A 45,102-nucleotide genomic window follows, 5' to 3' on the forward strand; every position below is an offset into this window, starting at 1 on the left:
ACGGCCACCAAAGGCTTCAGCGGTTGCACGGTAGAGAACGTTTTCGATAGTCATGGCATTGATCCTTGTCGGTGAGTTAGGGATGGATTGGCTTGCTAATCTTTTGCGAGCTAACCGTTTCCATGGAGCGAACTATATTGCGCAAAACATTAGCGCGCAAGATAAACGCATGGAAGATTTAGCTATACCATCTTGCGCTTATTGGCATAAGCGCGGCTCGGTTCGATGTTTGCTCTGGCGCTCGTCGCGGATATTGAGTGCTTCGCCGGCAGGTCGGTGCGCTGTGTGCACCTGATCAGCTGCCTGGGGCGCCATCTGTGGTAGGCTGTGACGATTTTCACCGGTCCGTCTTTCGACAGGAGTGTTCATGTCACTGACCCGTATTTCCATTGCCCTGGCACTCGCGCTGGGCAGTAGCGTCACCCTGGCTGCCGACCCCGATCAGGCCATTCGCCAGTCGCTCAAGTCGCTCGACGCCAACCTGCCTATCGAGGCCATCGCCGAGAGCCCGATGACCGGTATCTATCAGGTTCAACTGGAGGGAGGGCGTCAGCTCTACACCAGTGCCGATGGTCAGTTCCTGATCCAGGGCTATCTGTTCCAGGTCAAGGACGGCAAGGCCGTGAACCTGACCGAGATCGAAGAAAGCCGTGCGGTGGCACAGCAGATCAACGCCATTCCTGCCAAGGAAATGGTGGTGTTCGCGCCCAAGGCGCCGAAGACCCATATCACCGTCTTCACCGATACCGACTGCGGTTATTGCCAGAAGCTGCACAGTGAAGTACCGGAGCTCAACCGTCTGGGCGTCGAAGTGCGTTATGTGGCTTTTCCGCGCCAGGGCCTGAACAGTCCGGCGGCCAAGGAGCTGGTCAGCGTCTGGTGCGCCAAGGATCAGCAGGACGCCATGAATCGCGCCAAGACTCGCCAGAGCGTTGCTGACGCTACTTGCGATAACCCAGTGGCCAAGCAATATCAGCTTGGTCAGATGATCGGGGTCAACGGCACGCCGGCCATCGTCCTGGCCAACGGCAAGATGATTCCGGGTTACCAGCCGGCGCCGCAGCTGGCCAAAATAGCTTTGGAGTCAAACGACTGAGTGCGGATTGACTAACAAACAGCCGCTTCGTAAGGTGCGGCTCTTTATCTGCGGCCGGGGCATGCTCCGGCCGTTTCGTGCAGTGCTGATGGGGAATTGAGTGTGAAGCCGGTCAAAGTAGGCATCTGTGGGTTGGGCACCGTCGGTGGCGGTACGTTGAATGTACTCAAGCGCAATGCCGAGGAGATTACTCGGCGCGCCGGTCGCGGCATCGAGATTGCCCAGATCGCCATTCGCTCGCCCAAGCCTCAGTACGACACCACCGGCATTACCATGACCAGCGATGTGTTCGAGCTGGTCAACAACCCCGAGATCGATATCGTCATCGAGCTGATCGGTGGCTACACCCTGGCCAAGGAGCTGGTGCTCAAGGCCATCGAGAATGGCAAGCATGTGGTCACCGCCAACAAGGCGCTGATCGCGGTGCACGGTAACGAGATCTTCGCCAAGGCACGTGAGAAGGGCGTTATCGTCGCCTTCGAAGCTGCCGTGGCTGGCGGTATTCCGGTGATCAAGGCGATCCGCGAAGGCCTGTCGGCCAACCGCATCAACTGGCTGGCCGGCATCATCAACGGTACCGGCAACTTCATCCTCACCGAGATGCGTGAGAAGGGCCGTGCCTTCGAGGACGTGCTCAAGGAAGCGCAGGCGCTGGGTTATGCCGAAGCCGATCCGACTTTCGACGTCGAAGGTATCGATGCCGCGCACAAGCTGACCATCCTGGCGTCCATCGCCTTCGGCATCCCGCTGCAGTTCGACAAGGCCTACACCGAAGGCATCACCAAGCTGACCACGGCCGACGTGAACTACGCCGAAGCGCTGGGCTATCGCATCAAGCACCTGGGTGTGGCGCGTCGCACCGAGGCCGGCATCGAGCTGCGCGTGCATCCGACGCTGATCCCGGACGACCGCTTGATCGCCAACGTCAATGGCGTGATGAATGCAGTAATGGTCAATGGCGATGCGGTTGGCAGCACTCTGTATTACGGCGCTGGTGCCGGCATGGAGCCGACTGCTTCGGCAGTGGTTGCCGATTTGGTGGACGTGGTGCGTGCGTTGACCACCGACCCGACCAACCGCGTGCCGCACCTGGCCTTCCAGCCAGACTCGCTGTCCGATCACCCGATCCTGCCCATCGCCGAGTGCGAAAGTGCCTATTACCTGCGCATCCAGGCCAAGGATCATCCGGGTGTGCTGGCTCAGGTGGCGAGCATCCTCTCGGAGCGCGGTATCAACATCGAGTCGATCATGCAGAAGGAGGTCGAAGAGCAGGACGGCCTGGTGCCGATGATCCTCGTGACCCATCGCGTGGTCGAGGCGCGTATCATCGAGGCCATCGCCGCCATGGAAGCGCTGGATGGCGTGACCTCGCCGGTCATGCGTCTGCGCGTCGAACAGCTCAACTAATCCCGTGACCACCCGCCGGCGCAGGCCGGCGGGTGCAGCCGAACGAAGGTTTATCCCATGCGCTATATCAGTACCCGCGGCCAGGCGCCGGCCCTGACTTTCGAAGACGTGCTGCTGGCTGGCCTGGCCAGCGATGGTGGCCTCTACGTGCCGGAGAATCTGCCGCGTTTCACCGTCGAGGAAATCGCTTCCTGGGCCGGTCTGCCGTATCACGAGCTGGCCTTCCGAGTGATGCGCCCGTTCGTTGCCGGCTCCATCGCCGATGCCGATTTCAAGAAGATCCTCGAAGAAACCTACGGTGTATTCGAGCACAACGCCGTTGCGCCGCTGCGTCAGCTCAACGGTAACGAGTGGGTGCTCGAGCTGTTCCATGGTCCGACCCTGGCGTTCAAGGATTTCGCCCTGCAACTGCTCGGCCGCCTGCTCGATCACGTATTGGCCAAGCGCGGCGAGCGCGTGGTGATCATGGGCGCCACTTCCGGCGACACCGGCTCGGCGGCCATCGAAGGCTGCAAGGCCTGCGATAACGTTGACATCTTCATCATGCACCCGCACAACCGTGTGTCCGAGGTGCAGCGTCGGCAGATGACCACTATTTTGGGTGAGAACATCCACAACATCGCCATCGAAGGCAACTTCGACGACTGCCAGGAGATGGTCAAGGCCAGCTTCGCCGACCAGGGCTTCCTCAAGGGCACGCGCCTGGTGGCGGTCAACTCGATCAACTGGGCGCGGATCATGGCCCAGATCGTTTACTACTTCCATGCTGCGCTGCAGCTCGGCGGCCCGGCGCGCTCCATCGCCTTCTCGGTGCCGACCGGCAACTTCGGCGACATCTTTGCTGGTTACCTGGCGCGCAACATGGGCCTGCCGGTCAGCCAGTTGATCGTCGCCACCAACCGCAACGACATCCTGCACCGCTTCATGAGCGGCAATCAGTACGTCAAGGAAACCCTGCACGCGACCTTGTCGCCGTCGATGGACATCATGGTCTCGTCCAACTTCGAGCGCCTGCTGTTCGACCTGCACGGTCGCAACGGTGCAGCCATCGCCAGCCTGATGGACAGCTTCAAGCAGGGCGGCGGTTTCAGTGTCGACGAAGATCGCTGGACCGAAGCGCGCAAGCTGTTCGATTCGCTGGCGGTGGATGACGAGCAGACCTGCGAAACCATCACCGAGGTGTACAAGGAGTGCGGCGAGCTGCTCGATCCGCACACTGCCATTGGTGTGCGCGCCGCGCGTGAGTGCCGTCGCAGCCTGGCGACGCCGATGGTGGTGCTGGGTACCGCGCACCCGGTCAAATTCCCAGAGGCGGTGGAAAGGGCCGGCATCGATGCAGTCCCTGCGTTGCCGGCGCACCTGACCGATCTGTTCCAGCGCGAGGAGCGCTGCACCGTGCTGGCCAATGACCTGAAGACCGTGCAGCAGTTCGTCGCGGCTCACGGTAATCGCGGCAAGCCGCTCTGAGGCGCTCTGCTTCGATGAAACCGGCGCCCTTGTGGCGCCGGTTTCGTTTGTGGCTGGCTCAGAGGGCGAAGATCAGTGCCAGTAACGCCATCAGGATGATCAGGATCAGCCAGATCAGCGCGTTCAGGCGACTGGCTCGCACGACGCCTGCGCCGCGCAGATGCACGGGTGGATCGTTTTCCAGGTATTGATCGATACGGCGTTCGGCTTCCTGCTGATCGTTGGCCAGGTATTCGCTCAGCAGGTCGATGGCGGCCTGACGTTGGCCAGCATGCACGAGCTGGCGTACAGCGGGTGGGAGTTCATTCATGGCACTGTCTTTCTCTCGGGTTGGCGGTCATAACTGAGACCCGGTTAGCGCTTTTTTGCGTGCGCAACGAAGGTACCTGGGGTTTAATTCGACACTTCGCGAATGGATGCGTTTTAGCCGAATCATGGATGAGCCCAGGTGCCTGCCTCTCTTCTTCCCATTCCAGTCCGCTTTTCGGTGGCCTTGCGCCGAGGATGACGGCTGCGCGCTCGTCTGACGAACGGCATCACATTTATCACATGTGAGTTCTTTACATGTTCACATGTAAGGGTCTAGTCTGCCTTTCATGGACAATAAATCATCAGCCCATTACCAGCGTCTTTATCGTCAGCGTCTGCGTGAGCAGGGGTTGATCAAGAAGGAAGTCTGGATCTTGCCCGAGCATGCGCCGTTGTTGGTCGCGTTCGAGCGCAAACTGCGCCAGCCACAGTCACTGCTGGCTTCGATGGAGAAGGAGGAGGGTATGAGCATGCCTCAAGTTTGGACCGCCCAGGCGCTGCATGAAGCGCTGGCGGCAACGGAACTGTTCCAAAGCGCTCAGGCCAGTATCGAGCTGATTCAAGGTGCCGATGCCAGCCTGCACATCACCATGCGTGAGTACGGCGACCTGCCGTTGTTCATCGCTGTATTCGGTGAGCAGATCATCGTCGAGGCGCTGCTTTGGCCGGCGGCGGACGTCAAGGATGCGGCAACCTTCAACGAAGAAGTACTGCGTACCCACAAGCTGTTCCCGCTGTCGTCCATAGGCCTGGAGAAAATGGTCGACGGGCGCGATTGCTACACCATGTTCGGCGCGTTGAGCTCGTCCTCGACCTTGTCCGATGTGGTGTTCGAAATCGAGTTGCTGGCGGACAACGTGATCAAGGCCACCGAAGCCTATGAAGGCTTCCTCAAGTCCGGCGCCTGAGAGGAGAGAAGACGATGAATGTCTGGAGCAAAATGCTGACGGCGCTGCGTGGCGGCGCCAATGAAGTAGGTGAGGCGGTGGTCGATAGTCAGGCCCTGCGTATCCTCGATCAGGAAATTCGCGACGCTGATGTCGAGCTGCGCAAGTCCAAGGAAGCGCTGGCCGAGATCATGGCCAAGCAGAAGCTGGCCAGCGACAAGGTAGACAAGAGCGCAGCGAGCATCGCCGAGTACGAACAGTACGCGCTGAAGGCACTGGACGCGGGTAACGAGACACTGGCCAAGGAAGTCGCCGAGAAGATCGCCAACCTGGAAATCGAACAGGCCAGTGAGCGTGAGCAGGCTGAAGGCTTCGCCGCCAGCGTAGCCCAGTTGCGCAAGGCCGTGACCCAGGCTGAAGGCAACATCAAGCGCCTCAAGCAGCAGGTGGATACGGTCAAGGCCACCGAAAGCGTGCAGAAGGCGCAAATGGCTGTGGCTCAGCGCTACGGTGGCTCGCAAGCCAAGCTGCAGACGGCGGTCGAGTCGCTCGAGCGCATCAAGCAGAAGCAGGCCGAGCGTGCGGCGAAGATGGAGGCTTCGGCTGAACTGGCTGCCACCAGCGCGCCGGACGATTCGCTGGAAGCCAAGCTGCGTGCGGCTGGCATCAAGGCCGACAACGCCAGCGCCGACAGCGTGCTGGCCAGGCTGAAGGACAAGTCCAAGGCCTGATCAGAGGCGCATGAATCGGCAGGTGCGAACCATCGCACCTGCCGTATGGATTCGGGAAAAGGAAAGCCATGGAACTCTTCCTGCAGACAGCTCTGTCATTCCCCACCGCTATCTACAGCTTCCTGCTGTGCGTGGCGGTCATCTACTGGTTGGTCGTCGCCGCCGGTTTGCTTGAGGTCGATTTGCTCGACGTCGAGGCCGATTCGATGATGGAAGGTAGCGGCCAGACCGAAGGCCTAGCCGGCCTGCTCTACAAGCTCAAGCTCGACGGTGTGCCGGTCACTCTGGTGCTGACGCTGCTGTTCTTCTTTGCCTGGTTCGCCTGCTACTTCATCGAGCTATGGCTGCTGCGTCACCTGCCGTTGGGCATCCTGCGTTATCCGCTAGGGCTGGTGATCATCGCTGGCGCCCTGGTGCTGGCTGCCCCCCTGTGCGCGGCAATCTGCCGGCCGCTGCGGCCGCTGTTTCACAAAATCGAGGCGGTCAGCAGCAAATCGGTATTGGGCCAGGTGGCCGTGGTGCGCAGCGGCCGTGTTACTGCCACTCATGGTGAGGCGGTGCTGGAAGATGGCGGTGCTGGTTTGATCCTGCGGGTACGTGCCGACGAGGCACTGGGTTTCAAACGCGGCGACCGCGTCGTGCTGCTCGAGTACCTGGCGGCCGAACACGCCTATCGCATCATCACCGAAGAAGAGTTTCGCGGCGTCTAGCCGACCATTCGTACGTAACAGAGGGCTGGCAGAGTGGGGCGTAGCCTAACCTGCCTGCACAACTAGCAAAGGAGTAGAGCTGTAATGGAAAACGTCATTCCCTTCATCGTCGGGGCAGGGCTGGTCGTCCTCTTCATCATTGCCCTGATCGCCTTGTTCAAGGCCTTCTACATCAAGGTTCCGCAGGGCACCGCGCTGATCGTCAACGACATGAGCTCGACGCCCAAGGTGCACTTCACCGGCTCCTTGGTGTACCCGGTGATCCACCTCAAGGAGTTCATGAAGATCTCCCTGATCACCCTGGAAGTCGATCGCCGCGCGAAGGATGGCCTGATCTGCCGCGACAACATGCGCGCCGACATCACCGTAGCCTTCTACCTGCGCGTCAACGAAACCCAGGAAGACGTGCTCAAGGTGGCCAAGGCCATCGGCGTGGAGCGTGCTTCCGACCGTGCGGCGGTCAACGAACTGTTCAACGCCAAGTTCTCCGAGGCCCTGAAGACCGTCGGCAAGCAGTTCGATTTCGTCCAGCTGTTCGAAAATCGCCAGGACTTCCGTGATCGCATCGTCGAGGTGATTGGCAACGATCTGAACGGTTACGTGCTCGAAGACGTGGCCATCGATTACCTGGAGCAGACCGCCAAGCACTCGCTGGACCCGAGCAACATTCTCGATGCCGAAGGTATCCGCAAGATCACTGAGCTGACCGCTGCGCAGAACGTCATCACCAACGAACTGGAACGCAACGAAGAGCTGGCGATCAAGAAGAAGAACGTCGAAACCCGCGAAGCGACCCTGTCGCTGGAGCGTCAGCAGGCCGATGCTGAAGCGCGGCAGAAGCGCGAGATCGAGACCATCCGTGCCCGTGAGGAAGCAGAGACCCTCAAGGTGCGCGAGGAAGAGCGCCTGAAGGCCGAGCAGGCCCGCATCCAGACCCAGCAGGAACTGGACATCCGCGCCGAGAATCACCAGCGCGAAGTGGAAGTGGCCCAGCAGAACCGCCAGCGTGCCGTGGTCATCGAGGTGGAAAAGGTTACTCGTGCCAAGGATCTGGAAGTGGTCTCCCGCGAGCGCGAGGTCGAGCTGCAGCGCATCGAGAAGGAAAAGGCGCTGGAAGAGGAGCGCAAGAACATCGCCGCCGTGGTGCGCGAGCGTGTTGCGGTCGAGAAGACCGTGGCGCAGGAAGAAGAGCGCATCAAGGAAGTGCGTGAAGTGTCCGAGGCCGAGCGCTTGAAGCAGGTCACCGTGCTCAACGCTCAGGCCGAGGCCGAGCAGGAGCTGGTGCGCCAGGTCAAGCAGGCCGAAGCCGACGAAACCCGTTCCAAACACAAGGCAGTGGAAATCAACAACCTGGCCCAGGCCGAACTGGAAGCAGCCGCCAAGAGCGCCGAAGCCAAGAAGAAACTGGCCGAAGGTATCGAAGCCGAGCGCGCCGCACCTGGCCTGGCCGATGCGCGAGTGCGTGAAGTCACTGCCGCAGCCAAGGAGAAGGAAGGTCTGGCCGAGGCACGCGTGCAGGCTGAGCGCCTGATCGCCGAAGCCAAGGGCGAGCAGGAGAAGGGGCTGGCGCAAGCGCGTGTCACCGAAGCGCAAGCAGCTGCCAAGGAAAAAGACGGCCTGGCCGACGCCAAGGTGCTGGAAGAGAAACTCGGCGCCCAGGCGCGTGGCGAAGAGCAACTTGGCACCGCCAAGGCCAAGGCCACCCAGGATCTGGGTATGGCCGAAGCGCAGGTACTGTTGGAGCGTCTGAACGCCGAAGCAGAAGGTCTGGGCAAGAAGTTCGGCGCGCTGGATTCGCTCAGCGACAACGCTCGCCAGCACGAAGAGTTCCGCATGCAGCTGGAGAAGAGCTTCGAGGAGGCCATGGCCGCCATCGCTGCGAACAAGGACATCGCCAAGGATCAGGCCGAGGTGCTGGCTACCGCGCTGGCCAAGGCGAAGATCGAGATCGTCGGCGGCGAAGGCGACTTCTTCAACTCGTTCGCCAAGTCGTTGTCGGTGGGCAAGGCCATCGAAGGTGTGGTGGGCAAGAGCCCGGTGGTGCAGGACGTGCTGTCGCGCTTGCTGGCCGGCAAGGCGGCCGCAGCGCCGGTGGCCGCACCAAGCGCAGGGCCTGATCAGGCCTGAGCGCGTTGCCTGTAGGGTGGGCTTCAGCCCACCACTGGCGACACGAGCGGCGGACAAAAAAGAGCGTTGTCCACCCTACCGGCCACAGCATGCCGAGCCTTGTGGGAGGGGCTTTAGCCGCGAACCTCCCACGCATTTTCCAGACCCTTGCCCTGCTGATCGGGCGAGGGTGCTCGATGCCGAATATCCAGGAAGAACACGATGTCGGACGCACAAACACAGGACGTATTGGACAAGGCTGTCGCCGAAGGCGGTGCCTACGAGGTGCTGCAGCGGCGCCTGCAGGAGCAGGGCCAGCGCCTGCGCAGTTTGACCGAGACGCTCAATGGTCAGCGTCTGGCCGAGTTCGGCAGCAGCGCTATGGAGGCTATCGGTCGGGTGCGTATCCGCACCGAGAACAACTGCATCGCCCGCGATATCGTCCAGGTCGGTGAATGCCTGCTGTTCGGCTACAACGTGTTCCTGGGGCTGAAGAAGGAAACCAGCGTCGCCGACGTGTTCTCCCTCTACCGCCTGGTGGAAACCCCTGACGGCTTCGATGCCGAGTCGGTGCCGCTGGATGGCAGCTTCCTGGCCCAAGCCAGCTTCGTCGCTGACTTCAACGAGCTGTACACCTACTACAAGAACACCCGCCTGCTGCAACTGGCCATCCGCGACGGCAAGCTGCTGGCGAGTTTCCAGATCGGTGAGCGCATTGCCGACATCCGCGTGTTCCGCTGGTCGATCTCCACCGACGGCAAGGATGTCCGCTATATCGACAACCGCGGTGAGCGCGATATCGCGTTGCCGGCGCCGTTCGACTTCGAGTGGCAGAAGACCACCCGCGAGATGGTGGTCATGGGCCGCCATCCGCACGTGAACATCCTCGACAGCGTATTCGTCGAGACCGTCGGTGGCGATCTGACCATCAAGGTCGAGAACAATACCCAGGACGGTCAGGGTATCTACCGCGAAGCAGTGGTCGACAAGACCCAGTCGCTGGATGACGCGCAGATCGAATACGCGCGCCTGGGCAGCCTGATCCTGCTGAAGATTCTGCCGTATCGCGAGGAGCAGTGGCGCTACCTGGTATTCAACAGCCTGACCAATCAGGTCGAGCGCATCGACGCCATCGGCCTGGCCTGCGTGCAGTTGCCGGAAGACCACGGCATCATCTTCCCCGGTGGTTATTACCTGCAGAACGGTGAGCACAAGACCTTCGAGCAGTCGATGCTCGGCATGCGCTTCAAGCGCTCGGTGCGCTCGCCCAACGGCGAAGACGTGCAGTACATCTTCTATCACCCGGAAGAAGGCCGCGCGGCGCTGTTCACCTACAACATGATCAATCGCCAACTGCACAACCCGATCTTCGGCCACGGCTACGCACGCCTGGAAGACGGGCGCATGGTGATCTTCTCCGCCGAGGGCAGCGAGCCGACCCGCATCCATCCGATGCAGATCTGGCAAACGCCGTTCGAGAGCGAGGACTACGCCGCTCGCCAGCCGGCGCGCAGCGGTTTCTTCGGGCGCATCGGCAATGCCGAACTGGTGCGTGGTGTGTCCGATCTGCTCAATCTGAGCCGCGAGATCGACAGCCGCGAAGTGTCGGTGGCGCGTTACACACAGCTGTGCCAGAACACTCGCCGGCTGTTCGATATCTACCATTGGCTGGGCGATGCTCAGTGCGCCGAGCTGGCGCCGCTGTTGCGCGAAGTGGCTTCTACTTCCGAGCTGGTATTGGATGAGTTCGAGAAGGTCGAGAGCATTCGCCAGCAGTCCGCCCGCGCCATGGCCGAGGCCGAGACGCGGCAGAAGAGCTTGCTCTCCGGCCTGCTGGTCGACAGCTGGGACGAGGTGCAGCACTTCGTCGAGGCGCTCAATACCATCACCGCGCAGCGCGGCCAATTGCTGACCATCCGCGATTACCGCTATATCGACGTGGCGCGTATCGACGCCATGGAAACCGAACTGCTCGAAGCGCAGGAACGCGTGGCCGGGGCTACCTCGACCTTCCTCGCCAGCGATGCGGCGCTGCAACCCTATGTGCAGCGCCTCGCTGAGCTGGACGGCCTGGCGCAGAAGGCCGATACCGTCACCCAGCTCAATGAACCACTGGTCGAGATGCAGGAGATGGCCGGCAACCTCGACATGCTGTCGAGCCTGATGGCGTCGCTGAAGATCGATGACGCCACCCAGCGTACTGCCATCGTCGAATCGATTTCCGAGGTATACGCCCGGCTCAACCAGGCCAAGGCGCGTGCCGAGCAACGGCGCAAAGGCCTGGGCTCGGCCGAGACGGTGGCGCAGTTCGGCGCCCAGTTCAAACTGTTCGGCCAGGGCATCACCAACGCCCTGGCGCTGGCCCAGGACCCGGAGAAGTGCGACGAACAGCTGTCGCGTCTGCTGGTGCAACTGGAAGAGCTGGAAAGCCAGTTCGGTGATCAGGAGCAGTTCCTCAGCGATATCCTCGGCAAGCGCGAAGAGCTGCTGGAAACCTTCGAGGCACACAAGCAGAGCCTGCTCGACGAGCGTCAGCGCCGCGCCCAGGGCGTGCTCGATGCCGCCCAGCGCATCCTCGACAGCCTCGTCCGGCGCACCGCACGCCTGACCCAGATGGAAGAGCTCAACGCTTTCTTCGCCGCCGACCCGCTGATTCTCAAGCTGCGCGAAATGGCCGAGCGCCTGCGTGAGCTCAAGGACAGTGTCAAGGCCGATGACGTCGAAGCGCGTCTGAAGGCTGCACGCGACCAGGCGGTACGTGCCCTGCGCGACAAGAGCGAGCTGTTCGAAGAGGGCGGCAACGTCATCAAGCTCGGCCCGCGTCACCGCTTCAGCGTCAACACTCAGGAACTCGACCTGACCCTGATGCCGCGCGGCGATGCGCTGTATCTGCACCTGACCGGTACCGATTTCCTCGAACCGCTGCGCGACGAGACGCTGGAAGGCCTGCGCGACTACTGGCAGGTGTCGCTGGAGTCCGAGTCGCCTTCGCTGTACCGCGCTGAATACCTGGCGGGGCTGGTGCTGGACGCGGCTCTGGGCGGGTGTGAAGGACTGACCCTGGATCTGCTCAAGACCCATCTGGCGCAGCCAGATGACCTGACCCGGCTGATCCGCGACTTCGCTGCGCCGCGCTACAAGGATGCTTACGAGAAGGGCATCCACGACCACGATGCGGCGCTGATCCTGATCCAGCTGCTGCCACTGCGCGAAAGCGCCGGACTGCTGCGCTACGCGCCGGCAGCGCGCGGTTTCGCCGCGCTGTTCTGGAACCGCTGGGGGCAGGACATCGAGGCCGAGCTATGGCCCGAGCGCGCACGCAGCAGCCTGCATCTGCGGCAGATGTTCGGCAGTGAAGATGGCGTACTGCGCTTGCAGGAGGAGATCGCGGCAGCGATGCAACGCTTCCTCGCTCAGCACCCGTTGGCCGTGGACACCGCTCAGCGCCAGGCGGCAGCCGCCTACCTGGTCGAGGAGCTGGCGGCCAAGCCCATCGAGTTCACCTTCAGCAAGTACGCCCGGCAACTGCTCGATAGCCTGCAGCAGCGTATGCAAGCCAGCCATGTCTGGGACGACTACCGCGAGGCGCTGAACAACCTGCGCGGCCGCCCGGTGCAGCGCTGGTCGCTGGCGCAGACCTGGATCGATGGCCTGTGTGCGCAGGATGAAGCGCTGGCCGAGCTGGCCGAATACATTCCCGAAGCCGTGGCCATCAGCATGCTGGACGATGAGTTCCCACGACGCTTCACCGAGGTCGACCTGCGCTTCACTGTCAGTGGGCTGCTCGGCGATCATCCGCGCGTGCAGGATGGCGCCCTGGTGCTGGCCATCGATGACTACTTCGCCCGCCTCGAGCAGCACCGTGGCCACTTCGTGCCGCAATTGCAGCGTTACCAGGCGCTGCGCCAGGAGGTGATCAACCGCGAGCGTCAGGCCCTGCGCCTGAGCGAGTTCAAGCCGCGGCCGCTGTCGTCGTTCGTGCGCAACAAGCTGATCAACGACGTATACCTGGGCTTTATCGGCGACAACCTGGCCAAACAGATGGGCACCGCTGGCGAGAACAAGCGCACCGACCTGATGGGCCTGCTGATGCTCATCTCGCCGCCCGGCTACGGCAAGACCACGCTGATGGAGTACGTGGCGCATCGCCTGGGGTTGATCTTCATGAAGATCAACGGCCCGGCACTCGGCCACGAGGTGCGCTCCATCGACCCGGCGCAGGCGCCAGATGCCACTTCGCGCCAGGAGCTGGAAAAGCTCAACCTGGCGCTGGAGATGGGCAACAACGTGATGCTCTACGTCGACGACATCCAGCACACCCACCCGGAATTCCTGCAGAAATTCATCTCGCTGTGCGACGGCACCCGGCGCATCGAAGGTGTGTGGAAAGGCAAGACCAGGACCTACGACATGCGCGGCAAGAAATTCTGCGTGGTGATGAGCGGCAACCCGTACACCGAGTCCGGCGACGTGTTCAAGATCCCCGACATGCTCGCCAACCGCGCCGACATCTACAACCTCGGTGACACCCTGGGCGGTATGCAGGAAGCCTTCGCGCTGTCCTACATCGAGAACGGTCTGACCTCCAACCCGGTGCTGGCGCCGCTGGCTACCCGTGACATGGCCGATGTCTATCGCTTCGTCGCCAAGGCCGAGGGCAAGCCGTTCTCGGCCAATGAGCTGTCGCACACCTACAGCGCTGCCGAGATCAACGAAATCACCTCGACCCTGCAGCGTCTGATGCAGATTCGCGACGTGGTCGGCCGGGTCAACCAGCAGTACATCGTCAGCGCCGCGCAAGCCGACAGCTACCGCACCGAGCCACCGTTCAAGTTGCAGGGCAGCTACCGCAACATGAACAAGATGGCCGAGAAGATCAGCCCGGTGATGAACGATACCGAGTTGCTGCAGCTGATCGCCGACCACTATCAGGGCGAGTCGCAACTGCTCACCACCGGCGCCGAAGAGAACCTGCTCAAGCTCGCCGAGCTGCGTGGCAACATGACGCCGGAGCAGGCTGAGCGCTGGACGCAGATCAAGCGTGACTTCCTGCGTAACAAGGCCATGGGCGGCAGCGATACGGACGTTGGAGGACGCGTGGTGGCGCAGCTCAACGACCTGGTCGAAAGCGTGCGCGGTCTGGGGGCGGGCAAGACGTCGGCCAGCGAAGCGCCGGGTATCCCCTGGGAGCAATTGCTGGCCGGGCTGGATAGCCTCGGCAAACTGCGCCCGCAGGTGGAGGTGATCGCGCCGCCGCAACCGGGCACGCAAAAATTGCTCGAGAACCTGGCCGATAGCCTGGAAAACAGCTTTCTGCCGCTGATCAAGGCGATGGACAAGAAGATCGACATCGATTTGCGCACCCACAACCGCATGCTGGAAATCTCCACCCAACTGCGTGACCTCGGCACGCTGCTAGGGCAGGAACAGCGCAGCGACGCCTCGGATAACGAGGCGCCGTGAGGCGAGGCTGGCTGATCGAGCTGCGTCCGCTGTTGGTGATCAGCGGCGCGATGCTGCTGGTGCAACTGGTCAATGGCGCCCTCGGGGGCGCCCTGAATGTCTGGGGACTGTTGCCTCGGTATATCGAGGCGCTGCCCGGCATTCTCCTCGCGCCCTGGCTGCATGGCAGCTGGGCGCATCTGCTGAGCAACCTCAGCGGCCTGCTGGTACTCGGCAGCCTGGTGCTGCTGCGCTCGCGCCGCGATTTCTTCTTCGCCAGCGCCTTTATCATCATCGGCAGTGGCGTGCTGGTCTGGCTGTTCGGTCGTATCGGCCTGCATGTCGGCGCCAGTGGCTGGCTGTTCGGCTTCTGGGGACTGCTCCTGGCACGCGCCTGGTTCGAGCGCAGCTTGCTCGATCTGCTGTTGGCCGTGCTGGTGTTCTTCCTCTACGGCGGCTGGTTCTTCGGGCTGCTGCCGCGTGCCGGTGTTTCCTTCGAATACCACCTGGCGGGGGCTTTTTGCGGTGTTCTCTACGCTGCATTAAGCCGTCGTAATCATCGATAAAAGGGATTTTGCATGGACTTCAATCGCCTCGATCAGCAACTGCGCGACAGCCTGGCCGACCTGCGCCTGAGCAATGAGGAGCGCGACGAGCTGCGTCAACTGGGCAGTGAACTGAGCGCCGATCAGGTGCGGTTCATGCGCAACCGCGCTTTTGCGCTTGCTCGTGAACTGATGCGTGCACCGGAGAACGTCGAGCCGGCGCTGAAATGGCTGGAGCAGGTGATCAAGACCCTCGACAGTGTCAGCAGCGCGCCGCGCGTGGAACATGCCAGCGCTCACTTCAGTCCGGGCGAGAGCTGCCGGCGCAAGATCCGCGAGCTGTGCCGGGAGGCACGCAAGAGCGTGGATATCTGTGTCTACACCATCTCCGACGATCAGCTCAGCGAAGAGGTGCTCGCCTGTCATGAGCGCGGTATCGCCGTGCGAGTGATCAGCGACAACGAAAAGCAGTTCGATGTCGGCAGCGACATCCAGTGGCTGCGTGACAAGGGTGTGCCCCTGCGCATCGATGCCGGGCCCTTTCACATGCACCACAAGTTCGCTCTGTTCGACGGTCGTCTGCTGCTCAACGGCAGCTTCAACTGGACGCGCAGCGCCACCACCAGCAACGAGGAAAACCTGCTGGTGATCGATCACCCGCAACTGGTGGCAGCCTACAGTCGTGAATTCGAAGCGCTCTGGGCCCGTTACGCAGGTAACTGATGAACCATCCTCACGCTCACCAGCTGCTGGGTTTCTATCGCAGTTGCTACCTGGCCGATAGTCGCGACCTGGACCTGGACAACCTCGGCAAGTTGCCTGCCAACCGCTGGGCCTGGCTCGAGGGGCGCGAGGAGCTGGCCAGTGGCGGTGTGCCGCTGTTGCCGTTGTCGGCCGAGCTGGGTCATGGCCTGGCCGAGGCGCAGGCGCTGTATCAGCGTGAGCTGCAACTGGTCTACGGCGTGCTGCCGATCTGTGGACGGCTGCAACTGGAGAGCGGTGGTTCGCAGACGATCTGCGGCCCGCTGTTCTATTACGAGGCGAGCCTGCAGCCGACGACGGATGGGCAGAGCCACTTGCTCGCCATCGACCCGCAGCAGGTGCATGGCAACTGGCGTCTGCTGCGACGTCTGTTCGATGAAAGCGGCAACGCTAGCCTCGATGGACTGCCACTGCCGACAGGCACACTGGATGCGGCCTCGCTGGGCCAGTTGCTCGCCTGGGTGGCGCGCAATACACAGGTGCGTGAGGTCAGCGAGGCCGCTGGTTTCCCGCAGTTGGTAAGCGATGAGGTGTTGGCCAAGGCCCTGCGGCGTCGCAGTTTGTCGCTGCAGGCCGGCGCCTTCGTCGCGCTGGTGCCGCGCGGCAGCGGTAGCCGTGGCATCGCCCATGAGTTGCAACTGCTGCAGGACGCCGAGCGGCTGTCGCCCGCCTTGTTGCAACTGCTGGGTGAAACACCTGCTGCGCAAACGGCAGGCTCGACCAGCAGGCCGCAGCGCCTGCCGGCGCAGCTCAGCGCTGCCCAGTGCCAGGCGCTGGCCAATGCCGCGCGCCACCCGCTGAGCCAGATTTCCGGCCCGCCCGGTACCGGCAAGAGCTACACCCTGGCGGCGCTGGCGCTGGATCGTTATCTGCAGGGTGAGAGCGTGTTGCTGGTCAGCCGCAGTGCCCAGGCTGTGCGCGTCATCGCGCACAAGTTGCGGGAGGATTTCGGCCTGCGCGACGGCGTGCTCGAAGGCGATGGACAGAGCCTGCGCCAGGCCTTGCGCGAGCGCCTGGAGCGGTTACTGCAGGGGGAGTTCGAGTGGGTGTCGGAGCAGGTCGAAGAGCGTCAGCGCAGCGAGCTGGAAGTGCTGACCGAGGCCGAGCGGCTCCTGTCGGCAGATTTTCGTAAGCGCTGCGAGCAGGCCGTGCGCTGGAGCCGCCTGTTGCTGCGTGCCGAACGTGGCAGCCTGGCTTTCTGGCAGCGCTGGTTGCAGGTGCCCTGGGTGCGCAAACGTATCGGCAACAGCGTGCGCCCCTGGGCATTGCTGGATGAGTTGCGTGATTGCCAGCAGCGCCGCCAGCTTCTCAGTCGTGAGCACCTCAATAGCCATCGCGCCCTGAATCTCAAGCGCCTGCTGGTCAGCGACCGCGCGCTGTTCGTGCGCTACAACCAGGCCATCCGTGCGCGCAATTCGCAACGCCAGCTGGCGCTGTTCGAAGGTATCGATCCTGCGCATCTACTGGCCGCTTTTCCGATCTGGGTGGTGACCCTGGACGAGCTGCACCGCCTGTTGCCACTGCGTCCAGAACTGTTCGACGTGATGGTGATGGACGAGGCGACCCAGTGTGATATCGCTTCGGCGCTGCCGGCTTTCCAGCGCTGCAAGCGTGCCGTGGTCACCGGCGACGCGCGTCAGCTGCGGCATATCTCCTTCCTTTCCCGCGTACGCGAAACGCAACTGCTGCAGCGCGCTGGCCTGCAGGCCGAGGAGCGAGAGGCCTGGAGCTACCGCGACAACAGCGTGCTGGATCTGGTCGGATTGCAACTGGCCAGCCAGGAGGCGGTGGTGTTTCTCGACGAACACTTTCGCAGCCGTCCGGCGCTGATCCGCTTCAGCAACGAGCTGTTCTACGACCAGCGCTTGCGCGTGATGAAGGAGCGGCCCGGCCTTGATGCCTGCGACAGCCTGCAACTGCTGCGTATCGACGGCCAGCGCGGGCGCAACGGTGTCAATGAGGCGGAGGTCGAGCGGGTGCTGGAGCTGATCACCGCGCACCTGGCCGAGTACCAGGGCAGCCCGCTCAAACCCAGCATCGGTGTGCTGTCGCCGTTTCGCGATCAGGTCGAGCGCATCCGTTTGCGCATCGGCGAAACGCTGCCGCTGGAACAACTGCGCGAGTTTCGTCTGCTGGTGGATACGCCATATGGCTTTCAGGGCGAGGAGCGCGACCTGATGATCCTCAGCTTCGCCATCGGTCGCGAATCGAGCCAGGCGGCCAACTACCTGAACCGTGCCGACCTGTTCAACGTCGCCATAACCCGTGCCCGTGAACGCCAGGTGCTGCTGTTCAGTGGTGACGAGCGACAGCTGTCCGCCATGCATCTGCTGCGCCGCTACCTGGAATTCCTGCAGAAACCTGGTGTCAGTTGGCAGGCGGGAGCCGTGGAGGACACCCGCCAGAACTTGTGTCAGGCGCTCGAAGGGCAGGGCGTCAGCGTGTGGAGCCACTACCCACTGGCGGGACAGGTGCTGGACCTGTTCTGTCGACGCGGCGACAAGTGCCTGGCCATTGACCTGATCGGCTTTCCGGGGGAGGGCGAAGGCTTTCTCGAACTGGAGCGCTACCTGGTGCTGGCGCGCGCTGGTCTGGAGACCTTGCCACTGAGCTATGGTCTATGGCACGAGGCGCCGGAGCAGGCAGTGCAGGCGGTACTGGCACGGCTTTGACGCTTCATTCGCGGGCTTTCTTGACGCGCGCGGCGATCGTGGCCTAGGCCTTAGAGCCTGTTTACGATCTCGCGAGCTAGAGCGATACAAGGCAAAAACAAGCGAGGAAGCGCAGTTTACGAGTGGTAAATGAGCATTCCGACCGGGCTGGCGCTCCAGCTTGTTTTTAACGCAGTAGCGCCGACGCGCAGCAGATCGTAAACAGGTTCTTAGCAGACCATCAAATGTACCGGGGGGCTCATGGCGCTGCGCAACGCTATTCAACTGATCACCTATCCCGACCGCCTGGGGCGAAACCTGGGGGAACTCTACCAATTTCTGGATCGGCATCTGGGCGATGCCCTGGGCGGGGTGCATATCCTGCCGCTGTATCCGTCCAATGCCGACGGTGGATTCTCGCCGCTCACGCACATGGAGGTGGACCCGCGCTATGGCGACTGGGCGGATGTCGAGCGCATCTCCGCGCGCTTCGACCTGTGCGTCGACCTGGTGATCAGCCACATCGCCGACGAGTCGCCGGAGTTTCTCGATTTCGTTGCACACGGCCAGGACTCGCCCTACGCGGATCTTTTCGTGCAGGTCGATCAGTTTGGCGAAATCACCCATGACGACCTGGCCAAGATCCATATTCGCCGGGAGAAGGAGCCGTTTCGCGAGGTGCGGCTGGCCAATGGTGAGACCTGTCGGGTCTGGTGCACCTTCACCGAACGGCAGATCGACCTCAATTACGACTCGCCGAAAACCTACCAGTTGATGGAGCAGTACATGGCCTTCCTCGCGGCGCGCGGGGTCAAGCTGTTTCGCCTGGATGCCTTCGGCTACACCACCAAGCGTATCGGCACCAGCTGCTTTCTGGTGGAGCCGAACGTGTATCGCATCCTCGAGTGGTTCCGCGAGACCGGGGCCAAGTACGAGGCCGAGATGCTGCCGGAGGTGCATGATCACATCAGCTATCAGTACGCCATCTCCCGGCGGCAGATGCGCCCCTACGGCTTCGCTCTGCCACCGTTGGTCTTGCACGCGTTGCTCAGTGGCAGCAGCCGCTATCTGAAAAACTGGTTGCGCATGTGCCCGCGTAATCAGGTAACCGTGCTCGATACCCACGACGGCATCTGTATCCCGGATGTCGAAGGCATGCTGCCCGAGGCGCAGATCCAGTACCTGATCGACGAGGTTTCGACGCGCAGTGCCGACCCGATCATGCGTCGCTCGGCAGTCAACGTGCACAGCGTCGGGGCCATCTACCAGCTGACCTGCACCTTCTACGAGGCCTTGATGCGCAATGACGAGGCCTATATCGCCGCGCGTGCCATCCAGTTCTTCGTGCCTGGTATCCCGCAGGTCTACTACGTTGGTCTGTTGGCAGGCTGCAACGACTTCGACCTGCTCGAGCAGACCGGCGAGGCGCGCGACGTCAATCGTCACTACTACAGCCTCGAAGAGGCCGAGCAGGCCCTGCAGCAACCTCTGGTGCAGCGTCTGCTGGCGCTGATGCGCTTTCGTTGTCAGCATCCGGCTTTCGAAGGGCGTTTCGAGCAGAACTATTCGACTGACGACCAACTGCTGCTGGCCTGGCGCCATGGCGAGCATTACTGCCGTTTGCACCTCGACCTCAGCAGTCTGCAGGCGACGATCGAATACACCGACGCACAGCAGGGTATCTGCCGTATGACCTGTTGAAGGTCGGCGTGGGCCATGCATTCGCGTTAGACTTGCGCTCTTTCGACCAGCCAAGAAGCCCGCCATGGCCCTGCCATCGACCACCTACAAGATCGAACTGAACCTCACCGACATGGATCGCAGCGTTTATGAAAATCTGCGTTTCACCGTCGCTCGCCACCCGTCCGAGACCGAAGAGCGCCTGGCCGCGCGGCTGATCGCCTATGCGCTGTTCTACCACGAGCAACTGGCGTTCGGTCGCGGCCTGTCAGACGTCGACGAACCGGCGTTGTGGGAGAAGAGCCTGGACGACCGCGTGCTGCACTGGATCGAAGTCGGACAGCCCGACAGCGAGCGCATCACCTGGTGCTCGCGGCGTACCGAAAAATTCAGCCTGGTGGCCTACGGCAACCTGCGTGTGTGGCAGGGCAAATGCCTCGACCCGGTGCGCAGCCTGAAGAACATCAACGTGGTCGCTCTCGGCCAGGAGGCGCTGGCCGACCTGGCGCTGGACATGCCGCGTTCGCTGAACTGGAGCGTGATGATCAGCGATGGCGAGTTGTTCGTTACCGACGAGCGCGGTCAGCACGAGATTCCTATTGAGTGGCTCGCTGGCGAGCGTTGAAGCTGTAACCCGGTACGGTTCAGTTCCCTCTCCCCTCGGGGAGAGGGCTAGGGAGAGGGGGATTTCGGCGACTCGGTGTTGCAGGATGAACCCTCTCCCCCAGCCCCTCTCCCATAAATGGGAGAGGGGAGACAAGCCACTCCCATGCGAACATGAAGAAGTACCATGCGTATCGAAGCCCGTCCCTTACCCACACAACTGCCTGACCTGGGCAATCTGCCGCCTTTGCTGACCCGTCTCTACGCCGCCCGCGGTGTGCAGTCTGCCGAGGAGCTGGACAAGGGGCTGGCGCGGTTGATCCCGTACCAGCAGCTCAAGGGCATCGACGCCGCGGTCGAACTGCTGGTGCAGGCGCTTGAACAGCGCCAGCGCATCCTTATCGTCGGTGACTTCGATGCCGATGGCGCCACTGCCAGCTCGGTCGGTGTACTCGGTTTGCGCCTGCTCGGCGCGGCGCATGTGGATTATCTGGTTCCGAACCGTTTCGAGTATGGCTATGGCCTGACCCCGGAGATCGTTGCCGTGGCGCTTGAGCGCCAGCCCGACTTGTTGCTCACCGTCGACAACGGTATCTCCAGCGTCGACGGTGTGGCGGCGGCCAAGGCCGCCGGGCTGAAGGTGCTGGTCACCGACCACCACCTGCCTGGACCGGAGCTGCCGGCCGCTGATGCCATCGTCAACCCGAACCAGCCGGGCTGCGAGTTTCCGAGCAAGGCCATGGCCGGCGTCGGCGTGATGTTCTACGTGCTGCTGGCGCTGCGCGCGCGCCTGCGCGCGCCCGGCGGGTTCGCCGGCCGGCAGGAGCCCAACCTGGGCGAGCTGCTCGATCTGGTGGCGCTGGGCAGCGTCGCCGACGTGGTGCCGCTGGATGCCAACAACCGCATCCTGGTGCACCAGGGACTGGCGCGTATTCGTGCTGGCCGGGCAAGGCCGGGCCTGCGCGCGATTCTCGAAGTCGCCGGGCGCGATCATCGGCGTATCACCTCCACCGATCTCGGTTTCATCCTCGGCCCTCGGCTGAATGCGGCAGGGCGGCTGGATGACATGAGCCTCGGCATCGAATGCCTGCTCTGCGACGATGAGGCGCTGGCGCGCGACATGGCGGTGCAGCTCGACCAGCTCAACCAGGATCGCAAGGCCATCGAGCAGGGCATGCAGCGCGAGGCGCTGGCCCAGCTCAAGGATCTGTCACTGGACGACATGCCGTTTGGCTTGTGCCTGTTCGAGCCGGACTGGCACCAGGGCGTGATCGGCATCCTCGCTTCGCGCCTGAAAGAGCGCTATCACCGTCCGGCCATCGCCTTCGCCGATGCTGGCGAGGGCATGCTCAAGGGCTCGGCACGTTCGGTGCCGGGGCTGCATATCCGCGATGCGCTGGACGCCGTGGCGGCGCGTCATCCGGGGCTGATCAGCAAGTTCGGCGGGCATGCCATGGCTGCCGGGATGTCGCTGCCGCAGGAGAATTTCGGCGCCTTCGCCGTCGCCTTCGATGCCGAGGTGCGCCGCCAGTTGTGCGAGGACGATTTGACCGGTCGCCTGCTCTCAGACGGCCAGCTCGATGCCACTGAGTTCCACCTGGAACTGGCCCGCGCTCTGCGCAACGCCGGGCCCTGGGGCCAGCATTTTCCCGAACCGCTGTTCCATGGCGTGTTTCAGATCGTCAATCAGCGCATCGTCGGTGAGCGTCACCTGAAGCTGGTACTCAAGACCGAGTGCGGCAGCGTGCAACTCGACGGCATCGCCTTCAACATCGATCGCGAGGTCTGGCCCAACCCGACGCTGCGCTGGGCCGAAGTGGCATACAAACTCGACCTCAACGAGTTTCGTGGCAATGAAACGGTGCAACTGATGGTGGCGCATATCGCCCCACGCTGAGACGGGGCTGGCGCGGCTCAGTCCTCCAGCTTGGCCAGCACTTGACGCAGGCATTCGCGGTTTTCCTGCGAGCAGGACAGTATCGGCGCGCGTACCTCGTCGTGGGTTAGTTCCAGCAAGGCCAGGGCCGCCTTCACGGCTGCAGGATTGGCTTCGCTGAACGCCGCCTGCATCCAGGGCAGTAGACGGTAGTGCAACTGCCGGGCGCCTGGCAGATCGCCTTGCGCCACACGCTGCCGCATCTCCACGTAAAGGTCGGCGCGAATATGCGCCGACGCCGAGATGGCACCCGCGCCACCCAGGCACAGGGTATTGAAGATCTGCACGTCCTCGCCGGCCAGCACCTGTACCTGGCCATCGGCGATCAACGCCATGGTGGTTTCGGCATCGCCAGCGCAGTCCTTGATGGCCTGGATATTGGGATGGCGGACGATGCGTCGCAGCGTCTCGCGCTCGATGCGCACGCCGGTGCGGTAGGGAATGTCATAGAGCACCAGCGGCACTTCGGCGGCGTCGGCCAGCGTGGTGAAGAAGTGCTCCAGTCCAGCCTGCGACGGGCGAATGTAGTAGGGCGCCGGCACCAGCAGGCCGGCCAGCGGGCGGCGCTGGATTTCCCGTTGCTGATCGAGCAAAGCACTCAGATGGTTACCGGCCAGGCCCATGATCACGCGCTCTGCCGGTACGCGTTGGAGTACCGCATCCAGCACCGTCAACTGCTCGGCCTGGCTCAATGCGGCAGCTTCGCCGGTGGTACCGCAGACCACGAAACCCGCGACGCCGTCCTCCAGCAGCTTGGCCGTCAGTCGGTCGAGGCTGGCGAAATCGATCTCGCCATTATGAAAGGGGGTGACCAGCGCCACCCAGATACCTTGAAAAGCGGACATGCGAAAACTCCTTGCGACTGACCGTCTGGTCGCCGTCAGGGAGGGTGCGGGAATCGAGCGGGAGGGGAGATACAACCTGGCGCTTGTCCTGTCAGCCCATCTGACGGGACAGCGCCCCGGTCAAATGAGCGACTGTTTCTTGGATTTCTTGGCAACGGCGACGCACGCGCACTGGCAGGTAATGGAACCTGGGAGCAGTGCTGGGTGGTCGAAGGTGGCGTACATGGAAGAACAGCCCGTTGCGTGAATCGTCAGCTGATGGTGCTTGGCCACGCTGGCGGCTGTCAAGCGGCCCTGACGGTAATATCTGGAAGCATTCAGCTAGCTGCCGGGCCAGCGGCCGAGGCCTACACTCGGCGAGATTTCCTCAGGAGAATGCGCGATGAACACCCGTGGCTTGCTCGATCAACTGCTTAAATCCGGCCAGGAAATGCTGCAGCAGAAGGGTGGCGGCACCTCTTCGGGGCTTGGTGGCGCGCTGGGCGGCCTGCTCGGCGGCGGTTCAGGCAAGAGCGGTGGCAGCGATCTCGGCTCGATGCTCAAGGGCGCCGGTGGCGGTGCAGCGCTGGCCATGCTGCTGGGCAACAAGCGGGTGCGCAAGGTCGGCGGCAAGGTGGCGGTCTATGGCGGCCTGGCCGCGCTGGGCGTGTTAGCCTACAAGGCCTACGGCAACTGGCAGGCGCAGCAGGCTCAGCAGGGTGGGGCGCAGCCGGTCGAGCCGCAAACCCTGGATCGTTTGCCGGCGCCGCAAGTCGCGCAGCACAGCCGCGCCATTCTCAAGGCGCTGGTGGCGGCGGCCAAGGCTGATGGTCATGTCGACGAGCGTGAGCGTCAGTTGATCGAAGAGGAGTTGGGCAAGCTCGCGCAGGACGGCGAACTGCAGACCTGGCTGCACACCGAACTGAACAAGCCGCTGGACCCTGCCGATGTGGCGCGCGCCGCAGCGACCCCGGAAATGGCCGCCGAAATGTACCTGGCCAGCGTGCTGATGGTCGACGAAGAGCACTTCATGGAGCGCGCTTACCTTGAAGAGCTGGCGCGTCAACTACAGCTGGCACCTGCACTGAAGAGCGAGCTGGAAGCTCAGGTGCGTATCGAGGCGCAGCGCGTCTGACGCGCTGCCGCAGACCAAAAGATCATTCATCCTCGCACCCGGCTTGTTTTAGGCTGTTGGCCAATGACAAGAACGACACGCGAGGATGCTTATGTCGCAAGCGCCACTGGATGCCTATGACTATCTGATCGTCGGCGCCGGCCCAGCCGGCTGCCTGCTGGCCAATCGGCTTTCCGCCGACCCTGGCGTCAGCGTGCTGCTGATCGAGGCGGGTGGGCGCGACAACTATCCCTGGATTCACATCCCGGTCGGCTACCTCTACTGCATCGGCAATCCACGCACTGACTGGTGCTACAACACCGAGGCCGATCCCGGCCTGCATGGCCGCTCGCTGAAATACCCGCGTGGTCGTGTGCTCGGCGGCAGCTCCTCGATCAACGGCATGATCTACATGCGCGGCCAGGCTGCCGACTACGATGGCTGGGCCGCCGCGGGCAATCCGGGTTGGGCCTGGCGTGATGTGTTGCCGTTGTTCAAACGCTCGGAGAATCATTTTTCCGGCACCGGCGAACTGCACGGTGGCGACGGCGAGTGGCGGGTCGAGCGTCAGCGCCTGTCCTGGGAAATTCTCGAAGCCTTCCGTGGCGCCGCGGCGCAAAGTGGCATTGCCAGCGTCGAAGATTTCAACGCTGGAGACAACGAAGGCTGCAGTTACTTTCAGGTCAACCAGAAACGTGGCGTGCGCTGGAATGCCTCCAAGGCGTTTCTGCGAGATATCCGCCAGCGCCCTAATCTGCAGGTACTGACTGGCGCCGAGGCCGAGCGTCTGGAACTGGAGGACGGGCGCGCCAGTGCGCTGCACCTGCGTTGTCAGGGCCGTGCGCTGCGCGTTACGGCGCGCCGCGAGATCATCCTGTGTGCCGGTGCCATTGGCTCGCCGGCCTTGCTGCAGCGCTCCGGTATCGGCCCACGGCCGCTGCTGGAAAAGCTGGGCATCGGCGTCAGGCACGAGCTGCCAGGTGTTGGCAGCAACCTGCAGGATCACCTGCAGTTGCGCTTGATCTATCAGGTAGAGGGCGTGAAGACGCTCAATCGTATCGCGGCCACGCCCTGGGGCAAGCTGGGCATGGGCCTGGAATACCTGCTCAAGCGCAGCGGGCCGCTGTCGATGGCGCCCAGCCAGCTTGGCGCCTTCGCCAAGTCCGACCCCGGGCAGGCGCGCGCCAACCTGCAGTATCACGTTCAACCCTTGTCACTGGAGCGCTTTGGCGAGCCCTTGCACGACTTCCCGGCGTTCACCGCCTCGGTGTGCAACCTGCGCCCGCACAGCCGTGGTAGCGTCGAAATCGCCTCGGTCGATGCCAGCGTCGCCCCGCTGATTCGCCCCAACTACCTCAGTGACGAGCGGGATTTGCGTGTGGCCGCCGACGCCATTCGCCTGACCCGGCGTATCGTCGCTGCACCGGCATTGGCCGGTTACCGACCTCAGGAGTACAAGCCCGGCCCGGACTATCGCAGCGAGGAGGATCTGCAGCGTGCGGCAGGCGAGATCGGCACCACCATCTTCCACCCGGTGGGTACCTGTGCGATGGGGCAGGGGCGTGAGGCCGTGGTCGATGCCCGCTTGCGCGTGCATGGCATCGCCGGTTTGCGCGTGGTCGATGCGTCGATCATGCCGAGCATCACCTCGGGCAACACCTGCTCGCCGGTATTGATGATCGCCGAGAAGGCAGCGCTGATGATCACTGAGGACGCGCAGCCGCAACGACAGGCGACCCGGGTAACCGAGCCCGCGCTCAGCTGAGGCTGGTTTCCTGGCTGCTGTGGAATATCGCGCGGTTACGCCCACCGTGTTTGGCTTTGTACAGCGCCTCGTCAGCCAGTTGCAGGACGACGCTGAGCTCGATGTGGTCCTCAGGCCAGAGTGCTCCGCCGACGCTGCAGCCGATGCGCACCTCGCCGACTTCCAGCAGTACCGGCTGGCCGAGTGCGGTGATCACGCGCTCGGCCACCTGGTGGGCGTGATGCTGTGCATCCTGTCCCGGCACTTGCAGCACCATGAGAAACTCGTCGCCGCCCAGGCGCGAGACCATGTCGCCGTCACGCAGGCAGCCGCGCAGACGTTGGGCTACCTCCCGTAGCAGATGATCCCCTGCTGCATGGCCATGGGTGTCATTGACTGGTTTGAAACCATCGAGGTCGAGATAGAGCAGGGCCAGGCAGCCATGCTGCAGGCGGCTGCGTTGTTGGGCCTGAGGCAGAAATTTCTCCAGCGCCATGCGGTTGGGCAGGCCGGTCAGCGCGTCGTGGTGAGCGAGGCTTTCCATCATGCCCAGCGCGGTCTGCTGCAGGGTCAGGCTTTCCACCAGGTGACGGATGGATTGACTCAGCTGATGAATTTCACGGCTACCCCGCAGCTCGGGGATTTCGGTGATTTCACCCGCGCTGAGACGGTCTGCTGCGTTAGCGATGTCGCGCAGTGGCCGGGTGAAGTAGCTGCTGACCAGCCAGCCGATCACCGCGAATACCAGTGCCAGGCCGCTGCCCCAAAGCAAGATGCTTTGCAGCAGGTTCTGCGCTGGGGCATCGGCGACCTCGAGCGATTGCCGCGCCACCACTGTCCAGCCCAGCCCTGGGTAGTCCTGATGGCCCTGGCTCAGCGTCAGGCCGGTGAGGTAGTCGTTACCGTCCGGCCACTGCTGCACTTGCCAGCGACTTTGTCCAGGTTTCAGCCCTTCCAGTGCCGGTAACTCCAGTTTCTGACCGATCATTTCCTGCGGGCCAAGCAGGATGCCGCGATCCTGACCAATGACGAAGAATTCGACCATATGCCGATCCTGGCTCGGGCCGAGAATCGACTCGCGTACCTCGTCGGCCCAGGCCCAGGACAGGTGGCTGGCCAAAACGCCGGCCAGGCTGCCGTCGCTGGCGAAGATCGGCAGGCTGATGTCGACGAATTTCATCGCCTCGCCGCTTGGGTTGGGCAGCAGCTTGGCCAGCAGTACCGCTTCATGCACGTCACCGATGAACAGTCCGTTGCGCCCCTCCAGATAGACCGGCCTCTGCGCAATGCTGACGCTCTCCAATATGCCGTTGCTGGAGGCCAGCACCAGGCCGTGCGGGTCGGTGAAGCCGATCCAGGCGATGCTGGGGATTTCCTTCTGCAGGCTGTCGAGCAGGCGCTGCACCTCGGCGATGTCATCAGGCTGACGCAACGCCTGCAGATTGCCGAGCACCTTCAGCACCGCGGCGCGCGAGGCCATGTCGCGATCCAGGCGATCAACCATTGCGTAGGACACCTCGGCCATGTCACGGCCCACGTCCTCGCGAATCTGCTGGCTGGTGTACTGGCCGATCAGTGTGCCCAGAAGCCAGCTGAGGGCGCAGACCAGAAGGGCAACGAAGAGGGCGATATGGCTACGCATGCTTTGCGCTGGGGGCATGTTTTGATTCCCGGGTAGGCCACTGCAATCGGCTGTGTGACCAGTATAGTGCGCCGTTGATCCATTGAGCTGTGATCACCTGCCGATAGTGGGCTGCCAGCCTGGGCTGGCTCGGGTATAATCGCCGGCTTTTCCGTCCGATTTGCCGCGAGCGCCGACTACCATGGAAATCAATCCGATCCTCAACGCCATCAAGGACCTGTCCGAGCGAACCCAGTCAATTCGGGGGTATCTTTGACTACGATCACAAGCATGATCGTCTGGTCGAAGTAAACCGCGAACTGGAAGACGCCAGCGTCTGGAACAAGCCCGAGTACGCGCAAGCGCTGGGCCGTGAGCGCGCCATGCTGGCGCAGATCGTCGAAACCATCGACGACCTCACCGGCAGCCTGGTCGATTCCAAGGACCTGCTGGAAATGGCTGCCGAAGAAAACGACGAAGGCGCGGTGAGCGATATCGTCGCCGAAGTAGACCGCCTGCGCGAAATCCTCGAGAAGCTGGAATTCCGCCGCATGTTCAGTGGCGAGATGGACCCAAACAACTGCTATCTGGACATCCAGGCCGGTTCCGGCGGCACCGAGGCGCAGGACTGGGCCAACATCCTGCTGCGCATGTACCTGCGCTGGGCCGACAAGCGTGGCTTCGACGCCACCATCATCGAGCTGTCCGAGGGCGAGGTCGCCGGCATCAAGGGCGCCACCGTGCATATCAAGGGCGAGTACGCCTTCGGTTGGCTGCGCACCGAGATCGGCGTGCACCGTCTGGTACGCAAGAGCCCGTTCGACTCCGGCGCCCGTCGTCACACCTCGTTCTCGGCGGTGTTCGTGTCCCCTGAGATCGACGACAAGGTCGAGATCGACATCAACCCGTCCGACCTGCGTATCGACACCTACCGCTCCTCCGGCGCCGGTGGTCAGCACGTCAACACCACCGATTCGGCGGTACGTATTACCCACGTGCCGACCAATACCGTGGTGGCCTGCCAGAACGAACGTTCCCAGCACGCCAACAAGGACACCGCCATGAAGATGCTGCGGGCCAAGTTGTACGAGCTGGAGATGCAGAAGCGCAACGCCGCCTCGCAGGCGCTGGAAGACAGCAAGTCCGATATCGGTTGGGGTCATCAGATCCGCTCCTACGTGCTCGATGACTCGCGCATCAAGGATCTGCGTACCGGCATCGAGCGTAGCGACTGCCAGAAGGTTCTGGATGGCGATCTCGACCAGTATCTAGAGGCCAGCCTCAAGCAGGGCCTTTAACCGCAACCCTGTAGGAGCCAGCGTGCTGGCGATGCTCTTCGCGGCCAGCTGGCTCCTACCAAACCTCATTTGCATATACACGCCAGGCAGATAAAACGACCATGAGCGACCAACAACTCGACCAGAACGAACTGCAACAGGAAGAAAACAAGCTGATTGCGCTGCGCAAGGAAAAGCTTGCTGCCATCCGTGAGCAGGGCAACGCCTTCCCCAACGACTTCCGCCGCGACAACTACTGCGCCGACCTGCAGAAACAGTACGTCGACAAGACCAAGGAAGAACTGGAAGCCGCTGCCATTCCGGTCAAGGTTGCCGGGCGCATCATGCTCAACCGCGGCGCTTTCATGGTCATTCAGGACATGACTGGCCGTATCCAAGTCTACGTCAACCGCAAGACCTTGCCGGAAGAAACCCTGGCAGCGGTCAAGACCTGGGACATGGGCGACATCATCGCCGCCGAAGGTACCCTGGCCCGTTCTGGCAAGGGCGACCTGTACGTCGAGATGACCAGCGTACGTCTGCTGACCAAATCGCTGCGTCCGCTGCCGGACAAGCATCACGGCCTGACCGATACCGAACAGCGCTATCGCCAGCGCTACGTCGACCTGATCGTCAACGAAGAAGTGCGTGACACCTTCCGGGTGCGTTCGCAGGTCATCGCTCATATCCGCAAGTTCCTTGCCGAGCGTGACTTCCTCGAGGTGGAAACACCGATGCTGCAGACCATCCCTGGCGGTGCCGCAGCCAAACCGTTCGAGACCCACCACAACGCGCTGGACATGGCCATGTTCCTGCGCATCGCGCCGGAGCTGTACCTCAAGCGCCTTGTGGTCGGTGGTTTTGAAAAGGTCTTCGAGATCAACCGCAACTTCCGTAACGAAGGCGTCTCGACCCGGCACAACCCCGAGTTCACCATGCTCGAGTTCTACCAGGCCTACGCCGACTACGAAGACAACATGGACCTGACCGAGGAGCTGTTCCGCGAGCTGGCTCAGGCTGTTCTCGGTAGCACCGACGTGCCATACGGCGACAAGGTGTTCCACTTCGGCGAGCCGTTCGCGCGCCTGTCGGTGTTCGATTCGATCCTCAAGTACAACCCCGAGCTGACCGCTGCCGACCTGCAGGATGTCGACAAGGCCCGCGCCATCGCCAAGAAGGCTGGCGCCAAAGTGCTTGGCCATGAAGGCCTGGGCAAGCTGCAGGTGATGATTTTCGAAGAGCTGGTGGAGAGCAAGCTGGAGCAGCCGCACTTCATTACCGAGTATCCGTTCGAGGTATCGCCGCTGGCCCGCCGCAACGACCAGAACCCCAACGTCACCGACCGCTTCGAGCTGTTCATCGGTGGCCGCGAGATCGCCAACGCCTACTCCGAGCTCAATGACGCCGAAGACCAGACCGAACGCTTCCTGGCCCAAGTGGCCGAAAAAGACGCCGGTGACGACGAAGCCATGCACTACGACGCCGACTTCGTCCGCGCTCTGGAGTACGGCATGCCGCCTACCGCCGGTGAGGGCATCGGCATCGACCGCCTGGTGATGTTGCTGACCAACTCGCCGTCGATCCGCGACGTCATCCTGTTCCCGCACATGCGCCCGCAGGCTTGATGCCAGACAGAAAGCCGCCTTCGGGCGGCTTTTTGCTATTTGTCGTTATGCATTTCGCGGCGATTTCGCTGGGTGCCTGGCCTGGAAGCGAAACGGAGCCTTTTGCTTGCATGTCCAAGCCATTACTCTCCCTGTCATAACTAGAACGTAGAGGGTCGACCCACCGTGAGCTCCGTGTCTGCGCCCCCCAATGCCACACAGGCAGCCAACGCTGTCGCCGAAAGTGTCCAGTATCAGGGCCGCAAGGCCAGTCGCCAGGGCAGTGAGCAGCGCCGCCAGGCGATTCTCGATGCCGCCATGCGCATCATCGTGCGCGATGGCGTGCGCGCCGTGCGTCACCGCGCGGTGGCGGCCGAAGCGCAGGTACCTCTGTCGGCCACGACCTACTATTTCAAGGATATCGATGATCTGATCACCGATACCTTCGCCCAGTTCGTCGAGCGCAGCGCCGCGCAGATGGCGGCGTTCTGGAGCGGTACTCAGGGTGCGCTGGAGGCGATGGTCGGGCGTCTGGATGGCAGCGAGCAGGCACGCAGGCAACTGGCCGATGAGATCGCCGGGCTGGCGGTGCAGTACGTGCAGCGCCAGTTGTGTGAGCGTCGTGATCACCTGATCGCCGAGCAGGCGTTTCAGCAGGAAGCCTTGCTCAATCCACGACTGCGCGAGCTGGTGCGAGCTCACCGGCAGATCCTGCAGCAGGGTGTCACCCACTTTTTCGAAGTGCTGGGTTCGCGCCAGCCCGAACAGGATGCCGTGCTGTTGACGGCCGCCATCGTGCGGATGGAGTATCAGGGCCTGCTAGACGGCATAGAGCACTTGGACAGCCAAGGAATGCTGGCCATCCTTAAGCGTTACATGAATCTGGTTCTGGGGTTGTAAACCGTCGATCATCGGGTCGAACGGTCTTCACAAGGAGAGCGTAATGAAAGCCTGGCGCGCATTGGTCGCCCTGTCCTTCCTGCTGTTGAGTGGCTGCCTGGTCACCTTCAAGGACCCGATTCCGGCCAACGAGGCTGCGCCCATACCGCTGCTGGGCGTATGGACCCGGCAGGACGAGTGGGGCGATCAGTTGTTTCTGGAGATCACCCGTGCCGGCTCCAATCTCTACCTGGCGCGCATTTACGAAGGTAGCGCGGACAACCTCGGCAGCCTCGAGGAGTTCGGCTTCACCGTCGCTCACCATGGTCGCCGCTGGTACCTCTCCGCGGGCTTGCCGAAGAGCCTGGGCGCCAACTTCGCCATCGCCGGTTTCGAGTTGACCAAGGACAACGAACTGGTGCTGTACAACCTCGACACCGACCGCATTCTTCAGGATATGGAAAAGGGCCTGCTGCAAGGGCAGACCGTTTCCATGCCCGAAGCTGATGGTGCATTGATCACCAGCCCGCTGGACAAGGTGTTTGCCTATCTCGACGACCCGGCCAATGCCGACCTGTTCGTCGAGGTGGCGCGTTATCAGCGAGCCGCCGAGTAGGAACTGCAATGAATAGCCAGCAAAAACTGGACGACTATCAGCTCTGTATCCGTGCCCTCAGTGACCGCATCGTCGATGCGCAAACGCCCATCCGCGTACTCGATGCGGTGAAGTGGGATGATGGCATCCGTGATGGCTTTCTCAAGGCCAAGGGCAAGCAGCCGCCAGCCGTGGATCGCGACTACTACCTGAGTCGACCGCTGGCTTTCGATGCCACTGCGAAGAAGTTGGAATTCCAGAACATCGAGCGCGACATCACCCGTCAACTTGGCCAGTTCAATCCGGTCGGGCAGATCATGCGGCGCATGTGCAAGGAATACCGCATGGTCATCCGCATGCTCGAGGCGCGTGGCACCGAGGACTTCGGCCTGATCAGCCAGGAACTGTATGGCGCTGCCTCCGACGCCTTCCATGCGGGTGATCCGACCTTGGCCGATCTCGGCCTGATGCTTTCGGACTACCTCAACAACATCGCCGCGCGTGGCGACCTGGAAGACGAGGCCAAGACCCTCGGTGCCAGTGATGCGGTGAACATCCTGCAGCAGCGCCTGGCTGGCGTATTTGGCGACGAAACCATTCGTGTGTTCGAGTCCGACGGTATTCTCGCCGATGCCGCCGCTGGGGCCGACTACATCAAGATCCGCAGCGACGCGCGTTTCAACGAGCGTGACGTCAAGGCGCTGGAGGTGCACGAAGGTCTGGTGCATGTCGGCACCACGCTCAATGGGCTCAACCAGCCGATCTGCACGTTTCTGGCCAAAGGGCCGCCCTCATCGACGGTGACCCAGGAAGGTTTGGCCATTCTCATGGAGGTGATCGCCTTTGCTTCCTACCCCACGCGTTTGCGCAAGCTGACCAACCGCACCCGCGCTATCCACATGGCCGAAGAGGGCGCGGATTTTCTCGAGGTATTCGAGTTCTTCCGCGAGCAGGGCTATGGCCTCGAAGGCGGCTACAGCAACGCCAGCCGGGTGTTCCGTGGCTCCTTGCCGACGGGCCTGCCGTTCACCAAGGATCTTTCCTACCTCAAGGGTTTCATCCTCATCTACAACTACATCCAGCTGGCGGTGCGCAAGGGCAAGCTGGAGCAGATTCCGCTGCTGTTCTGCGGCAAGACCACCCTGGAAGACATGCGCACGCTGCGCAAGCTGGTGGATGAAGGACTTGTGCAGCCACCCAAGTATCTGCCGCCGCAGTTTCAGGACATGAACGCGCTGTCGGCCTGGATGTGCTTCTCCAACTTCCTCAATCACTTGAGCCTGGATCGCATCGAAGCGGACTACGCCAATATCCTTTGATCGCAGTCCGGTAGGGTGCGCGGCGCGCACCGCTGCCGTAGCCCGGATGAAATCCGGGAAGCCTTGGAGACCGTCCCGTGCCCAGCCATCAACTCGAATACGAAATCCTCGGCGCTTCGGCGCAATCGGTGGAGATCATTCTCGACCCCGGTGAGACGGTGATCGCCGAAGCCGGGGCGATGAACTACATGACCGACGGCGTGCGCTTCGAGACGCGCATGGGTGATGGCTCGTCAAATGGTCTGCTGGGCAAGCTGTGGAGCGTCGGCAAGCGCATGCTCACCGGTGAGTCGCTGTTCATGACCCACTTCAGCAATGCCGGCAAAAGTCAGGCACGGGTCGCCTTCGCCGCGCCTTATCCGGGCACCGTGGTGCCCATCGACCTGGCAAAGATCGGCGGTCGCTTGATCTGCCAGAAAGACGCCTTTCTCTGCGCCGCGCATGGCACCAGCATCGGCATCAGCTTCGCCAAACGCCTGGGCGCCGGTTTTTTCGGCGGCGAGGGCTTCATCCTGCAGAAGCTCGACGGTGACGGCCTGGCTTTCGTGCATGCTGGCGGCACCGTGATCCGCAAGGAGCTGAACAACGAAACCCTGCGCCTGGACACCGGTTGCCTGGTGGCTTTCAGCAGCGGTATCGATTACGACATTGCCCTGGCTGGCGGCCTGAAAAGCATGCTTTTTGGTGGCGAAGGCATTTTGCTGACCACGCTCAAAGGTACCGGTACGGTGTGGATTCAGAGCCTGCCGTTCTCGCGCCTGGCCGAGCGCGTCTATGCGGCGACCGTTCAGGCTCGCGAAGAGGTGCGCGCCGGTGGCAAGTAGCCTGCGGGCGCTGGTGTTGCTGCTGGCCAGCCTGTGGCTGGCTGGTTGCAGCGGCCTGCTGTTCTACCCGGAACCAGGGCTGCCGATTACCCCGGAGCGTGCCGGGCTGGAATACCGCGACATCGAGCTGCGCGCCGCCGATGGCACGCGTTTGCACGCCTGGTGGCTGCCTGCCAAGGCTGGGGTGAGGGTCAAGGGCACGGTACTGCACCTGCATGGCAATGGCGGTAACCTGGCATGGCACCTGGGCGGCGTTCACTGGCTGCCGGAACAGGGCTATCAGGTGCTGATGCTGGATTACCGGGGGTATGGCCTGTCCGCTGGCAAGCCGCGTTTGCCCGAGGTTTACCAGGATATCGACGCGGCCTTCACCTGGCTCGATCAGGCGCCGCAGGTACAGGGCACGCCGCTTTTCGTGCTCGGGCAGAGCCTCGGCGGCGCCCTGGCCGTGCATTACCTGGCGCAGCATCCTGAGCGCCAATCGGCCTTGCAGGCCATGGCGCTCGATGGTGTGCCGGCCAGTTATCGCGATGTGGCTCAGCATGCGCTTAGCACGTCCTGGCTGACCTGGCCGCTACAGGTGCCGCTGTCCTGGCTGGTACCGGACGGCGACAGCGCGATTCGCAGCATCGAGCAACTCGAAGGTGTGCCCCTGCTGATTTATCACAGCATTGACGATACGATCGTGCCGCTTTCCAATGGCCAGCGCTTGTATCAAGCTGCGCGTCCGCCGCGCGCCTTTCAGGCGACCCGTGGCCCGCACGTGCAAACCTTTGCCGAGCCCGCCTGGCGCCAGTCACTGCTGGCGTTCTTCAGTGCGCCGCAGGCTTTTGTCGAGCGCCAGGCGCCGACCATCGAATCCGCAACAGAGAGTCCGCAATGACCGAACGCAATCCTATCCCTCTGATCCTCACAGGTGTCGCCAGTATCGTTGGTACCATCGGTGTGCTCTGGTTCTACGGCTATGTGCATTTCGCCAAACCGGAGGATGCACTGCTGCTCTCCGACTTCACCATGCTCAAGACCATTCCCGGCGAGGACTACAAGGTCTCGCTGAAACCGGCCGATCAGGTGGCGCAGTGCATCGATGGCGTGCTGGTGTTGTTCGATCTGCAGCAGAAAGGGCTGACTGGCGTGCTGGTGGACAACAAGAAGCAGGCTGTGCGTTGCATCGGTCAGGAAACTCCGGCGCTGGAGCAGTAAGGCAAAACGCTTACGTAGGGTGTCGCGGGGCCGCCTAGGCCGTGCGTATCGAAACGTCGGCGTGAGTCTCGGTTGCACCAAAAAAGAAACCCGCCTGATGGCGGGTTTCTTCATTGCAGCGGTGCTATCAGGCGCCGGCAGACGAGCGCGGAGCGACCGGCTGGTTGTCGTTGGAGATGGTCACCTCCACGCGACGGTTCTGCGCACGACCAGAGTCGCTGGAGTTGTCCGCGACCGGATACTCCTTGCCATAACCCTGGGCGACGATGCGCGTCGGCTCCACGCCGGCGCGAATCAGTGCGCGACGGACGGATTCGGCGCGACGCTCGGACAGACCCTGGTTGTAGCTGGCCGAGCCGACGCTGTCGGTATAACCCTCGACGATCACCTGACGCTCCGGGTTTTCCTGGAGAAAACGCGCCAGTTGGGTGACGTTGGGCAGCGCGCTGCTCTTCAGTTCGGCCTTGTTGAAGTCGAACAGAACGTCACCGAAGGTCACCAGCGTGCCGCGTTCGGTCTGCTTGGCGTTGAGGCTGTCCTGCAGCTTGCGGATCTGTGCGTCGCGAGCATCGAGCAGAGCCTGGGCGCGCTGCGCCGAGGAGTTCTTCAGCTCGGCTTCGGCGTTACGCAGCACGATGGTCTGCTTGGCCACGTCGACGCGCTTGTTGGTCAGGTAGGCCAGCTGGTCGACCTTCTTCTCATCTTCCTTTTCCATATAGGCCTTGTCGGCCTTGTTCAGCCATTCCTGGGCTTCCTTGGTTTCCAGCGCCGCGACCTTGCTCGCCTGCGGATCGCTCTGCAGTGAGGAGAAGTTGCTACGCGCCGACTCCAGGTTGGCGTTGGGCTGGTGCGAGCAGGCGGCCAGGCCGACGCTCAGGGCCAGAAGGGCGGGGATCATCACGTGTTTACGCATGGCGTTCATCCTTTGATCTGTCAGCGAATGGGTGGGGTGCATGGCGCTCACTGAGCGTTACGCATGCCTTCCTCACGCAGTTCCTGAACACCCTGGCGGGCGTCCTGCAATGCTTGTTCGGCTTTGGCGGCCTGAGCCTTGCGCTCGGCGAGACGAGCATCCCATTCAGCCTGTTCGGCCAGGCGGCGGGCTTTCTCGTACTCTTTCTCATGCATGGCCAGTTCGGCCTCTTTGAGCTTGTCCTGCGCAGACTTCATTTCTACGGCAGCAAACTCGGTACCACCGGCGCTGATCGCCGAGTTCACGGCCGATTGCGTCACGGCATATTGCTCGCTGGGCGGGTTACCCGCGCAGCCAGCCAGTACCAGGCTGCTACCCAGTACCAAGGCGGCCAGTTTGATCCCGTGCAGGCGGCTGCGCGGGGCTTTTTCGGTATGGGTCTTCATGGCGGCTAACTCCATTTGAAACACTCCTATGAACGACGATATCCGTAGCGATTGGCCTCTCGTGTTGTCCGTCTACCAAAGGTGTTGGTGATGTCGGCTGGTCACGATGGCCTGTAAGTGGGACCGGCCGGTTTTTCGAATAGTTCAGAAAAAAACACAGTCTGCTTATGGCTTTCTGGATGACTGGTTAGTCAACTATTGGCGTATGGAAAGGCCTCGGCGTGGTTTTTTATGCGCACCTAGAACGCTCCTAAACCCTTCTATATAGGTGGTTTTATGGGTTTTTTCGGGGTGAGGTAGGCCGGCGCGCCAGCGCATCGGCGAAGGCGGAGGGAGGTGCTGCATCGATGCAGAGATGGCTGCTCGGCAGGCGTGTTATCAGCCTGAGCGTCCGAAATTGAACAATATGTCGAACACGACGGCCCGTTCAGGGCGTCAATGGCTCGTCTCTTTGCTCGTGTCACTCAGTTCGCGCAGGTATTTGCGCGACAGCGCCAGGAAACGTGGCGTCGGACCGACGTCCTCGTACAACGGGTCGCCTTGCTCGTCCAGCGCCACCACTTTGTTGCCGCGCACGTAAGGCAGGCTGGCCTCGAGTTCCTCGAGCGCCGCGCCGATCAGCTCTCCGAGCAGTTCCTCGCTGTGATGCTTGGGGTACATCTCGGTGAGCGCCGCCAGGCGTGCTGCCGATTCGATATCCAGGTGGATGTGATAACGAGTCGGTGTCAGGTGGCCCTTGGCATTTTGTTCCCAGTGTTTTGCCAGTTCGCGAATTCTCATGTCGTAGCTCCTCACAGGTGGCGCTGGCGGTGCCCATTGGCGAAACCGCAGCGCCCATCGACAAGCCTAGACCCAGCACGCAGGCTCGCCCTGGTGCACGTCGCACCCTTGTAAGAAGTTGGCGCGCTGGGCACTCTGTTGACACTGGATAGGAGAAGGAGTGCGACATGGCGGAAATCGATGCGCGCCTGCGTGAAGAGGTGCACCTGCTCGGCGAGTTGCTCGGGCATACCATCAGCACCCAGCTGGGCGACGAGTTTCTCGACAAGATCGAACGCATACGCAAGTCGGCCAAGGCCGGTCGTCGTGGCTCTGCCGCGGGTGCCGAGCAGTTGACCAGCACTCTCGGGGACCTGGATGACGACGAACTGCTGCCGGTGGCGCGGGCCTTCAATCAGTTCCTCAACCTGGCCAATATTGCCGAGCAGCAGCACCGTGTGCGTCGTCGCCGTGCCGGTGAGCCCGAGCCGTTCGAGCTGCGTGTGCTCGACGAGTTGCTCGAACGTCTGCTCGCCGCCGGGCAGGGCAGTGATGAGCTGGCGCGTCAGTTGGGGCGCCTGGACATCGAACTGGTGCTGACCGCACACCCGACCGAAGTGGCGCGGCGTACCCTGATCCAGAAATACGATGCTATCGCCGCGCAACTGACGGCACTGGATCACAGCGATCTATTGCCAACAGAGCGTGAACGCATCGCCCAGCGTCTGCAGCGGTTGATCGCCGAGGCCTGGCACACCGAGGAAATTCGCCGCAGTCGGCCCAGTCCGGTAGATGAGGCCAAGTGGGGCTTTGCCGTCATCGAACACTCGCTTTGGCAGGCCGTGCCGCAGTTCCTGCGTCGTGCTGATCAGAGCCTGCAGGCCGCCACCGGCTTGCGTCTGCCGCTGGAGGCTGCGCCGATTCGTTTCGCCTCGTGGATGGGCGGCGACCGTGACGGTAACCCCAATGTCACCGCGCGCGTGACCCGTGAGGTGTTGCTGCTGGCGCGCTGGATGGCCGCCGATCTCTACCTGCGCGACGTCGACAACCTGGCCGCGGAGCTGTCCATGCAGCAGGCCAGTGACGAACTGCGCGCGCAGGTAGGCGACAGCGCCGAACCGTACCGTGCACTGCTCAAGCAGTTGCGCGAGCGCCTGCGCGAAACGCGCAGCTGGGCGCAGCAGGCGCTCACTGCCGATGTGGCGCCCAGCGCTGCAGTGCTGCGCGACAACCATGATCTGCTGGCGCCACTGCAGCTCTGCTACCAGTCGCTGCATGCCTGCGGCATGGGCGTGATCGCCGATGGTCCGTTGCTCGATTGCCTGCGCCGGGCAGCCACCTTCGGTCTGTTCCTGGTGCGTCTCGACGTGCGTCAGGATTCCTCCCGGCACGCGGCCGCGATGTCGGAAATCACCGACTATCTTGGCCTCGGTCGCTACGCCGAATGGGATGAAGAGACGCGCCTGAGCTTCCTCCAGCGTGAGCTGGAAAACCGCCGGCCACTGCTGCCAAACGACTATCGCCCCTCGGCCGATACCGCCGAAGTGCTCGCCACCTGCCGTGAGGTGGCTGCCGCTCCTGCCGCCTCGCTGGGCTCCTACGTGATCTCCATGGCAGGTGCCGCCTCCGACGTGCTGGCCGTGCAACTGCTGCTGAAAGAGGCCGGGTTGCGCCGGCCGATGCGGGTGGTGCCACTTTTTGAAACCCTGGCCGATCTTGATCATGCCGGGCCGGTGATCGATCGCCTGCTGGGGTTGCCCGGCTATCGCGCGCGCCTGCATGGCCCGCAGGAAGTGATGATCGGTTATTCCGATTCGGCCAAGGACGCCGGTACAACCGCCGCAGCCTGGGCGCAGTACCGCGCTCAGGAGGAGCTGGTGCGTCTGTGTCGCGAGCATCAGGTCGAACTGCTGCTGTTCCATGGTCGCGGTGGCACCGTCGGCCGTGGCGGTGGCCCCGCTCACGCGGCCATTCTGTCGCAACCCCCTGGCTCGGTGGCGGGGCGGTTCCGCACCACCGAGCAGGGTGAAATGATCCGCTTCAAGTTCGGCCTGCCGGATATCGCCGAGCAGAATCTCAACCTCTATCTGGCTGCAGTGCTGGAAGCCACGCTACTGCCACCGCCAGCACCGGAGCCGAGCTGGCGGGCGATGATGGACCGCCTCGCCGATGCCGGCGTGAAGGCTTATCGCGACGTGGTGCGCGAGCATCCGCATTTCGTCGAATATTTCCGCCAGGCCACGCCGGAGCAGGAGCTCGGCCGCTTGCCGCTGGGCAGTCGCCCGGCCAAGCGGCGCGAAGGCGGTGTGGAGAGCCTGCGGGCCATTCCGTGGATCTTCGCCTGGACGCAGACGCGCCTGATGCTGCCAGCCTGGCTCGGCTGGGAGCAGGCGCTGGGGCAGGCGCTGCAAGGCGGTGATGCTGAGCTGCTGAAAAGCATGCGCGAGCAATGGCCATTCTTCCGCACCCGCATCGACATGCTGGAAATGGTCCTGACCAAAGCGGATGCCAATATCGCCGCCCTGTATGACGAGCGTCTGGTCGAGCCGGCCCTGCAGCCGCTGGGGGCGCAGTTACGCGACCTATTGTCGCAGGCGTGCGCTGCCGTGCTGGAATTGACCGGGCAGTCTCGGCTGCTTGCGCACAATCCGGAAACCCTGGAATCGATCAGCGTACGCAACACCTATCTCGACCCGTTGCACCTGCTGCAGGCCGAGCTGCTGGCGCGCTGCCGGCAACGTGAACAGGCGCCGGAGAGCCCTCTGGAGCAGGCGCTGCTGGTCAGCGTGGCGGGTATCGCCGCGGGTTTGCGCAACACCGGTTGAGGGGCAAATGGTGCTGGCCAACGCATGCCTGGCCAGCGCCTCATGCCGGGTCCAGGGCGTCAGGAGGAGGGTTTTTATCCGACTTTTGGCGGCTTGTGCGCCTGGGGTGCGCTGTGTATCTTGAGCAGCCTTTTGGCCGCTACGGCTGCCGCACTACATTCAAGAGATTGGCCCCACGAGGCGAGTCCGACCGATTACTACATAACTCTTGAGGAGCACATCGATGCGCGTGATTCTGCTGGGGGCGCCCGGTGCCGGCAAAGGTACCCAGGCTCGCTACATCACCGAGAAATTCGGCATTCCGCAAATCTCCACTGGCGACATGCTGCGTGCTGCGGTCAAGGCTGGCACCGAACTCGGCCTGAAGGCCAAGAGCGTGATGGATGCTGGTGGTCTGGTCTCCGACGACCTGATCATCAATCTGGTCAAGGAGCGCATCGCTCAGGCCGATTGCGCCAATGGCTTCCTGTTCGACGGCTTCCCACGCACTATTCCGCAAGCCGAAGCGCTGCGTGATGCTGGCGTCGCTCTTGATCACGTGGTCGAGATTGCCGTGGAGGACGAAGAGATCGTCAAGCGTCTGTCTGGCCGTCGCGTTCACCCGGCTTCCGGCCGTGTCTACCACATCGAGTACAACCCACCGAAGGTTGCCGGCAAGGACGACATCAGTGGTGAGGAACTGGTCCAGCGCGAAGACGACAAGGAAGAAACCGTGCGTCATCGCCTGTCCGTCTATCATTCGCAGACCAAGCCGCTGGTGGACTTCTATCAGAAGCTCTCCGCTGCATCCGGTACCCCGAAATACAGTCATATCCCGGGTGTCGGCAGCGTCGAAGAAATCACCGCGAAGACCCTGGCAGCCCTGGGCTGAGTCCAGCTCGCCGAGTGTCATCGCAACAAGGCCCCGAAAGGGGCCTTGTTCGTTTATGGAACCTGATACGTTCTGGTCGCTCTCAAGCATGGCCGCGCAATGCGGGCCGACTAATATCGACGATGCAGCCTCCGGCCGGCGCCGGGGCGTGTCGATAACCTATAAGGAAGAGGGCATTCAATGACCGAGAAACGCATCTGGCTGGGCCTTGCGGTATCGCTGCTGGCCACTCCGCTGGCATTTGCTGACAGCAAAGAAGATTGTTCCGTCGCCGAATTCACCATGGGTTTGCGCTTTCAGCAGCAGTCCGCTGAGGTTCAGGCGCTGCAACTGCAGGCCTACAACATCGCCACGGAGAAGCTCGACAAGGCTGTGGCGGCGGCGAAGGATCCCTCGAAGCTGGCCATCGTCACCGACCTCGACGAAACCGTGATCGACAACAGCGCATTGCTGGCGCGCGATCTGGCCAACTGTCATCAGTACGATGCCTGGGACACCTGGCTGCCATGGGAACGTGACGGTACGCCTGAGCTGATCCCAGGCGCGAAGAAGTTTCTCGAGCATGCCGACAAGCTCGGCGTGACCATCCGCTACGTCTCCGATCGTGCCGACGAGCAGAAGAAATACACCCTGGCCACCCTGAGCAAACTGGGCCTGCCGCAGGTATCGGAAGAGAGCGTGCTGCTGCTCGGGCCGCCCAAGGTCGAGCGTCGCGCCATCGTCAGTGCCGATCACCAGATCATCATGCTGCTGGGCGATACGCTGCATGATTTCGATGCGCGTTTCCGCAAAACGCCGCTCGATGCGCAGCGCAAGACCGTTGCCGAAGAGTCGGACAAGTGGGGTGTGGAGTGGATCGTGTTCCCCAATGCCGGATACGGCACCTGGTCCAAAGCGCCGCTCAAAGGTTGGGATGCCGAGCCGGTAGTCGAGCCCTGGTAAGACAACGCCGATCCCCGTCGGTCGCTCGGCGCAAGTCGGGCGCCGACATGGTGCTGGAAAAAATGTCGTCGAGCCGGTCTAATGCCGGCTCTTTTTTATTCAGCTGTCCGAATGCAATGACCACTCTCCTGGCCCTCGATACCGCCACCGAAGCCTGCTCCGTCGCGCTGCTGCATGATGGTCGCGTGCTCAGCCACTACGAAGTCGCCCCGCGTATGCACGCGCAGCGTCTGTTGCCGATGATTCAGCAACTGCTGGGTGAGGCGGGTATCGCCGCTTCGGCACTCGATGCCATTGCCTTCGGCCGTGGTCCGGGTGCGTTCACCGGGGTGCGTATCGCCATCGGCGTGGTACAGGGCCTGGCCTTTGCACTGGATCGACCGGTGCTGCCAGTTTCCAATCTGGCCGTGCTGGCCCAGCGCGCGCTGCGTGAGCAGGGCGCGACTCAGGTTGCCGCCGCCATCGACGCGCGCATGGACGAGGTTTACTGGGGTTGCTACCGCGCAGAAGCCGGCGAGATGCGCCTGCTTGGCCAGGAAGCGGTGTTGCCGCCGGAGCAAGCTGAAGCGCCGCGTGGCAGCGATGGTGAGTGGTTCGGCGCCGGCACGGGCTGGGGCACCTTCGCCGCGCGTATCGCCCTCAGGCCTGTTGGCATGGATGGCAGCTTGCTGCCGCATGCCGAAGACTTGCTGAGCCTGGCTCGTTTTGCCTGGGCGCGTGGCGAGGCGTTGCCGGCTGATCAGGCGCAACCGGTGTACCTGCGTGATCAGGTCGCCACGCCGAAAGCACCGCCGGCATGACAGCTGGTCGGATGCTTGACGTCAGTATTCTCTTGGCATTTGCCAACGACGCAGGCCGCCGCTACATTGCCAGCACTGTCCCTTGTTCAGCCGAGCCCACCGAGCAGTCCTAGATGCGGATCGACGGTTACTTACCCTCCTACTCGCCAGATCGTGGCCCCCGTTCGGGCACCGCGGTCACGCCCTATCGCGAGGCGCAGCGGGAGGTCGAGGCTCAGCGTGAACAACCGGCTGCACCCGCCAGTAGTCAGGGGCTGGAGCAGGCGCCGCAGATTCGCCGCGTACAGGCCAGCAGCAGTAACACCGACAGCCTGCCGACCCGGTCGCAGGATCTCGGTTATCAACAGCCTGCGCTGAGCAACCGTGCTGCACAGGCGTTGGCCAGCTACAGCACCACCGCCGCTTACGCCAGCGATTACGATGCGCAGGAAGTGCTCGGGCTCGATCTCTACGCGTAACCCCGTTTCACACCCTCTCAGCCAGGCCCGCTAAACCGATCGATGAGCGCTGCGCTTCCCTATTACCTCGGTTGTCCATCCTGGAGCGAAGCGGCCTGGCGCGCCACGCTGTATCCGCAGGATACCCGCCCAACCGAGTTTCTCAGTCGCTACACCGAGGTATTCAACGCGGTGGAGGGCAACACCACGTTCTATGCCAGGCCCAGCGAGCAAACGGTGGTGCGCTGGGCGCAGGCCATGCCGGCGCACTTTCGGTTCTGCGCCAAGTTGCCGCGCGATATCAGCCATAGCGAGGATCTTTGCCAACAGCTCGACGAGGTCGCGCAGTTCCGCCAGCTGCTGGCGCCGCTTGGCGCTCGGGTTGCGCCTTACTGGCTGCAACTGCCGGCCAGCTTCGGCCCGTCGCGGTTGGCGGAGCTCGCGGCGTTCATCGAGCAGTGGGGAGACTGGCCGCTGGCGATAGAGGTGCGCCACCCGGAGTTCTTCGCCAAGGGCGATGCCGAACGTGTGCTCAATCGCCTTTTGCACGAGCGTGGTATAGAGCGCATCTGTCTGGATTCGCGTGCGCTGTTCAGTTGCGATTCGCAGGAGCCCGCCGTGCTGCATGCGCAAGCCAAGAAACCGCGCTTGCCGACTCGGCCTACCGCGTTCAGTCAGAGCCCGCAGTTGCGCTTCATCGGCCATCCCGAGTTGCTGGCCAACGACCCCTTCATGCTGCCCTGGCTGGACAAGGTTGCCGGCTGGATCGAGCAGGGGTTGCGCCCTCATGTCTTCGCCCATACCTCGGACAACCGCCTGGCACCGGAGCTGGCGCGGCGTTTTCATGAGCAGCTGATGCAGCGCCTGCCTGGCTTGCCCGAACTGCCGGTGTTGCAGGCGGAGCCGGAACTGGAGCAGCTTGGCTTACTCTGATGGAGCATGGATATGCTGATACGGATAATCGGCCGTTTGCTGTTTCTCTCCGTGCTACTGGGCTCGGCGTTGCTGGTAGCGCTGTGGCGTGGTTGGGTGGATGTGGCGCCGCGTTACAACCCCTGGGCGCCGCTGGACGTGCGAGAGACGCCGAACCTGCTGACCTCCTTCAAACTCTGGCGCCTGAGCGAGGATCGTGAGCTATGCGACCTGGCCCTGGCGACTTCTGACCTGCGTTTTACCCGTCTGCCCGACAGTACGCCGCATCCTGGCTGCCCGATTGAAAACGCCGTGCGTATTCAGGGGGCCAGCGTTGGTCTTAGCAGCAGTTTCATGGCTACCTGCCCGTTGGCGGTGAGCTTCGCTTTGTTCGAGCGACATGGCTTGCAGCCGGCTGCGCAGGCGGTGTTCGGCCAGCCGGTCACCCGTGTCGAACACGTCGGCAGTTTCGCCTGTCGCAGCATTGCTGGCAGTCAGCGGCCCAGCCAGCATTCCTATGCCAACGCGCTGGACATGGTCGGCTTCCGTCTGCGCGACGGCCAGCACATCAGCGTGCTGCGCGACTGGCCGGGGCAGGGCGACAAGGCGCGCTTTCTGCGCCTGGTACAGGAAGCGGCCTGTGACAGCTTCAATGTCACTCTGGGGCCTGAATACAATGCTGCGCACCGCGATCACTTTCACGTGGACATGGGCATGTGGCGCATGTGCCGCTGACGCGCTTGCGATCTGTAGGGGGGGGGGGGGCCCCCCGCCCCGCCCCGGGGGGGGGGGGGCGCCCCGCCCCGCACCCCCAGCGCCGGGTGGATATAAATAAGAGAGGAGGGGAGGAGGGTTGTTAAA

Annotated in this window: 37 protein-coding genes; 31 read left to right on the forward strand and 6 right to left on the reverse strand. The window is 62.7% G+C overall.

Annotated features, from left to right (window positions below):
• Nucleotides 1-367 precede the first annotated feature (367 nt).
• The 3 genes from dsbC to thrC all read left to right on the forward strand — a co-directional run bounded on the left by dsbC (nucleotide 368) and on the right by thrC (nucleotide 3,970).
• Nucleotides 368-1,096 carry a bifunctional protein-disulfide isomerase/oxidoreductase DsbC gene (dsbC, locus tag EGJ86_RS21565; protein ID WP_125836571.1) on the forward strand — a complete coding sequence of 243 codons (729 nt, stop codon included), beginning with the start codon at nucleotides 368-370 and terminating at the stop codon, nucleotides 1,094-1,096.
• 102 nt (nucleotides 1,097-1,198) lie between these two features.
• Entirely contained in the window at nucleotides 1,199-2,503 is a 1,305-nt protein-coding gene (locus EGJ86_RS21570; protein WP_125836572.1) for a homoserine dehydrogenase, read from the forward strand.
• A 57-nt stretch (nucleotides 2,504-2,560) separates the two neighbouring features.
• Nucleotides 2,561-3,970, forward strand: a complete 1,410-nt coding sequence (gene thrC / locus EGJ86_RS21575; protein ID WP_125836573.1) for a threonine synthase — start codon at nucleotides 2,561-2,563, stop codon at nucleotides 3,968-3,970.
• A 58-nt stretch (nucleotides 3,971-4,028) separates the two neighbouring features.
• Here the strand turns inward: thrC and EGJ86_RS21580 are convergent, their stop codons facing one another.
• Nucleotides 4,029-4,280: a hypothetical protein gene (locus EGJ86_RS21580; protein WP_125836574.1), complete on the reverse strand. Its 252-nt coding sequence runs from the start codon at nucleotides 4,278-4,280 to the stop codon at nucleotides 4,029-4,031.
• Nucleotides 4,281-4,566: 286 nt separating this feature from the next.
• On the opposite strand from EGJ86_RS21580, the gene EGJ86_RS21585 reads away from it, so the two are divergent.
• From EGJ86_RS21585 to recJ, 11 genes are all read left to right on the forward strand, one after another.
• Nucleotides 4,567-5,187 (forward strand): YjfI family protein, encoded by a 621-nt coding sequence (locus EGJ86_RS21585; protein WP_125836575.1) that lies wholly within the window; start codon nucleotides 4,567-4,569, stop codon nucleotides 5,185-5,187.
• 14 nt (nucleotides 5,188-5,201) lie between these two features.
• Nucleotides 5,202-5,897, forward strand: a complete 696-nt coding sequence (locus EGJ86_RS21590; RefSeq protein ID WP_125836576.1) for a PspA/IM30 family protein — start codon at nucleotides 5,202-5,204, stop codon at nucleotides 5,895-5,897.
• Nucleotides 5,898-5,965: 68 nt separating this feature from the next.
• Nucleotides 5,966-6,607, forward strand: a complete 642-nt coding sequence (locus tag EGJ86_RS21595; RefSeq protein ID WP_125836577.1) for an OB-fold-containig protein — start codon at nucleotides 5,966-5,968, stop codon at nucleotides 6,605-6,607.
• A gap of 84 nt (nucleotides 6,608-6,691) precedes the next feature.
• Nucleotides 6,692-8,734, forward strand: a complete 2,043-nt coding sequence (locus EGJ86_RS21600) for a flotillin family protein (protein WP_125836578.1) — start codon at nucleotides 6,692-6,694, stop codon at nucleotides 8,732-8,734.
• A gap of 201 nt (nucleotides 8,735-8,935) precedes the next feature.
• Nucleotides 8,936-14,176: a DNA repair ATPase gene (locus EGJ86_RS21605; RefSeq protein ID WP_125836579.1), complete on the forward strand. Its 5,241-nt coding sequence runs from the start codon at nucleotides 8,936-8,938 to the stop codon at nucleotides 14,174-14,176.
• Complete coding sequence (locus EGJ86_RS21610; protein WP_125836580.1) at nucleotides 14,173-14,721, forward strand: rhomboid family intramembrane serine protease; 549 nt, start codon at nucleotides 14,173-14,175, stop codon at nucleotides 14,719-14,721. Before EGJ86_RS21605 ends, EGJ86_RS21610 begins: the two co-directional genes overlap by 4 nt.
• Nucleotides 14,722-14,733: 12 nt before the next feature.
• Nucleotides 14,734-15,423 (forward strand): phospholipase D-like domain-containing protein, encoded by a 690-nt coding sequence (locus tag EGJ86_RS21615; protein WP_125836581.1) that lies wholly within the window; start codon nucleotides 14,734-14,736, stop codon nucleotides 15,421-15,423.
• Nucleotides 15,423-18,134: a DEAD/DEAH box helicase gene (locus EGJ86_RS21620; protein WP_256672486.1), complete on the forward strand. Its 2,712-nt coding sequence runs from the start codon at nucleotides 15,423-15,425 to the stop codon at nucleotides 18,132-18,134. The genes EGJ86_RS21615 and EGJ86_RS21620 overlap by 1 nt, the downstream gene beginning before the upstream one ends.
• Nucleotides 18,135-18,374: 240 nt before the next feature.
• Nucleotides 18,375-19,814: a sucrose phosphorylase gene (gtfA, locus tag EGJ86_RS21625; protein ID WP_125836583.1), complete on the forward strand. Its 1,440-nt coding sequence runs from the start codon at nucleotides 18,375-18,377 to the stop codon at nucleotides 19,812-19,814.
• Between the two features lie 64 nt (nucleotides 19,815-19,878).
• Nucleotides 19,879-20,418, forward strand: coding sequence for a YaeQ family protein (locus EGJ86_RS21630; RefSeq protein ID WP_072425875.1), 540 nt, complete (start codon nucleotides 19,879-19,881; stop codon nucleotides 20,416-20,418).
• A 165-nt stretch (nucleotides 20,419-20,583) separates the two neighbouring features.
• The gene (gene recJ, locus EGJ86_RS21635) at nucleotides 20,584-22,293 is read left to right on the forward strand and encodes a single-stranded-DNA-specific exonuclease RecJ (protein ID WP_125836584.1); all 1,710 of its coding nucleotides are present in this window, start codon (nucleotides 20,584-20,586) and stop codon (nucleotides 22,291-22,293) included.
• A 17-nt stretch (nucleotides 22,294-22,310) separates the two neighbouring features.
• Here the strand turns inward: recJ and dapA are convergent, their stop codons facing one another.
• Nucleotides 22,311-23,177, reverse strand: a complete 867-nt coding sequence (gene dapA, locus EGJ86_RS21640) for a 4-hydroxy-tetrahydrodipicolinate synthase (protein ID WP_125836585.1) — start codon at nucleotides 23,175-23,177, stop codon at nucleotides 22,311-22,313.
• 382 nt (nucleotides 23,178-23,559) lie between these two features.
• Here dapA and EGJ86_RS21645 point away from each other — a divergent pair, with 382 nt between their 5' ends.
• Nucleotides 23,560-24,291, forward strand: a complete 732-nt coding sequence (locus EGJ86_RS21645) for a tellurite resistance TerB family protein (protein ID WP_125836586.1) — start codon at nucleotides 23,560-23,562, stop codon at nucleotides 24,289-24,291.
• 91 nt (nucleotides 24,292-24,382) lie between these two features.
• Nucleotides 24,383-26,035, forward strand: coding sequence for a GMC family oxidoreductase (locus EGJ86_RS21650; RefSeq protein WP_125836587.1), 1,653 nt, complete (start codon nucleotides 24,383-24,385; stop codon nucleotides 26,033-26,035).
• On the opposite strand, the gene EGJ86_RS21655 is transcribed toward EGJ86_RS21650, so the two are convergent.
• Complete coding sequence (locus EGJ86_RS21655; protein ID WP_125836588.1) at nucleotides 26,028-27,674, reverse strand: GGDEF domain-containing protein; 1,647 nt, start codon at nucleotides 27,672-27,674, stop codon at nucleotides 26,028-26,030. The genes EGJ86_RS21650 and EGJ86_RS21655 overlap by 8 nt on opposite strands.
• A 163-nt stretch (nucleotides 27,675-27,837) precedes the next feature.
• On the opposite strand from EGJ86_RS21655, the gene prfB reads away from it, so the two are divergent.
• The 8 genes from prfB (at nucleotide 27,838) to EGJ86_RS21695 (ending at nucleotide 35,336) form a co-directional block, all read left to right on the forward strand.
• A protein-coding gene (prfB, locus tag EGJ86_RS21660) for a peptide chain release factor 2 (RefSeq protein ID WP_099525772.1) occupies nucleotides 27,838-28,933 on the forward strand; the annotation gives its coding sequence in 2 pieces (ribosomal slippage) (nucleotides 27,838-27,909 and nucleotides 27,911-28,933; 1,095 coding nt in all).
• Nucleotides 28,934-29,034: 101 nt separating this feature from the next.
• Nucleotides 29,035-30,537 carry a lysine--tRNA ligase gene (gene lysS, locus EGJ86_RS21665; RefSeq protein WP_125836589.1) on the forward strand — a complete coding sequence of 501 codons (1,503 nt, stop codon included), beginning with the start codon at nucleotides 29,035-29,037 and terminating at the stop codon, nucleotides 30,535-30,537.
• 165 nt (nucleotides 30,538-30,702) lie between these two features.
• Nucleotides 30,703-31,416 carry a TetR/AcrR family transcriptional regulator gene (locus EGJ86_RS21670; protein ID WP_099525770.1) on the forward strand — a complete coding sequence of 238 codons (714 nt, stop codon included), beginning with the start codon at nucleotides 30,703-30,705 and terminating at the stop codon, nucleotides 31,414-31,416.
• Nucleotides 31,417-31,459: 43 nt separating this feature from the next.
• The gene (locus tag EGJ86_RS21675; RefSeq protein ID WP_099525769.1) at nucleotides 31,460-32,011 is read left to right on the forward strand and encodes a hypothetical protein; all 552 of its coding nucleotides are present in this window, start codon (nucleotides 31,460-31,462) and stop codon (nucleotides 32,009-32,011) included.
• An 8-nt stretch (nucleotides 32,012-32,019) separates the two neighbouring features.
• Nucleotides 32,020-33,309 carry a flavohemoglobin expression-modulating QEGLA motif protein gene (locus EGJ86_RS21680; protein WP_106734401.1) on the forward strand — a complete coding sequence of 430 codons (1,290 nt, stop codon included), beginning with the start codon at nucleotides 32,020-32,022 and terminating at the stop codon, nucleotides 33,307-33,309.
• Nucleotides 33,310-33,386: 77 nt separating this feature from the next.
• On the forward strand, nucleotides 33,387-34,133 hold the full coding sequence (locus EGJ86_RS21685; protein WP_099525767.1) for a TIGR00266 family protein: 747 nt from the start codon (nucleotides 33,387-33,389) through the stop codon (nucleotides 34,131-34,133).
• Entirely contained in the window at nucleotides 34,123-35,016 is an 894-nt protein-coding gene (locus EGJ86_RS21690; protein ID WP_106734402.1) for an alpha/beta hydrolase, read from the forward strand. The genes EGJ86_RS21685 and EGJ86_RS21690 overlap by 11 nt, the downstream gene beginning before the upstream one ends.
• Complete coding sequence (locus tag EGJ86_RS21695) at nucleotides 35,013-35,336, forward strand: hypothetical protein (protein WP_099525765.1); 324 nt, start codon at nucleotides 35,013-35,015, stop codon at nucleotides 35,334-35,336. Before EGJ86_RS21690 ends, EGJ86_RS21695 begins: the two co-directional genes overlap by 4 nt.
• Before the next feature lie 127 nt (nucleotides 35,337-35,463).
• Here EGJ86_RS21695 and EGJ86_RS21700 read toward each other — a convergent pair whose 3' ends face one another.
• The 3 genes from EGJ86_RS21700 to EGJ86_RS21710 form a co-directional block, all read right to left on the reverse strand.
• Nucleotides 35,464-36,249, reverse strand: a complete 786-nt coding sequence (locus EGJ86_RS21700) for an OmpA family protein (protein WP_106734403.1) — start codon at nucleotides 36,247-36,249, stop codon at nucleotides 35,464-35,466.
• A gap of 47 nt (nucleotides 36,250-36,296) precedes the next feature.
• A complete protein-coding gene (locus EGJ86_RS21705; protein ID WP_177429678.1) occupies nucleotides 36,297-36,710 on the reverse strand; it encodes a DUF4398 domain-containing protein in 414 nt (137 codons plus the stop codon).
• Between the two features lie 420 nt (nucleotides 36,711-37,130).
• Nucleotides 37,131-37,475 carry a pilin assembly protein gene (locus tag EGJ86_RS21710; RefSeq protein WP_106734405.1) on the reverse strand — a complete coding sequence of 115 codons (345 nt, stop codon included), beginning with the start codon at nucleotides 37,473-37,475 and terminating at the stop codon, nucleotides 37,131-37,133.
• A gap of 167 nt (nucleotides 37,476-37,642) precedes the next feature.
• On the opposite strand from EGJ86_RS21710, the gene ppc reads away from it, so the two are divergent.
• The 7 genes from ppc (at nucleotide 37,643) to EGJ86_RS21745 (ending at nucleotide 44,976) form a co-directional block, all read left to right on the forward strand.
• Nucleotides 37,643-40,279 carry a phosphoenolpyruvate carboxylase gene (ppc, locus tag EGJ86_RS21715; RefSeq protein WP_125836590.1) on the forward strand — a complete coding sequence of 879 codons (2,637 nt, stop codon included), beginning with the start codon at nucleotides 37,643-37,645 and terminating at the stop codon, nucleotides 40,277-40,279.
• A 223-nt stretch (nucleotides 40,280-40,502) separates the two neighbouring features.
• Nucleotides 40,503-41,150: an adenylate kinase gene (adk, locus tag EGJ86_RS21720; protein WP_125836591.1), complete on the forward strand. Its 648-nt coding sequence runs from the start codon at nucleotides 40,503-40,505 to the stop codon at nucleotides 41,148-41,150.
• 180 nt (nucleotides 41,151-41,330) lie between these two features.
• Nucleotides 41,331-42,092: a 5'-nucleotidase, lipoprotein e(P4) family gene (locus tag EGJ86_RS21725; protein ID WP_125836592.1), complete on the forward strand. Its 762-nt coding sequence runs from the start codon at nucleotides 41,331-41,333 to the stop codon at nucleotides 42,090-42,092.
• A 116-nt stretch (nucleotides 42,093-42,208) separates the two neighbouring features.
• Nucleotides 42,209-42,892 carry a tRNA (adenosine(37)-N6)-threonylcarbamoyltransferase complex dimerization subunit type 1 TsaB gene (gene tsaB / locus EGJ86_RS21730; protein ID WP_099525758.1) on the forward strand — a complete coding sequence of 228 codons (684 nt, stop codon included), beginning with the start codon at nucleotides 42,209-42,211 and terminating at the stop codon, nucleotides 42,890-42,892.
• Between the two features lie 113 nt (nucleotides 42,893-43,005).
• On the forward strand, nucleotides 43,006-43,350 hold the full coding sequence (locus tag EGJ86_RS21735; RefSeq protein ID WP_106734408.1) for a hypothetical protein: 345 nt from the start codon (nucleotides 43,006-43,008) through the stop codon (nucleotides 43,348-43,350).
• A gap of 42 nt (nucleotides 43,351-43,392) precedes the next feature.
• Nucleotides 43,393-44,262 carry a DUF72 domain-containing protein gene (locus tag EGJ86_RS21740; RefSeq protein ID WP_125836593.1) on the forward strand — a complete coding sequence of 290 codons (870 nt, stop codon included), beginning with the start codon at nucleotides 43,393-43,395 and terminating at the stop codon, nucleotides 44,260-44,262.
• A 12-nt stretch (nucleotides 44,263-44,274) separates the two neighbouring features.
• A complete protein-coding gene (locus tag EGJ86_RS21745) occupies nucleotides 44,275-44,976 on the forward strand; it encodes an extensin family protein (protein WP_125836594.1) in 702 nt (233 codons plus the stop codon).
• Nucleotides 44,977-45,102 lie beyond the last annotated feature (126 nt).

Origin of the sequence: Pseudomonas sp. o96-267, from assembly GCF_003935465.1 — a bacterium.
Lineage (GTDB): Bacteria > Pseudomonadota > Gammaproteobacteria > Pseudomonadales > Pseudomonadaceae > Aquipseudomonas > Aquipseudomonas sediminis.

Bases quoted from the DNA above. Each gene is read 5' to 3' on its own strand.
- dsbC (WP_125836571.1), top strand. From the start codon at position 368: ATGTCACTGACCCGTATTTCCATTGCCCTGGCACTCGCGCTGGGCAGT.
- thrC (WP_125836573.1), top strand. From the start codon at position 2,561: ATGCGCTATATCAGTACCCGCGGCCAGGCGCCGGCCCTGACTTTCGAA.
- EGJ86_RS21580 (WP_125836574.1), bottom strand. From the start codon at position 4,280: ATGAATGAACTCCCACCCGCTGTACGCCAGCTCGTGCATGCTGGCCAA.
- EGJ86_RS21585 (WP_125836575.1), top strand. From the start codon at position 4,567: ATGGACAATAAATCATCAGCCCATTACCAGCGTCTTTATCGTCAGCGT.
- EGJ86_RS21590 (WP_125836576.1), top strand. From the start codon at position 5,202: ATGAATGTCTGGAGCAAAATGCTGACGGCGCTGCGTGGCGGCGCCAAT.
- EGJ86_RS21595 (WP_125836577.1), top strand. From the start codon at position 5,966: ATGGAACTCTTCCTGCAGACAGCTCTGTCATTCCCCACCGCTATCTAC.
- EGJ86_RS21600 (WP_125836578.1), top strand. From the start codon at position 6,692: ATGGAAAACGTCATTCCCTTCATCGTCGGGGCAGGGCTGGTCGTCCTC.
- EGJ86_RS21605 (WP_125836579.1), top strand. From the start codon at position 8,936: ATGTCGGACGCACAAACACAGGACGTATTGGACAAGGCTGTCGCCGAA.
- EGJ86_RS21615 (WP_125836581.1), top strand. From the start codon at position 14,734: ATGGACTTCAATCGCCTCGATCAGCAACTGCGCGACAGCCTGGCCGAC.
- EGJ86_RS21620 (WP_256672486.1), top strand. From the start codon at position 15,423: ATGAACCATCCTCACGCTCACCAGCTGCTGGGTTTCTATCGCAGTTGC.
- gtfA (WP_125836583.1), top strand. From the start codon at position 18,375: ATGGCGCTGCGCAACGCTATTCAACTGATCACCTATCCCGACCGCCTG.
- EGJ86_RS21630 (WP_072425875.1), top strand. From the start codon at position 19,879: ATGGCCCTGCCATCGACCACCTACAAGATCGAACTGAACCTCACCGAC.
- recJ (WP_125836584.1), top strand. From the start codon at position 20,584: ATGCGTATCGAAGCCCGTCCCTTACCCACACAACTGCCTGACCTGGGC.
- dapA (WP_125836585.1), bottom strand. From the start codon at position 23,177: ATGTCCGCTTTTCAAGGTATCTGGGTGGCGCTGGTCACCCCCTTTCAT.
- EGJ86_RS21645 (WP_125836586.1), top strand. From the start codon at position 23,560: ATGAACACCCGTGGCTTGCTCGATCAACTGCTTAAATCCGGCCAGGAA.
- EGJ86_RS21650 (WP_125836587.1), top strand. From the start codon at position 24,383: ATGTCGCAAGCGCCACTGGATGCCTATGACTATCTGATCGTCGGCGCC.
- EGJ86_RS21655 (WP_125836588.1), bottom strand. From the start codon at position 27,674: ATGCCCCCAGCGCAAAGCATGCGTAGCCATATCGCCCTCTTCGTTGCC.
- lysS (WP_125836589.1), top strand. From the start codon at position 29,035: ATGAGCGACCAACAACTCGACCAGAACGAACTGCAACAGGAAGAAAAC.
- EGJ86_RS21675 (WP_099525769.1), top strand. From the start codon at position 31,460: ATGAAAGCCTGGCGCGCATTGGTCGCCCTGTCCTTCCTGCTGTTGAGT.
- EGJ86_RS21680 (WP_106734401.1), top strand. From the start codon at position 32,020: ATGAATAGCCAGCAAAAACTGGACGACTATCAGCTCTGTATCCGTGCC.
- EGJ86_RS21695 (WP_099525765.1), top strand. From the start codon at position 35,013: ATGACCGAACGCAATCCTATCCCTCTGATCCTCACAGGTGTCGCCAGT.
- EGJ86_RS21700 (WP_106734403.1), bottom strand. From the start codon at position 36,249: ATGCGTAAACACGTGATGATCCCCGCCCTTCTGGCCCTGAGCGTCGGC.
- EGJ86_RS21705 (WP_177429678.1), bottom strand. From the start codon at position 36,710: ATGGAGTTAGCCGCCATGAAGACCCATACCGAAAAAGCCCCGCGCAGC.
- EGJ86_RS21710 (WP_106734405.1), bottom strand. From the start codon at position 37,475: ATGAGAATTCGCGAACTGGCAAAACACTGGGAACAAAATGCCAAGGGC.
- ppc (WP_125836590.1), top strand. From the start codon at position 37,643: ATGGCGGAAATCGATGCGCGCCTGCGTGAAGAGGTGCACCTGCTCGGC.
- adk (WP_125836591.1), top strand. From the start codon at position 40,503: ATGCGCGTGATTCTGCTGGGGGCGCCCGGTGCCGGCAAAGGTACCCAG.
- EGJ86_RS21725 (WP_125836592.1), top strand. From the start codon at position 41,331: ATGACCGAGAAACGCATCTGGCTGGGCCTTGCGGTATCGCTGCTGGCC.
- tsaB (WP_099525758.1), top strand. From the start codon at position 42,209: ATGACCACTCTCCTGGCCCTCGATACCGCCACCGAAGCCTGCTCCGTC.
- EGJ86_RS21735 (WP_106734408.1), top strand. From the start codon at position 43,006: ATGCGGATCGACGGTTACTTACCCTCCTACTCGCCAGATCGTGGCCCC.
- EGJ86_RS21740 (WP_125836593.1), top strand. From the start codon at position 43,393: ATGAGCGCTGCGCTTCCCTATTACCTCGGTTGTCCATCCTGGAGCGAA.
- EGJ86_RS21745 (WP_125836594.1), top strand. From the start codon at position 44,275: ATGCTGATACGGATAATCGGCCGTTTGCTGTTTCTCTCCGTGCTACTG.